Genomic DNA, 45,538 nt, shown 5'->3' on the forward strand with positions numbered 1-45,538 from the left:
GCGAATATCCCGATCTCAACGTCACCTATTTCATCCTGCACGATCCCGGCACCGCAGGGCAGCACATCAACGTCATCGCCGAACATTCCGATCGGCTGATCTTCGGCGATTATTACAACTTCACCGCGACAGGCGAATTCAAGGGCAATGTCGGGATTTCGGATGGCACGGTCGGCCAGCAGGTCACCGGCGCGGTCTACAATGTCCATTTCGGCAACTGGGGCGGGCTGATCGTCAAGCTGGCCTATCTCGTTTTCGGCACCGCTTTGTGCACGATCGTGGCAAGCGGCCTCAGCATCTATTTCGCCAAGCGCGAGACCAACGGCAGGCCCGCGCCAAGGCTGGCGGCGGTGTGGACCGGCCTCGTCTGGGGCACGCCGGCGATGCTCGCGGTCGCGCTGGTCGCAGCGTTGCTGGGCGTCGAAGGGCTGGGGCTGGTCTCGGTGTTCTGGCTCGGGCTTGTCGCATTGCTGGCGGGCGCGAGCCGCCTGGGCAAGGTGCGCACCGTGCTAGCCGGAAAGCTTGTGCTGGGCCTTGCTCTGGCGTGCGCAGTGCTGGTGTACCTTGTCCGCTACGGGGCGGATGCGTTCTCGAGCGCCGGATTGGCGTTGACGCTGATCGGGATCGGCCTCGCGATCGCGATGCTCGCCTGGGCCGGATGGGGCCGGATCGCGGCGATGCGGGACCAACACGGTACAGGGCAAGACAGCCTGCAGCCTGCGGAATAACCGGTGGGCTTCTGCGGGCGCACGATCGTCTCCCGCAACGCTGTGAGTTCGCTTGATTTTCCCCGAATTGGGCGCGATGGTCGCGGCAACAACGATAATCGGGCCATCGGCTGCGCAGCAGCAGGGCACCAGATCGGGAAATGGGGACCATATGAAGTTTGCGCCACGGTTGATCGGGCTTGCCTGCTGTATTCTCACGGGCAGCGCCGCCCTGGCGCAGGACGCCAACGAGCTTGAGACCGCCAAAGAGGCGGAGGACGCCCCGCTGCCGCAGGACGAGCAGGCCTATTTCACCTCGCTGACCTGGCGCAATATCGGTCCTGATCGCGGGGGTCGCTCGATCTCCGCAACGGGCAGCGCAGCGCGTCCGAACGAATATTATTTCACTGCGGTGGGCGGCGGGCTGTGGAAGACCACCGACAGCGGCATCAGCTGGAAGCCGGTCACCGACGGCCAGCTCGATACCGCAGCGGTGGGCGGCGTCGCGGTGTGCGAGGCCAACCCCGATATCGTTTATCTGACCACCGGCGAGACCCAGCTGCGCGGCAACATCCTGCCCGGCAACGGGGTGTGGAAGTCAGTCGACGCTGCCAAGACCTGGACCAAGATTGGCCTGGCCGACGTGCAGAATTTCGCGCGGGTGCGGATTGATCCCAAGGATTGCGACACCGCCTATGTCGCGGGCTTCGGCCATTATGGCGAACCCAATGCCGAGCGCGGCGTGTTCAAGACCACCGATGGCGGCAAGGCCTGGCGCAAGGTTCTGTTCCGTGATGCAAAGACCGGCGCGGTCGATATCTCGATCGATCCCAGCAATCCGCGCACGATCTATGCCGCGATGTGGGAAGCCTGGCGCAAGCCTTGGGGGATGAGCTCGGGCGGGCAGGGCAGCGGGCTGTTCCGCAGCAGCGACGGCGGCGAGACTTGGACCGAACTGACGCGCATGCCCGGCATGCCGCAGACCGGGCTGATCGGCAAGATCGGCGTCAGCGTCTCGCCGGTCGATGCGACCCGCGTCTACGCCATGATCGAGCACGCCAGCGAAGGCGGGCTGTATGTTTCGGACGATGCCGGTGCCAGCTGGGGGCGCACCAACGATAGCGGCGATCTGCGCCAACGCTCGTTCTATTATTCGCGGGTGGTCGCCGATCCGGTGGTCAAGGACCGGGTCTATGCGCTCAACGTCGAGTTCTTCCGCTCGGACGATGCGGGCAAGACGCTGACCAAGATCAAGACCCCGCATTCGGACAACCACGACCTTTGGATCGACCCTGCCAACAACCAGCGGATGATCCAGGCCAATGACGGCGGCGCCAATGTCAGCGTCAATGGCGGCGACAGCTGGACCAAGCAGGCTTATCCGACCGCACAGATGTACCGCGTGTCGATCAGCAAGCATTTCCCCTATTTCGTCTGCGGCGGACAGCAGGACAATTCGACGATCTGCATGCCCTCGCGCGACTGGAAGCACGTCAATGCGCTCGGCAGTCAGTACGGCTTTGCCGCCGGCGGCGGCGAAAGCGGCTATGTCACCAATGACCCCGCCAACCCCGAAATCTTCTATGCGGGAAGCTATGGCGGCACGCTCGATCGCTATGACCGGACGTCCGGCCAAAGCCGCGCGATCAACGTCCATCCCGACAACCCGATGGGCTATTCGGCAAGCGATGTCGCCGAGCGCTTCCAGTGGACCTTCCCGATCGTCTTCGATCCGCACGATCCGCAGAGCCTTTATGTCACCTCGCAGCATGTCTGGCGCACACGCAACGAAGGGCAGAGCTGGGAACGGATCAGCCCCGACCTGACCCGCGCCGACCCTGCGACACTGGGTGCATCGGGCGGACCGATCACGCTCGACCAGACCGGCGTCGAAACCTATGCCACCATCTTCGCGCTGGCGCCTTCGCGGCGCGAGCGCGGGCTGATCTGGGCAGGCTCGGACGATGGCCTGGTGCACCTGACCCGCGATGGCGGTGCGAACTGGAGCAAGGTCACGCCGCGGCGGCTGCCCGCGAACACCAAGATCACCACGATCGAGGATTCGCCGCACGCCGATGGCACCGCTTATCTCACCGGCCACCGCCACCTGCTCGGCGACTTTGCACCGTATGTGATGAAGACGACCGATTACGGCCGCAGCTGGACGTCGATTGCCAGCGGCATTCCCGCCGACGAGATGGCGCGCAGCATTCGCGAAGATCCCAAGCGCCCGGGGCTGCTGTATCTTGGCACCGAGCGCGGCGTGTGGGTGTCGTTCGACGCGGGCAAGCGCTGGAGCAAGCTGCAGCGCAATCTGCCTGCGGTTCAGGTTTCCGATCTTGCGGTGACCGACAACGATCTGGTGATCGCGACGCATGGCCGTTCGTTCTGGGTGCTCGACAACATCGGCGTGCTGCGCCAGCTCGAGAACGGCGCGCCGCGCAGCGAGCGCCTGTTCGCGCCCGCGCCTGCCGTGCGCGATGTCGACGAGGGCGTGGCGATCGACTACTTCCTGCCCGCGCGGCCGGGGCAGCTGGCGCTCGACATCCTCGGGCCCGACGGCGCGCTGATCCAGAGCTTTGCCGGCAACCCTGTCGATCCGAAAAAGAAGGATGACGAGGACGAGGACGACGATCCGTTCAAGCCCCGTCCGGCTCCGACCACGACGATGAAGCCCGGCCTCAACCGCTTCGTGTGGAAGATGCGCCACCCCGGCTTCACCGATTTCCCCGGCATGATCCTGTGGACCAGCCGCAACCGGGGCATCACCGCGGTTCCGGGCCAGTATCAGGCGCGGCTGACGGTCGATGGTGAGGTCTTCACCCAGCCGTTCGAGATCCGCTCCGACCCCCGCCTTGTCGGCGTGACCCAGGCTGACCTCGAGGCCCGGTTCGACTTCTCGAACAAGGTCAGCAAGCGGGTGGGCGAGGCCAACGAGGCGGTGCTGTTGATCCGGGGGATCAAGGAGCAGACCGCTGCAGCCGCTGCCGATCCTGCCGCCGACGCTGCGTTGCGCGCTGACCTGTCCGCCTTCGACACCAGGCTGAGCGCGATCGAGGGGCAACTCTATCAGGTGCGCAACCGCTCGCGCCAGGATCCGCTCAACTTCCCGATCATGCTCAACGACAAGCTCGCCGGGCTGATCGGGGTAGCTGAAAGCGCCGAAGCGCGTCCGACCGACCAGAGCCTGGCGGTGTTCGCCAGCCTGTCGGGCGAACTCGATGCGCAGCTTGCCGCGCTTGAAACGGCGATTGCGACGGACATGCCGAAACTGAATGCGCGGCTCGGCGCAGCGGGGCTGGCGGAGATCGTCCGTCGTCCGCAAGTGGTTCCGCCGCCTGCTCCGGCGGCGGACTGATCAGGCCGACCGGGCCAGCGCCTTGGCGCGGCGCTTGCGGCGCTTCACCAGCAGTGGCTTGATGAACATATACGCCCCGGTGCCCCACAGCACGAGCAGCGCGATGCCGGTGGGCAGCGACAGCAGGTATTTGCCCCAGTCGCCCAGAATGCTGAAATCGTGAAGCGTCTCGAGGAAATCCGAGGTGCGATAGCCGGTCTGCAGCACCTCGAGCGTGTGCAGATCGACCTGATATTCGGTGCGGTCGTCGAAAATGACCTTGGCGAGGCCGTCGCGTGGCCGGACATCGATGCGATCGACATCGCGCCAGCTCAACGTGGCGTTGCCGCTGTCCTTGGCAACCGCCGCAAGCAGCCGATCGAGCGGGGTCGCGGGCAGGCCGGGCGCACTCGCCGCGGCGGATGGCGGCTGCAGGACATCGAAATCCTTTTTCAGCGACAGCAGCACCCCGGTGACCGCCACCATCGCCACGGTGACGAGCGTGAATGCCGTGAGCCAATAATGGATCAATCGCAACGTGCGGCCCATCAGCATTGCTCCCTTGCAGCGGCGACGACAGAGACGCCCTGGCGCGCGGGACGCGGCTGTTCAAGGCGGTGATGGCGTCTGGACATATCGCAAAGGGCGCGAACCTCAATGCCAAACTGCGTTATCCGCAACACGGCCGGACCACGGGCTGATCTGGATCGAAGATGACTGGATCGAACGCCGTTACCGGTTGACGCGCGATGCCACGAAGTTGGCAGCGAAGGCCTTGCGTTCGGCCTTTGCGATGCAGGTGATGGTCGAGATCTGTCCTGCATTGCGATAGACGGTGCAATCACCCGTTGCCGGCTTGGGCGCGCGACCCCGGATCGCCAGGCGGTTGATCGCCATGCCGTCCCCGGTCCAGGTCCCCTCATAGCGGAACTGGGAGCCTCCGAGCGTCTGGCGAAAGTCGATGACGCTCGCGTCTGCGTTGCGCTCGATCCGCACCGAATTGCACAGCGCGAGGCCGGTATCCGGCAGGATGCTTTTCAGCACCTCTGGCCGGTAGTCGCACCGACCCCGCAGATCGGTGACGCTGGGCTCGTCGGTGGCCTGGGTCGACGCCATCGCAGCCACCGATGCAAGCACGGACCCGATAACAGGCATCAGAACAAAACTGGCGCTCACGGCAATGTCGTCTCCTCCGGCTGGCGCGTGTCGCGCAGCATCGCCCGGCTGCCCGCCGATTTCAAGACGGTTCAGGCTGGCGGTGCTGCAGGAAGAACGCGATCATCGCGCGCGAGGCGTCGGGGCCGCTGGCGTCGGTGTAGGTGCCGGCATCGGTGCCGCCCGACCAGGCATGGCCCGCACCGTGGATGGTCCACTGCTCGATCTGGACCGTGCCGTCGGCGCCTTGGCTGGTTTCGCGGGTGAACGTGCGTCCGGCATCGCTGCTGCCGGTTTCGCTGGTCACGGTCAGCGGCGACCCGATGTGGCCGGAGGCGTCGGCGATGATCCGCGCGCTGTTGACCGCGTGAACGGTCGCATCGCTGTCGCCGTGGAAGGTGATGACCGGTACGAACCTGCCCTGGCGCGCCTGGCCGCGGGCAGTGCCCGGGCCGCTGCGCATCGCCGAAAAGGCCGACATCACATCGCTGGCCGCACCGCAGGCGAGGCCCGAATGCACGCCGATTGCCGCGTAAACATCGGGATAGGCAGCGCCCAGGATCGCGGCGGCTGCCCCGCCTGCGGACAATCCTGCAACATACACGCGGGCCTTGTCGGCGCCGGTGTCGGCCACGATCGCGCCGGTCATCGCCGCGATCAGCGCAGGTTCGCCGCCGCCGCGCTGCTGATCGCTCGGCCGGAACCAGTTCCAGCACTTGTTCATGTTGGCCGATGCCGGCTGGGCGGGATAGGCGACAATCAAGCCCAGCTCATCGGCGAGCACGTTCATCCCGGTACCGCGCGCAAAATCTTCGGGGTTCTGGGTGCAACCGTGCAGCATGACAACCACCGGAAGGCCTTCGAGCGCTTGGGGGGGCAGATAGAGCCAGTAATCGAGGCTGCCTTCGGGTCCGCTATAGCGATGCGCGGCAAAGCGGCCTTTGGTGGAAGGCACGCGAGGCTTTGCGGCCTTCGAACTGGTCTTGGCGGGCTTGGTCGGCGGGGTTACAGGCGGCGTGGTGATCGATGGCATCGATTTCTGCAGCGCTTCGAGCGCCGCGAGGCCAACCTTCCCGCGGGCCATCGATCGGCGCGCCATTCCGCTTGGCAGGCCGCCCGGCAGGTTGGCGGCCAGCGTCGCCTGGACGAGGCGGTTCGCTGCGCTGAGATTGCGCGCGCTCGATCGCTTCATCGCGCGCGCCATGGCTGACTTGATCTTGATCATGACTTTCGCACTCACTGAGATGGCCCCGGACAAAATGGCCGGAACGGAGATGATGATGAAGGGGGGATCACATTTTTCCGGTTCTGCTCGCCGGACGTGACCCTGACTGGACGAGCGGGAGCGGCGAAGGTTGCTCGGCTGGTCGCAATCTGCCGGACTATGCCTATCTGCAGGAAGCCGATATGTTCGCGCGCCGCCTGCCGTCGCACCGCTAGCGGCAGTTAACCCCCGATGGAGCAAGATGTGCCCGAAGAAACCTTTATCTTCGACGTTGCCGTCATCGGCGGCGGCGTCAACGGCACAGGCATTGCGCGCGATGCGGCCGGGCGAGGCGCCAAGGTGCTGCTGCTCGAGGCGGACGATCTGGCCAGCGGCACCTCGTCCAACTCGAGCAAGCTTATCCACGGCGGGCTGCGCTATCTGGAGCATTACGAGTTCGGTCTCGTCCGCGAGGCGCTGGGCGAGCGCGAGAAGCTCTGGAAAATCGCGCCGCACATCATCTGGCCTATGCGGTTCGTGCTGCCATGGGTGCAGGGGCTGCGCCCGCGCTGGTTGCTGCGGCTCGGGCTGTTCCTCTACGACCATCTCGGCAAGCGCAAGCTGCTGCCCGCAACCGAGACGATCCGGCTCGACCGGCACCCGGCAGGCGTGCCACTCAAGCCGGAGTTCCGCCATGGCTTTATCTATTCGGACGGCTGGGTCGACGATGCCCGGCTGGTGGTGTTGAACGCCCGCGACGCGGCGGATCATGGTGCCGAGGTGCATACCCGCTGCCCGGTGAACAAGCTCGAGCGGGACGGCGACCTGTGGCGCATCGAGACCGCGCAAGGTTCGTTCACCGCACGATCGGTGATCAACGCCGCCGGGCCGTCGGTGCTCGGCATTCTGGGTCGCAGCGGCGAGACGCCCCGACAGGCGATACGGCTGGTGCGCGGATCGCACATCGTGGTGCGCAAATTGTTCGATCACCCGTTCCCCTATTTCTTCCAGCTGCCCGATGGCCGCATCTTCTTTGCGATCCCCTATGAGCAGGACTTCACCCTGATCGGCACCACCGACAGCGACCACAAGCCGGGCGAGCCCATCGTCGCCAGCGACGAGGAGATCGCCTATCTGTGCGAGGGTGCCAGCCGGTTCTTCGCCAGGCCGGTAACCCCGGCGGACGTCGTGTGGAGCTATTCGGGGGTGCGGCCTTTGGTCGACGATGGCTCGGGCAAGCCGGAGACCGCGACGCGCGGCTATCGTTTCGATGTCAGCGATGCCGATGAAGGCGCGCCGATCCTCTCGGTGTTCGGCGGCAAGATCACGACGTTTCGCACGCTGGCGCAGGAGGCGGTCGACCGCATGGGCGAGCGCATCCCCGCGCTGGCAGGCGCGCACTGGACCGACACAAGGCCGCTCCCCGGCGGCGACTTTGGCGTCGACGAGGTGGATCAGAAAATCTCCGACTTGGTTAATCGTTATCCCTTCCTTGAACCGAAATGGGCGGATCGCCTGATCAGGTCTTACGGAACCTTGGCGGCCACAATTCTGGGCGATGCCAAAAGCCTGGCAGACTGCGGCGAGTATTTCGGCCACGGCCTAACGGCACGCGAAGTGCGCTATCTGATGGCGCATGAATGGGCGCGCGAGGCCGATGACGTCTTGTGGCGGCGCAGCAAGCTGGGGCTGCGCCTGTCCGAACCCGAGCAGGACAGCCTGCGCCGCTTCATGGCCGAGGAAGCCGTTTCATGACCGACAATCGTTTTCTGCTGGTGCTCGACGAAGGCACCACCTCGACCCGCGCGATCCTGTACACGCTGACCGGTGATACGGTCGCGAGCGCGCAGCAGGATATCACCCAGCATTACCCCGCGCCGGGCCTGGTCGAGCATGACGCCGCCGAAATCTGGGACAAGACGCTGCATTGCGCGCGGGCGATGATTGAGCGCGCGGGCGGCGCCGACCGGATCGAGGCGATCGGCGTCACCAACCAGCGCGAGACCGTCGTCGCGTGGGACCGCAGCACCGGCAAGCCCCTGTGCCGCGCAATAGTCTGGCAGGACCGGCGCACCGAAGACCACTGCCGCAGCCTGCGCGACGATGGCCACGAGCCTGCGATCCAGACCGCCACCGGGCTGCTGCTCGACCCGTATTTCTCCGCCACCAAGATGGCGTGGATCCTGAAGAACGTCGAAGGGGCAGCGGCGCTGGGTGATCGGCTGGCGTTTGGTACGGTCGAAAGCTGGCTGGTGTGGAACCTGACCGACGGCGCGCACATCACCGATGTCTCCAATGCCAGCCGCACCTCGCTGTTCGGGCTGACAGCAAAGTCCTGGGACGCGGGGCTGTGCGACCTGTTCGGCGTTCCGCGCGGCTCGCTTCCCGAGGTCGTGGCGAGCACGGGGGCGTTCGGGTTGACCAAAGCTGATCTGCTGGGCGCGGCGATCCCGATCACCGGGCTGGCGGGCGACCAGCAGGCCGCGACCATCGGCCAGGGCTGCTTTGCGCGCGGCCAGACCAAGGCGACATTGGGCACCGGCGCGTTCGTGCTCGCCAATATGGGGCAAACCCCGCCGCGTTCCGAACACCGGCTGCTCGGCACCGTATTGTGCGAGATCGATGGCGTGCGGACCTTTGCGCTTGAAGGATCGGTGTTCGTCGCAGGCAGCCTGGTCAAATGGCTGCGCGACAGCATCGGCCTGCTGGGCAATGCCGCCGAGAGCGAGGCGCTGGCGCGGTCGGTGCCAGATAGCGGCGGCGTGGTCGTGGTGCCGGCATTGTCGGGCCTTGGCGCGCCCTATTGGCTGCCCGATGCGCGCGGCAGCATCACCGGGCTTTCGTTTTCGACCACCCGCGCGCACATCATCCGCGCCGCGCTCGAATCGGTCGCCAACGTCTTCCACGATCTGGCGCGCGCGTTTGCCGCCGATGGCGCGGGCTGGTCGGTGTTGCGGCTCGATGGGGGCATGAGCGCCAACGACTGGCTGGCGCAGGACATCGCCGATGTGCTGGCTATCCCGTGCGAACGCCCGAGCGATGTCGAGACGACCGCACGCGGCGCAGCGATCCTCGCGGCGGTCGGCGCGGGGCTCTATTCCTCGCTCGAGGACGCCAAGGTCATGGTGTCGAGCACGCAGGTGTTCGAGCCGCAGATCGATGCGCGCGCGCGCGACCTGCGGCTGGCGCAATGGAAGGCCGCGCTGGGGATCTGATTACCTGCCCGGTATTCCGATCTCGGCCAGCAGATCCGGCATCTGCTGCTTGAACGGGAAGAACCCCTTTTTCGCGTGCGGCCAGAACACTTCGTCCCAGGCACGTCGGACCTGCACCAATGCGATGCCTTCGGCAGCCAGCGCTGGGGCGAGCCGCGACAGTGCGTCGGCAACCAACCCCACCGGCGCACAGGCGGTCACGATCTGGCGCGCGCCGCATGTTTGCGCGGCCTCGATCAGCCGAGCCGGGTCAAAGCTGGTCGCGATGCCGGTATCGCAGCCATAATGTCCCGACGCCCGCCTCAAGGCATCGATCGACGCATCGTTGACGAAGCCTCGCGCAGCCTTGCCCCAGAGCAGGCTGTCGTCGTTGATGATGACCGCAGCCCGCCAGTCAGCGTTGCGTGACAATAGCGATTCGGGATGCAGATCTTCCGGCGTGACCAGCAGCAGCGCAGCGGCCTTCGGATCGAACGGTGCCAGCTGCGATATCGGGGCGGCAGATCCGACAGGTGCCTCGGTCAGCGGTTCAGCCTGCTCCACCAACGCCTTGGGAGCAAAGCGGCCGCCGGTGTAGCGTGCGATGTTATCGGCGGTGGCGAGATAATGCTTGCCCACTGTCTGCAGCCCCGCCACCCAGCGCCACGACAACGTGTTGGACGCGGCATCGGCATCGATCAGGTGGCGCAGAAAGAAATCCGCACCCAGCGCCCACGGCAGCCGCAGCGTGAAGATCCAGATGGACGCGAACCACATCCGCGCGTGGTTGTGCAGATAGCCGGTTTCGACGAGTTCCCTCGCCCAGTCGTCGAAGCCTTCGATCCCGGTTCGGCCCGCCTCGGCATCCGCGATCCCGCGAACATCGTCGAAGGACCCGCGCTGCCGGTCCCGCTCGGCCACAAAGCGTGTCCAGACCTGCGGTCGCATCTCGAGCCAGCCCTTCCAGTAGGTCCGCCAGAGCACCTCCTGGACATATTTCTCCGCCGATTGCAGCGGATGCTGGCCCAGCACGGCTTGGACAACCTCCTGTTCGGCAAGCATGCGGTAACGCAGATACGGCGACAGCTGCGACACCGCATGATGCCGGCCTGGACCAAGATCGGTATTGCGCAGCTGCTCATATTCGCTCGCCGCACGCGGCACGAAGGCGGTCATCCGTGCCAGCGCATCGGCGCGTGTCGGCGGGAACAGCGCGGCTGCGGTCATCGGCCGGCGACCATCTTCTGCAGCCTCGGCCGCAGCACCAGAAACCGCAGGTACAGCCATTCCAGCGCGCCCAGCACCACGCGATTGCGCGCGGCCCAGCCCAGCGGCTTGAGTGCCGGAATCGCGCGCCACATCGCCGCAAACGCCGCCGCCCCCGACAGCATCACGCCGTTCTCGCGCGCATGAAACCGCGCCAGCAGGTCGCGCCGATCGATCGGGCAGACGCTGTCAGGCGTCGATACGTCGACGAATGCAATCGCTCCGCGCCGGTCGAGCCGCCGCATCAGCGCAATCTCGCGCAGACACAAGGGGCAGGCGCCATCGTACCACACGGTGACCGCGCGGCTGCTGGTGTTGTTATGCGGTATTTCAGCCGGTTGCATGACAGGCATATGGGGCGGGGCGGCGCGCATGCCAGTGGCCGCCACAAGCCCACGCAAATATGCGGTCAGCCAAGCGCCGGGCCATGGCTGAGCACGACCGTCTCGGGCCTGTCATCACGGCCGTTGCGCCACAGCGTCAGCGACACCCGGTCGGCCGGGTCGACACCCGCCAGCGACGCCAGCGTCTGCAGGAAGGCAAGGGTGCGGGCGTGGACCTTCGAGTTGGTCCAGAACAGCACCGCGTTGAGCTGCAGCCACTCGCGCACCGCCCTCACCGCCGATCGCTGCGCATCGCGATAGTCCTGAGGGCTCCAGCTGGCAGGGTCGTTGTCCCTGCGCTGTTCGGGCGTCGAGAAATAGATCGCGCGCAGCCTCTCGATCATCGCGAGCATGCCGTGCGCCAGCCGCATGGCATCGTCGAATGGCTCGTGTTCGGGCGCGACTTGCCTGATGTGCGAGCCGGAGACCACGACTTTCAGTTCGCGCCGCGTGCGTCCTTCGTCCATCAGCAGGTCTTCGAGCGACAGCTTCGGATTGGCTTTCGCGAGGAACGCGATCGTCCGGTCGATCAGCTGCCGGTGCAACGGCACGCTATCGGCCAGCGTGTCGAAGGCGCGCCGGACGATCTTTCTGCGCTCCGCGACGCTGAGCCCTCCAGGCCCCGACGCGATGGCCAGAAGATTGCCGATCGCCGCCCGGTCGAGCGCCAGCCTGAGCTGCGCTGTGGCCTCCAGCCTGCCCTTGTTGGCCAGGTTGCCGGTCCACCGCGTGTAGACCTCCTGTGCGCGCTGCCGGGCGGAGGCGTCGACAAGCCCGGCGTCGGCGAGGCTTGCGACGAACCGGTCCACTTCGTGCCGTTCAAGCTTTCTGTCGATATGGCCAACGGTGACCGTCAGCCCCATGCTGCGGTCGGCGGCAGCAGGTGCGGCGGCCAACGCCCGGGCGCGGACGAGCGCGTAGCTGCTGATCAGCGCGATTTCCTGTTCGGCGTCCTGGCCCTTGAAGCGCTTTTCGAGCTTGCCCCTGGCATCGACCTGAACATTGCCGCTGCCATCGACCAACACGCTCGCCTCGCTTTCGATCAGTTCGCTGACGCTGCCGCCGAATTCGATCAGCACGACCTCGAACCCGAACTTGCCGGTGCTTGCGGCATAGCGCCTGAGGCTCGACCGGGCCGGATCGAGCACGAAGCCGTCGCGCCCGCCTGAATCGATCAGCGCGATCAGGGCGGCAAAGTCGCCGCGGGTGAGCGCGCGGAACGCCGCCCGCGCGCCGACGCCGTTCGAAACAAAGGTGCCCGCGATCTCCACGGCCTGCGATGCAACCCGCGCTTCCTCGATCTGCATCGCGATCGACAGCTTGGCCCGCGCGGCGTTTTCGGTGGCGGTCAGAACCTTGCGGAACAGCGCATCATAGCGCGCGATCAGCGCCCGCACGCCGGCAAACGCCGCATCTGCGCCATCGAGCTGCCTGTCCGAGATCGCCCCGGCATCCTTGAGCGCCTGGCCCAGCGCCTTGGCGTTGGCGGTGAACAGCGTCTCGACCTTACCGCGCAATGCGTCACCAGCCTGCTTGACCAGCTGCGATGCCGCGGTGCCAAGCTTGTGTCGTACTTGGACCTGCGCAAAGACCGGAAGGCTGCGGCCCATCGCATCGAGCATGTGGTCTGCGGCTGCGGCCTGATCGCCCGCCCAGTCCTGCGCGGCGTCGAGCCCGCCTGCCAGCCGCTCGCCAAGCCAGGCTGCGAGCTGGGATTCGTCAGGTTCCCCGGCGGCGATCACGCCGGTAAGGTCCTGCGCCAGCGCCTTGGCCAGCGCCGCGTCCTTGACCAGATCCGCTGCGAGCGCGTCGATGACGCCGCCTGCGTTGCTGCGCAGCCAGGTGCCCGGCGCCAGATACGGCGTGATCTCCTGCAGCACCGCGTCCCACTCGCCCAGCGCGCCCGCCAGGATCGCGTGCACCCTTGTGGCGAGGGTCGATACGTCGATCGATCCCCCGATCGCCAGCGATGCGCCGCTGCGCTGCGTCTGCCCACGCGACAACACCGCCTCGATCCGGGGCAGGCCATCGCCACCACGGGGCGCGGCACGAAAGGTCAGGAAAAAGCGCCCCTCCAGCGCGAAGCTCATCGCCACGGTCGCGCCGATCTGCGCCTTTATGCCCTGCGCCAGCGCGCCGGCGTCGGCCAGCGACACCGACACATTGACCCCAACGCTGCCGTCAAAGCCGTAATGCAGCCCCATCAAGCCGCCGTCGCTGAAGCCGCGCCACACAGCATCGAAATCGAACGGATCGACCAGTTGGCCCAGCCGGTCGGCCACCGCTGCGGCGTAGACGGTATCGACATCAGGAACCGCGAAGAAATATTCGAGCGCGCAAGCCGCGCTGGCGCTGGCACTGGCGGTCGCCGATCCGCCGGTAAACGGCAGCGTTGCGCTCGCCTTGGGCTTCAGGCTGCCTTCCGCGCGCAACCGCAGCAATGGTCCGGGCACGATATCGCTGTATGGCCACCGCGCGCCCGCTTCGATCGTCAGCGCCGCATCGGCGTCAAGCGACAGTGCATAACTGGGCGCGTCTTCCGGGCCGTCGCTCGCGGTGCCGATCGATTTGGCCAGCGACCAGCGCACCAGGCCATGGTCGGCGCCATTTCTGGTTTCGTCGAAACGCCCGATCGGTTCGAGCAGGACTGCCAAGGGAGACTGCACCTGGTCGGTCAGCCTGCCAAGCCGCTCTCCGGCCCCCTGCAATGTCGCAAGCTGATCTTCGGCGCCGATCCTGCCGAATGCTGCAGCGACAGCTTCGCCCTGCGCACCTTTGGCGATCGCGGTGAGCAGGTCCAGCGCCGACCCGGCACCGTCTACGTCACCCGCCAGTGTCTTCCAGTTCTTGCCAAGCGTGCCCAGCGCCTGCAGCAGCGCAATCTCGTCATCGATCCCGATGGCGTCGGCGACGCCCAGCAACAGCCGCGTATCCCCACCCATGTCCGCCTGTCCCCTTGAGTGGCCAGCGCGCATAATGATGCGTCGAAGGCCGCGGTTCGTGCGACACCGGTGATATGGTTGCGGCAAAACCTGGGCGTCGCAAGGCGTGATCGCGCGACTGCGCCGTTGTGGGGGTTATAGTCCGTTAATATCGCAGATTCGCAGCGTTTCCCGGGGGCATTATCCCCGTTTTCGCATGGCCCTGCGCGCGGCTTGCCCGGATGCGCCCAAGCCCTATAACCTGACCCCATGAAAACCCGCACACTCGCGCTCGCCGCAGCCCTTGGCGCTGTCACCCTGTCCCCCGCTTATGCCCAATCTGCGATGACCATCGATCCCGACCGCCTGACCGAGACGGTGCGCACGCTGGCCTCCGACGTGTTTGAAGGCCGCGCGCCCGGAACGCGCGGCGAGGAGCGGACTTTGGGCTATCTCATCGCGCGGTTCGAGGCGTTGGGGCTCGAGCCTGCGGGGACCGACGGCGGCTGGCTGCAGAAGGTGCCGCTGCTCCACACAAGATTGGGGACGCCCACAAAGCTGGCGTTCGCCACGCCCAAGGGCGCGATGGCGCCGGTGCTGGCGCAGGATATCTACCTCTCCACCATCCGCCCCGATGATGCCGCAAAGATCGCCGACGCGCCGCTTGTCTTCGTCGGCTATGGCGTGAAAGCCCCCGAGCGCGGTTGGGACGACTTCAAGGGCGCCGATCTCAAGGGCAAGGTTGCGGTGTTCCTGATCAACGATCCCGATTTCGCCGCTCAGCCCGGCGAGCCTGTCGCGGGCAAGTTCGGCGACCGGACGATGACCTATTATGGCCGCTGGACCTACAAGTTCGAGGAAGCTGCGCGCCAGGGCGCGGTCGCCGCGCTGATCGTCCACAATGCCGAAGGCGTCGGCTATGGCTGGAACGTCGTGATCAGCCCGGGCGGCGAAAATTACGATATCGTCCGCGCGCCCGAAGCCCTGAGCAGCCTCAAGCTGCAGGGCTGGCTGTCGAAGGAGATGTCGGCAAGGCTGTTCGCGGCAGCAGGGCTCGATCTGGGCAAGCTCGAGGTCGCCGCGCGCGCACCCGGTTTCCGCCCGGTTGATCTCAAAGGCGTGACGCTGGGCGCGGACATCCCCGTGACCCAGGAGGTCGTTGCCAGCCATAACGTGCTCGCCAGGATTACCGGTGCCACCCGGCCCGAGGAGATCGTGATGTATGGCGCGCACTGGGATGCCTATGGCGAGGGCAAGCCGGACGCACAGGGGCGCATCTATCGCGCCGGAGCGAACGACGACGCGCTGGGGATCGCAGGCATGTTCGAGATAGCGCGCGCAATGAAGGCAGGGCCCGCGCCGCAGCGCAGCGTCGTGTTCGGCGTATGGACGGCAGAAGAGCGCGGCCTGCTCGGTTCCGAATACTACGCCAACAATCCCGTCTTCCCGATGGACAGGACCGTCGCCAATCTGGGGCTCGATATCCTGCAGACCGCAGGGGCAGCGAACGATGTCGTGCTGGTCGGCAAGGGCCAGAACACGCTGGAGGACGACATGGCGCGCGTCGCCGCGACCCAGGGCCGCACCATCACGCCCGAAAGCCTGCCCGAGCGCGGCCTGTTCTATCGCGCCGACCATTTCTCCTTCGCCAAGCGCGGCGTGCCGGTGATGCTGCTGATGGGGATCGCAGGCGCGGCGAACCTCAAGCAAGGCGGCAGCGCAGCGGGACAGGCGTGGATCGATGCCTATACCGGCCAGTGCTATCACCAGGCGTGCGACGCCTGGAGCCCCGAGTGGAACCTCGACGGCGCGGTGCAGGACATCGAACTGATCGGCACGATCGGCGCGGAACTGGCGAATTCATCGCGCTGGCCGCAATGGAAGGCAGGATCGGAATTCAAGAGCATCCGCGACAAGGCGGGTGTGCCCAAGCAGTAACTCAGGCGAGTTCTGCGGCAGAAATGATGTGCCGCCCCGGCACGGCCGCCACCGCCGCCTCGATCAGCGCGCTGGCGATGTTCTGAGCCGGGCTGATCCGCCATCCGCGTGGCAGGACAGGGCCGAACGCGCGCAGGATCGCCTCGGACACGCGTTCGGCCGCGCGGAATTCGTCACGGTCCCCGCCAATCAGGCCGGGACGCACGATCGTGTAGCTGGGATAAGCGAGCGCGCCGATACTCGCCTCCACCTCGCCCTTGGTGCGGTTGTAGAGCAGCCGCGAGCCCGCATCCGCGCCGATCGCGGACACCAATGCAAAGGCGTGCGCGCCTTGTGCTCGCGCGGCCTGTGCGACGGCCAGCGGATAATCATGGTCGACACGGACGAATGCCGCATCCGACCCCGCCTTGGCTCGCGTGGTGCCGAGCGCGCAGATCACCGCATCGCAGCGCCACCAATCGGTGTCGAGCGGCAGGGCGTCGTAATCGACGATCGGGTTCGTGAGCTTGTCGTGCGGCGCCAGCGCGCGGCGGGTAGGAGCAACGACATGGGCGACGCGCGGGTAAGCCAGCGCCTCCGTAAGGACGATGCGACCGACGAGGCCGGTGGCGCCTGCGATGAAAAGGGTGGTCATATGGCTATCCAATCAGCAAAACGGGCAGCGTGGCAAGCGTTACCGGTAATAGCAGGCTGCCATGGCCGCTACCCGCTGCGGCCCTGCGGGATGGGCCCGATCGCCGGGGTGCTGCCGCATGGAGGCCGACAGTATCTCGAAGTCATCCGGTGACATCCATCCCTGGATCCGTCCCTGCTCCACCGCCCAGCAATCCGCGCGCATCTCGCCAGCGCCGAATATGAAGTGCCCGCATTCATGGGTGTACCAGAACATTTGCTCGGCGCGCGGACGTGCGAGCAGCGCGGGGTTCAGATAGATCCGGCCATGGTGCGCGGCGGCAATGTCGGCCATCGCCATCATGACCGTCTGCACTGGTCCGCACGTGGCCTGATACCCCGACAGGGTGAGATCGCCTGCCAGAACGACCTGCTGTGCCGAGGCCACATGAGAGGGCCAGCTTGCCGACATCACAATACAGGAAATGCAGATGAGCGTTTTCATCTTGTCTTGCCCCAAAATCGCGCGACAGTGAACTGACTGCAGGAACGATTGAGCCGACATCATCTGGGAAATTTCAAATCAAGCTGGATCAGTAATGATCCAATCTCTATTCTGAAACACCAAGAAGAGTTTTCCTTGCGTGACGATATTATGGAAATTGATCGGCGATATTGATGCTACATGCCGAAGAGCATAACGTTCCCGAAATTAGCATGTTTAATTGCAGAAGCGATCAGCCGGATGGCTGACGGCGTGGCGAACACCCGTTCGCGCTGCTGCCGGCCATGCGCTTACGCCGGATACGGCAAAGCCCCAGCGGTTCGAGCGCTGGGGTTCGGGTATGTCGACAAGGAAAATGGTGGAGCCTAGCGGGATCGAACCGCTGACCTCTACACTGCCAGTGTAGCGCTCTCCCAGCTGAGCTAAGGCCCCATATGCGCCGGCGGGATGGTACCCGGCGCTGAGAAGGACAGCCCTTTAATCGAGCGGTCCCGTGGTGGCAAGGGGCAATTCGCAGCCCTTGCCACCATTAGGATATTCAGGCGGAAAGCCTCAGCCTTCCTCGTCCTTGTCGTCGGCTGCGGCCACGCCAAGATCGTCGTCGCCGCCAAGGTCGACATCGTTGTCGGGCGAATCGCCGTCCTCGTCGATGTCCAGATCCTCGTCGGCCAGATCGACGTCCTCCTTCTCGACGACTTTCTTCTTTTCTTCCTCGAACGGAAGCGGCTGCTTGGACTTCAGCACGGGCTCGGGAGTCCAGCTGTTGCCGCAGTTGATGCAGGCTACCGGATCATCCTTGCCCAGGTCATAAAAGCGGGTGCCGCATTTCGGGCAGCTGTGCTTGGCGCCCCATTCAGGCTTGATCATGAATAATGCCTCAGGTTCAATAACATCATGGATGTAAGGAGAAGTTCGCATATTTCCAGTCGGCAGCGCGAGGTGCGCCGCAACAGGAAAATCGGCGTGCGCCTTGCCATAGCTTTATGCCGCTGTCAAAAGCTGCGTCGCATTTGATCCCGGCAGCCCGCTGCCCAACCTGAAATTACAGCACCCATGGCCCACACAGCAGACCAGGCTTCCGCAGCCCGCCGTTTCAGCGCATCGGGGCCGCTGACCGGCACGATCCGCGTGCCCGGCGACAAGTCGATCTCGCACCGTGCGCTGATGCTGTCGGCGCTGTGCGTCGGCACGAGCCGGATCACCGGCCTGCTCGAGGGCGAGGACGTCCTCGCCACCGCAGCTGCGATGCGGGCGATGGGGGCAGATATCGTGCGCGATGACGATGGCGTGTGGACGGTGCACGGCGTGGGCGTCGGTGGGCTGATGCAGCCTGAACAGGCGATCGACATGGGCAACAGCGGCACATCCACCCGGCTGCTGATGGGGCTGGTCGCCAGCCACCCGATCACCGCGATGTTCACCGGGGATGCGTCGCTCAGCCGCCGCCCGATGGCGCGGGTCAACGATCCGCTGAGTGAAATGGGGGCGGAATTCAACGCCAGCCCCGGCGGCACGCTGCCGCTGATGGTGCGCGGGATCAGTCCGGCGATCCCGATTACCTACCGGCTGCCGGTGGCGTCCGCGCAGGTGAAGTCGGCGATCCTGCTCGCCGCGCTCAACACGCCGGGGACCACCACGGTGATCGAGCCGGTGGCGACGCGCGACCATAGCGAGAAGATGCTGGCGGGCTTCGGCGCGCCGCTGACTGTCGAGACCGATGACGACGGCGTCCGGCATATCGCGATCACCGGCCCGTGCGATCTCACGCCGCAGGATATCGAGGTTCCGGGCGATCCCTCGTCGGCGGCGTTCTTCATCGTCGCCGCGCTGATCGTGCCGGGGTCTGATCTGACCATCGAGAACGTCGGAATGAACGTCACCCGCACCGGCATCATCACGGTGCTTGAGCAGATGGGCGGGCGGATCGAGCGGCTGAATCAACGCACCGTCGGCGGCGAGCCGGTCGCGGACCTCAGGGTACGGGCGAGCGACCTCACCGGCATCACTGTGGACCCGGGAATCGTACCCAGCATGGTCGACGAGTTTCCGGTGTTCTTCATCGCCGCGGCCTGCGCCAGCGGAACCACGATCACCAGCGGGCTTGATGAGCTGCGCGTCAAGGAATCGGACCGGCTCGCCACCATGGCGCGCGGGCTTGAGGCGATCGGCGTGTCGGTGGAGGAACGCGAGGACGGGCTGGTGATCACCGGCAGCGGCGGCACTCTGTTGCGTGGAGGCGGACCGGTCGCGACCCTGCTCGATCACCGCATTGCGATGAGCTTTGCAGTGGCAGGGCTGGTCAGCGCCGAGGGCGTCGAGATCGACGACACCCGCCCCATCGCCACCAGCTTCCCCGATTTCCTCGCGCTGCTCGACAGCAGCACCGGCGCGGCATGACCCCGCTGCTCGCCAACATCATCGGGGTGATGGGCAGCGTGCTGTTCATCGGCGCCTTCGCCTATGCCAACCGGGTCGAGAAGATCGACAAATTGCTGTTCAACGCGGTCAATTTGGCTGGCGCTATCTTGCTGCTGATATCCTTGTGGGTGCATTTCAACCTTGCCGCATTCATCCTCGAAAGCGCATGGGCAGTGATCGCTTTGTTCGGTCTTGCCAAGGCGATCCGGGAGCGCAGAACGGGAGCTGCAGGCCGATGAAGACGAGACTTCGCTTTTTGGCGAGTGGATTGATCGGCGCGTTGATGCTGTCCGGCTGCGCGCAGACCGTTGCGCCCGGATCGCGGCTGGCCAGCAACGCTGAGATAGAGACCGCGCAAGCCGCCCCGGTCGTTGATGAAACCGCGATCGCCATGCGCTGGAACGAGCGGATCGCCACGTTCACGATCATCGATAACATGCATTTCGTCGGCACCCGGGGGCTGGGCGTGTTCCTGATCACCACGCCGGAAGGCCATATCCTGATCGATGGCGCACTGGCGCAATCGGTACCGCAGATCCTGGACAACATCCGCTCGCTCGGCTTCGATCCCAGCGACATCAAGTATCTGCTCAACACCCACGCGCACTACGACCACGCCGCGGGCCTCGCCGGACTGCAACGCGCCAGCGGGGCGGTGATGATCGCCAGCGCTGCGGACAAGCCGTATCTGGAGGCAGGCAGGGTCGATCACGGACCCACCCAAGATGCGCCCTTCCCACCGGTGCGGGTCGATCGGGTGGTGGGCGATGGCGACACGGTGACGCTGGGCGCCACGGTGGTGACGGCGCACCTCACCCCCGGCCATTCGCCCGGATGCACCTCGTGGTCGATGGCTGCGAAGGACTCGAAAGGTGTGCCGCGCAGCGTATTCCTGCATTGCAGCGCATCGCTGGGTGGCCAGTCGCTGGTGCCCGAAGCCTATCCTGGCATGATCGCCAATTATCGCGCGACCTTTGCCAAGGTGCGAGGGCTGCAGGCGGATGTCTTCCTCGCTAACCATGACATCTTCTTCGACCTCCATGCCAAGCGCGCGCGGCAACTGGCGGGAGAGGCCGATGCCTTTGTCGATCCATCCGAACTGCAGCGGTTCAACACCGAGATGGAGCAGGACTTTGCTGCGGCGCTGGCCAAGCAGCAGGCGGTGGCAGCGAAATGATCATTGCCGTCGATGGACCCACCGCCAGCGGCAAGGGAACGATCGCCAAGGCGCTCGCCGCGCACTTCGGCCTGCCGCATCTCGATACCGGGCTGCTCTATCGCGCGGTGGGCGTGAATGCGGTGCGCCTGGGTGGTGATCCCGATGACGCTGACGAAGCGCTTGCGGGTTGCGGCTTCGATGAAGCATTGCTGGCCGACGAGCATCTGCGCTCGGAAACGGCAGGCGGGCTTGCCAGCCGTGCCTCAAAGCACCCCGAGGTGCGTGCGACCCTGCTCGAGCGCCAGCGCAGCTTTGCGCGGCAGCCAGGCGGCGCGGTGCTCGACGGGCGCGACATCGGCACGGTGATCGCGCCGGAGGCTGATGCCAAATTGTTCGTCACCGCAAGCGTCGCGGCGCGGGCTTCGCGCAGGTTCAATGAGATGCTGGGTCGCGGCGAGGAAGTGACGCTCGAAGAGATCATCGCCGACCTTGCCGCACGCGATGCGCGCGACTCCGGGCGCGCGGTGGCACCGCTCAAGCCTGCCGATGACGCGCTCTTGCTTGATACCAGCGATTTGACTATAGGGCAGGCCGTTCAAAGAGCCATAGAGCTGGTGAACGGCAGGACGCGCGGCGGACAAATGCCTGTGTCTTAGATGTTTCGATCATCGCGAACATCGCCCGCGCCGATAACGGCCCGCGCGATCTTTCGCGCTTTTCGCATATCTGCCTGCTGCCGCCGGAACGCAGGGTTTTAGGGCGCTTTCCGCGGCATTCGGCCCGGGGGGCAGGTTAGGCCAAGACCGCCGGGGACAACCGGCTGGCCGGACAAAACGTTTTAAGGAATACTAGATTTATGGCCTCAACGGCATTTCCCAGCCGCGATGATTTTGCGGCACTTCTCGACGAATCGCTTGGTGGCGGAGCCGCCTCGGATGGCGGATTCGAAGGCCGCGTCGTCAAGGGCACGGTTACCGCGATCGAAAACGACAAGGCGGTCATCGATGTCGGCCTGAAGTCGGAAGGCCGCGTGGCCCTGCGTGAATTCGCAGCGCCCGGCCAGGATCACGGCCTGAAGGTCGGTGACGAAGTCGAAGTCTATGTCGACCGCATCGAAAATGCCGATGGCGAAGCGATGCTGTCGCGCGATCGCGCACGCCGCGAAGCCGCATGGGACAAGCTCGAGAGCGAATTTGGCGAAGGCAAGCGCGTCGAAGGCGTGATCTTCGGCCGCGTCAAGGGCGGCTTCACCGTCGATCTCGACGGCGCCGTGGCCTTCCTTCCCGGCAGCCAGGTCGATATCCGCCCCGTGCGCGATGTCACCCCGCTGATGGACATTCCCCAGCCGTTCCAGATCCTCAAGATGGACCGTCGTCGCGGCAACATCGTTGTCTCGCGCCGCGCCGTTCTGGAAGAAACCCGTGCCGAACAGCGCACCGGCCTCATCCAGTCGCTGGCCGAAGGTCAGATCATCGACGGTATCGTCAAGAACATCACCGATTACGGTGCGTTCGTCGATCTGGGCGGCATCGATGGCCTGCTGCATGTCACCGACATCAGCTACAAGCGCATCAACCACCCCAGCGAAGCGATCACCATCGGTGAGACCGTCAAGGTGCAGATCATCCGCATCAACTCGGAAACGCAGCGTATCTCGCTGGGCATGAAGCAGCTCGAGAGCGATCCGTGGGAAGGCGCCAGCGTCAAGTATCCCATCGGTGCCAAGCTCAGCGGTGCTGTCACCAACATCACCGAATATGGTGCATTCGTCGAACTCGAACCCGGCATCGAAGGGCTGGTGCACGTTTCGGAAATGTCCTGGACCAAGAAGAACGTCCACCCCGGCAAGATCGTTTCGACCAGCCAGGAAGTCGACGTCATCGTTCTGGAAGTCGACGCCGAAAAGCGCCGCATCTCGCTGGGCCTCAAGCAGGCGCAGTCGAACCCCTGGGATGCTTTCGCAGACAAGCACCCGGTCGGCAGCATCGTCGAAGGCGAAGTCAAGAACGCGACCGAATTCGGTCTGTTCATCGGCCTGGATGGCGATGTCGACGGCATGGTTCACATGTCGGATATCGCATGGGGCATTTCGGGCGAAGACGCGCTCAACCTCCACCTCAAGGGTGAACAGGTCAAGGCGATCGTTCTGGACGTCGATGTCGACAAGGAGCGTATCTCGCTCGGCATGAAGCAGCTTGAAAAGGGTGCTCCGGCCGTCGGCGGATCGGACAGCTCGACCCTGCGCAAGAACGAAGTCGTCACCGTCACCGTGCTCGAAGTGCGCGACGGTGGTCTGGAAGTCCAGGTTGGCGAAGACGGAGCCACCGGCTTCATCAAGCGCAACGATCTGGGCCGCGACCGCGACGAACAGCGTCCCGATCGCTTCCAGGTCGGCCAGAAGCTCGATGCGATGGTCACCGGCTTCGATCGTTCGCGCAAGCCCACCTTCTCGGTCAAGGCGCATCAGCTGGCTGAAGAAAAGCAGGCTGTGGCACAGTACGGTTCGTCCGACTCGGGCGCGTCGCTGGGCGACATCCTCGGTGCCGCTCTCAAGCAGCGCGAAGATTGATCAGCCACGTGGCCGGCCGCTTAAGGCCGCCACCGTTTCAAAAAGGGGCATCGGCGCTGGCCGGTGCCCTTTTTTGTGCACAGTTTACCGCCCGCATGCCGTTCGCCCGAAGAACGACGTTGAAACCGCTCGTCATTTCTGACAGCATTGCCAAAGCATGACATTCGCACGTTGAATGTCGATACATGATTATGCGCAGCCTTTCCGGCCCAGCGCATTGGCTTGTCGGGGGGCTGGTCAATTCGATAACGTTGGGGGATCGCGTGCGGCGTTTTCTCCTTTGCGCGCTTCCCGGCGCATATTGGATTGCAGGAGATTGGCCGTGATACGATCAGAGCTGCTTCAGCACCTGGCAGATGAAAATCCCGGTCTTCGTCCTGACGAGATCGAGAAGATCCTCGATATATTCTTCAACAACATCATCGATCGGCTGGCCGAGGGCGGCCGCGTCGAGTTGCGCGGCTTCGGGGCGTTTTCCACCCGTTCGCGCGAACCGCGCAAGGGCCGCAACCCGCGCACCGGAGAGGCCGTCGATGTGCCCGGCAAGCGCGTGCCCTATTTCAAGCCCGGCAAGGAAATGCGCGCGCGGCTCAACACGGATTGAGCCGCAGCCTGTTTGGGGTGGGGCGTGCGCGTTATCGCTCTTGCCCGGCAAATCCATACCGGCCTATAGGCAGGCGGTCGTGCGGGCGTGGCGGAATGGTAGACGCAACGGACTTAAGACAAGATTGAGTGCACGCGGGGAAACCCGCGCTGTAGAACTGCTCAAATTCGGGGAACCCTTTCACATGGCGATCCCGAGCCAAGCCCCGCCGCATGCCGGCCGGGAAGGTGTAGAGACTAGACGGGCAGCGCCTAAACGCCGGAGTGATCGGGCGCAGGGCGAAGGGATAGTCCAGACCACAAACGCCCGGGTTTCCGGGCGGCGGCGAAAGCCGTAGCGGGTAAGAAAATCCGTCGGGCTTTGCCCGTGGGGGTTCGAGTCCCCCCGCCCGCACCACCGATCTTCCACCGTTCCATTCAAGAGCAGCGAGCCGGATCAGGCGGCGCTGCGGGCCGCGCCTGGTGTTGCGGCACTGCTGACCGCGCAGTTGCGACCGGCGCTCTTGGCCTGATACAGCGCGGCATCGGCGCGGGCATACAGATCCTTTGCGCTGTCGCCCGGGCACCAGTTGGCAACGCCGATGCTGACCGTGATGTTCAGCGCGACGTTGCCGTGCACGTCGAAGCTCTGCCGCGCAATCGCCGCGCGGATCCGTTCGGCGATGGCATCGGCGATCACCGGGCGGGCGCGGTCGAGGATGATCATGAACTCCTCGCCCCCCATCCGGCCGATCGCATCGCCGGCGCGCAGCATGGATTGCATCCGCTCGGACAGCACGCGCAAGGCATCGTCACCCGCAACATGCCCGTGGCGATCGTTGATCGCCTTGAAGTTGTCGACGTCGATGACCAATATCGCCATCGCTCCATCGGTGCCCATCCGCGGCAGGCGGGCATCGAGCTCGCCCAGGATCTTGCGGCGGTTGGCAATTCCGGTGAGCGAATCGATTTCGGAGAGGTTTCGCAGCTTCTCGTTGGCCTCGTTGAGCGCGGATGTGCGCTCGGCGACACGCTCTTCGAGCAGCGCATGCGACTGGCGGATGGCGTTGGCCATGGTCTCGAACCAGCGCACCAGGCGTTCGACTTCGTTGCCTCCCCGCTCGCGTTCGGCAGCCGGCAGGATCGAATCGTTGGCCAGCTTGCGGGTGATCCGCTGGGCATCGCGGGTCAGCTGTCGCAGCGGCTGGCCGACGAGCCTGCGCAGCACCAGGGTGACCACCAGAATGCAGACGATCAGCGCCAGCAGCGCCATGATCGCGATGCGCGGCAACGGCCGCAACGCTTCGGTCAGAATGGCACCTTCGGGCTTGACCGTCAGCGCGTACCAGCCGGCGCCGGGAACGGCGCGCAGCGACACATAGGCATCGAGCGCCCCGACCCGCCCGGTGAAGCCCGCCTTGCCATGCGTCTGCACCAGCGCCCACAATGCTGTCAGATCGGCATTCCGGCTGGTGGTGATATCGAGATATTGCCCGGTCTGCCGGCTGTGCTGGCGGGTGTATTCGGGGTGATAGATCAGCCTGCCTTCGCGCGATACCAGGATGACCTGGTCCTGGAAGGGCTGGGCGAACCGCCCTGCGGGCACGACCTGATCGAGCGGCATGGATGTGCCGAAGGTGCCGACATGGCGCCCCGCGCGATCGACCGGCGACATGCAGCCGGTGGTCCAGACCTCGCGATCCTTGAGCGATATCAGCGACTGCAACCCGGTGCACATCATCTGCCGGGCAGGGTTGGCAGCTGGCGTCGAGATGGTCGCAAACTCGAAATGCTGGAACTCGAAATCGGCCGGTGCGGTCTTGCGATAGAATTCCAGCCGATCGGGACGCTCGGGCCCGAAGATCACGACGGCGTTGGCGGGGGTGAAATAATAGAGGCTCTCGATCTCGAAGCGGCTGCCTTCGCCCAGCGCGCGCACGGCGTGGGTTGCCGCGATCAGATCGCGTACCGCCTCGTCGTCACGATCGATCCTTCCGGGGATGAACGCCGCCATCCCCTGCGTGAAGCCGATCGCGGTGGTGCCGCCATCGAACATGGCATCGATGCTGCGCCGGGTGCCATCGGGCTGCACGGGATAGAGCGCATCGAGCTGCCGCCGCGCGTCGGCCGGGCTGAGCGCCGCGCGTTCCGCTTCGAACAGCGCGCGCGCCCGGTCCTGGGTGCTGGCAATCCTGGCGAAGCGCAGCGCGAGCTCTTCCACCACCTTGCCATTGTGCTGGTCGAGCGACGCCAGCGATTCGTCGATCGCACGGGTGCGTTCCTGGCCAAAAACGACCAACGCGATCGCGACAATGACGACGGTAAAGCCGAACGCAAGGTTGCACGCGGTGCGAGCGCTGATGGACAGCGAGCGTTGCCAATACTGAAGCCGAGAGAGCATGCGATCTTATCGGAGAACTTGGTTAAGGAACCGCAAATGTGCGCTTTTTGCGATCCATCGATGGCTCCGGTCCGCGCGTGCCGCAGCTTAAGGGTGGTTGCAGGTGTGATCGGGGTCATGGTTTGACCGGCGATGGCCGCTACGGTACGGTGCTACAGGGTCGATAGCGGTTCCTGTGGGGAGATGCTTGCGATGGGTGCGACATTCTTGAACATGGCGGCGACGACCGCCTTGAAATCCGCAGCACTGACGGCGGCGGTTGCGCTGGCCTTGCCGGTGCCTGCGCAGGCGCAGTTCGGCGGTCTGTTGCGCCCCCGCCCGAGCGCCAGCGGCAAGACCGCCACCGGCTGCGACGACAGCGCGGGCAAGGCGGCGGGCCGATCGGTGATCAGCGGCGTGCTCGGCGGCCTGGCAAGCCGTGCCGGCATCCCCAGCTTCCTTCCCGTGCCCGAAGTCGCTGGTCTGCTGACCGATGCGATCGCCTGCAAGCTCGAGCCCGAGGAGCAGAAAAAGGCCGCCGATGCGACGCTCGAGGCGACACGCGGCGAAGAGGTGGGCAGCACCTCGACCTGGACCAGCGAGACGCGAAAGGATGTGTCGGGCACCTCCACCGTGGTCGGCAAGACCCAGCTTGCCGATGGCTCCACCTGCATGAACGTCAACGATGTCATCATCGTCGAGGGCGAGGAGACCACCGTGTCCAAGCGCATGTGCAAGAAGCCCGGAGCCGCGCGCTACGAAATCGCGCAGGCCTGACGTGATGCGGGCAGCCCGACGATCCTTGCTGCTGGCGCTGTCGGCGGCGTTGCTGTGCGCGCAAGGCCCGGCCTCGGTCGATCCGCTGAACCCGACCTGCCCCAAGGCGCCAGACTGGTCGGCCAACAAGATCATGGCGCTGAAAGTCGTCGACAAGGGCGGCACGAAGGTGCTGCTCGCCGAAGGGCCGATCGACCAGACGCTGCCCGACCGGCTGAAAAAGGCGCTGGCCGACAACCCCGACATCGCCGAGATCTGGCTGCGCTCGCCCGGCGGCAACGCGCGTGCAGGGAACGCGGCGGGCCGCATGATCCGCAGCGCGCCGGGGCTGGTCACCCGCATCCCGGCGGGCTGGACGTGCTTTTCCGCGTGCAACTTCGTGTTCATGGGTGGCCAGTTGCGGGTGGTGGAGCCCGGCGGCAACTTCATGGTGCACATGTTCACGATGACCAATGACCGCGACGCGATCGATCAATCGGTGGCGTTGGGCACCGACACCACGGTCGAGCTGATCGGCGATATCGAGCAGGAAAGCGCGTTGCTGGCTAGCGAGGACAACGACTTCCTGATCCGCATGGGCGTCTCGCGCAAGCTGCTCACCGACATCATGTACAAGCAAAAGGCGGTGGCGAGCAGCGGCGGCGGCGACAAGTCCACCCGCCGCTGTCTGAGCCAGGACGAAGTGTTTCAGTACAACGTCGCCAACGTGCGCGAATAGGCGGCGCGCGCCCGGGTTCCCGCCCGGACGCGTTCGCTCACGGGCGGACGATCACGAAAGCGGCGGCTGGCCGTTGGATGCGCCGACACCGCCATCTACGGGCAGATTGACCCCGGTGATGAACCGGGCGTCGTCGCTGGCGAGGAACGCCATCGCGGCGGCCACTTCCTCGGGCTCGCCAACGCGGCCCAGCGCTATACGCTGCTTGAGGTTGTCGTGGATTTCCTCGTCCTCGATGATCTCCTCGGTCAGCGGCGTGCGAATGACGCAAGGGTTGACCGCGTTGACGCGAACCCCTTCCTTGCCGTGATCCATCGCCAGCGAGCGGACCATATTGGTCACCGCGCCCTTCGAGGCGTTGTACGCGGTCATGCCCCAGTCGCCGCCCAGGCCCGAGACGCTCGAGGTCATCACGATCGATCCGCCGCTGTCCTTGAGATGCGGCAATGCTGCGCGGACGAAATGCGCCGGGCCGTTGACGTTGACGTCGATGATCTTCTTCCAGGTGGCGTCGTCGGTCTCGGGCAGGGTGCCAAAGTCGGCAATGCCCGCGTTGAGGATCAGCACATCGACGCTGCCGAACCGATCGGCTGCGTCCGCGACGACCGCGTTGACCGTATCCGGATCGGTGGTGTCGCCGACCTTGACCATTAGGCGATCGCCCAGATCGGCGAAGTCTTCATCGATCGAGCCGGGCTCGAGGTCGAACGCGACCAGATTGGCGCCTTCATCGGCAAAACGGCGCGCCGCAGCAGCGCCTATGCCTGATCCGGCTCCGGTCACGATAACGGTCTTTTCGGCAAAGCGGGTCATTGCAGATGCCATGGGGGTGTCTCCTTGTTGGGGGGTAAAGGAGACTTACGGGACCGGCGGAGGATTGGTTGCTATCGATACCATCCTCATGGACCGGGCGTTCATGATCGACGGTGGGGCGACCCTGGGGGGCGCGCGGACGGGTCAGGCGGTTGCCGAGACCAGCCAGACCTTGTTCGCCATCATCACGCCCTTGCCCGGAACGTGGCGCTGCTCGAACAGCGTGACGAGATCGGCGCGGGCGCGGGCGAGCACGTCGTCGCCCGCCTCGGCGAGCGCGCGACCGATCGCCATCGATGCGAGCGCGAAATCCGCTGCCTCGTCGGGCGAGGCACCGGGGCCGCCGATCGCCTGCTCGCCCTGATACGCCTCGATATCGGGCGCGGAGAACCCGGCGTGCGTCAGGATATTGCGGACATAATCGAGATCGGCAAAGGCGAACGGGCCGGGCGCGCGCGGATCGGGCGAGGGGATGTCGATATGCGAGCGCGCGATCCCCATCAGCTCCATCATCCACGGATTGTCGCGCGGCGCCGCCCAGATCGCCAGATCGATCCGCCCCCCGGGTTTGAGCAGTGCGTGCAGGTTGGTGAAGGCGGCATAGGGATCGGCAAAGAACATCGACCCGAAGCGCGAGATCAGCCGGTCATAGGGGGTATCGAGCGCGACGGTGGCAGCATCGGCGCAGATGAAGCTGACGTTGGGGTGGTCAGCAGCGCGGCGGCGGGCCGCGTCGATCAGATCGGGCGAGATATCCAGCCCCAGCACCGCACCCTCCGGCCCGGTCGCCTGTGCCGCAGCCAGCGAGGTCAACCCCCCGCCACACCCCAGATCGATCACCCGCTCGCCCGCCGCAATGGCCGCACGCGCAAGCAACGCATCGCCAATCGGCGCGATCATGCCCTCGAACCGGTCGATATGGGTAAGCCACTTGATACCCATCTCGCCCGCCCAGTCTTCGCCCTTGAGTGCGTTGGGGTCGGCGGTGGTCGCGGTCATGGCGTGGCTCTCCTGTGGTTTGCGAGAAGAGGGTAGGGGGTGGCGGGGCGAGGTCAATGGGGAACGCGCGCGAGTCAGGCCGCCTTCAATGCCTCCCGCGCGGCATCAGGCATCCGCGCGATAACGCTCAGATAGGCGCTGGCAGTGGCATCGGGATGGCGACGTCCCTGCTCCCAGCCCTTCAGCGTGGCGAGCGGAATGCGATACGCACTGGCAAACGCCTGCTGCGACAACCCCAGAGCTTCGCGGATCGCGCGCACGTCGGGGACTTCGATGACATGCTCGCGCGCGCCCGTTGCCTCACCGCGCGCATGGGCGGCGGCTTCGGTCATACTGGCGATCAGGTCCTGGGCGAAGGTGGTGCTGGCGTCTTCCATTGCTTGGTCCTTATCTCTTGCCTTTGATGGCTGCGGCGAGGGCGGCAACCGCCTTTTTCTCGTCCGCGCTCATGTCGGTCGCCTGCGCCTTGGCATAAGCCAGCAGCAGGTAGAGCGGGGTGTCCATATCGCAGTAGAAATAGATCACCCGTGCGCCGCCACGCTTCCCGCTACCGCTCCGCCCCCAGCGCATTTTGCGCACCCCGCCCGTGCCGGGGATGACATCGCCAGCTTCGGCATTGTTTGCTACGTGATCGACGAGAGCGACGCGCTCCTCATCGCTCCATATCTTTTCCGCCTGCCGCAGGAACATGCTGGTTTCCACAACGGTGATTGGACGGGTTTGCATGGCTCATTTATACGTCAATGACGCCTATATAGCAAGCAGGTGCCCGGATGGTGAATGGCTGTTGAGATGGGCATCACTACTATCCCCTTATGCGGGGATATTTCCGTCAAGCTCCCGCAACCGGTCTTCGATTTGCTCGGAAAAACTGTAGATTGCGGTCAAGTCAGAGATAAGGTTTCGTTCCTCTTCCTTGCCTTTGAAAGTCCCAAGGTACTTAGCCGTAAGGCCATTGAAGTGCATACGAGCGATGGTTTTGCGGTTGTTGTCGTCCAGCAAAATTGCGCAATAGGACTTCGCATCGCGTATCGTAACCCGTTTGGGGTCAACCAGCCGCGATGCGATAGCTTGGATGATGTGGAAGCCTGACACCTCCTCCGCAGTTGTTACGACTCCATCAGAGTTTGCTTCATCTTCGGATGGCTCCTCTTCCACCAGTCCGGGCGAAGCTGCATTCAGTGCCGACGAAAGGCGTTCATTCACAAGGTCTCTGACTAGTGATGAGATTGTATTCACCAGCATCTTGCTGAAATTTTCTCGCACTGCAGCGGTGAGCCGTCCGTCGTGCACCCGGCGAGCTAACAAATCCACAAAGCCGTCTGATGGCTCAGCGAATTCCTTCTCCAGCTCCTTACGTAGCAGCGACTGAATTTTCAGATTGCCAGCTTCCTGGACGATCTTGTCGATGTCAAAAGCCGATTTTGCGAACTTCTCAATCGTTTTGACGTCTGCAGGCTTGATGGCATCCATGGAGAACGAGAAGAATGGTCTCTCGTCCATGATATTAGGTTTTTCAACGTCCGAGTAGAACTGGTAGGTGACGCCGTTGGTGAGCAATGCCAGCCTCGCCTCTGTAGCAGTAAAATAGCGGAATAGCTGTGAGGCGTGCTTGACGTTCAGCTCAGCGGAGGCGGGTTTGCATTCGATCAGGATATCGACCTTGCCATCTTTGCAGATAGCGTAATCGACCTTTTCACCTTTTTTGGTTGCTACATCAGCTGTGAACTCGGGAACCACCTCTTTCGGGTTAAAAACATCGTAACCGAGGGCTTGCAGGAAAGGCATAACGAGCGCATTTTTGGCTGCTTCTTCGGTCAACAGAACTTCGCGGTGCTCCAGGGTTCGCTTCTGAAGTTCTACCAGTTTCGTCGCAAGTTCCATGAATGATCCCCCAAAAACAAATGTAGTATGAACTTGGCACTGAATAATTGTGCAAGCAAGTGTATCATAACCCCCTTTTACGTCTGCTAACAAGATGCAGTCCCGCCCTTCTGGTCCGGTCTCCCCTCAATGAAAATCCCGCGACTTCGGCAGTACCCGAGCATCCCTCGGATGGCGTGACGGCACCGGCCTTGCCACCTCATCCCCTCGCGCCAGTGGGGGCGTAATCGCACCATCCCCCCGCGTCGCCGTCAGCGTCGCCAGCAAATCGCTCTGATCCACAACCCGGTTCGCCATCAGGTGCACTACGCCTTCGCGGCTGCGTTGCAGGACGCCTTCGACCTGCATCAGGCGGCTGGCCATCACGGCGCGGCGGTAGCGTTCGAACAGGCGGGCCCACAGCACGATGTTGGTGATCCCGGTCTCGTCCTCGATCGTGACGAAGATCGCGTTGCCCTTGCCGGGGCGCTGGCGGACGAGGACGATGCCGGCGGTGCGCACCGTCTTGCCCGCCTTGGAATTGTTGGTGTCCTCGCACGACAGCACGCCGTCCTCGCGCAGGCCCGCGCGCAGGAAGGTCATCGGGTGGTCCTTGAGCGAGAGCCGCAGCGTCTGGTAATCGGTCACCACCTCCTCCGAGGCGGGCATGATCGGCAGCTGCATGTCGGGCTCCCACCCCAATTCACTGGCGCCCAGTTCGCGCGCACGCGCGGCAGCGAACAGCGGCAGCTCGCCCGAGGGCGTGCGCCGCACCTCCCACAAGGCCTGCCGCCGTGACAGCCCGAGCGATCCGAACGCATCGGCATCGGCGAGCAGACGCAAAGCGGCGGACGGCAAGTCGGCACGGCGCGCGAGCATCTCGACCGAGGTGAACCGGCCTATTTCGGCGCGCGCGGCGACCAGCGCCTCGGCCCAGGCAGCGCGGAAGCCATCCATCTGGCGATAGCCCAGCCGCAGCGCCAACCGTCCGTGGCCATCGCGCTCGAGCGCATTGTCCCAGCCGCTGGCGTTGATGTCGATCGGGCGCACCTCGACCTGATGCTCGCGCACATCGCGCACGATCTGCGCGGGCGCGTAGAACCCCATCGGCTGCGAATTGAGCAGGGCGCAGGCGAAGACCGCAGGCTGGTGGCACTTGATCCACGACGACACGTACACCAACCGCGCGAACGACAGCGCATGGCTCTCGGGAAAGCCATAACTCCCGAAACCCTCGATCTGCCTGAAGCAGCGCTCGGCGAACTCGGCGGTATAGCCGCGCGCGGTCATGCCCTTGACCAGCTTGTGCTGAAAGTTGTGCATCGTTCCGACATTGCGGAAGGTCGCCATCGCGCGGCGCAGATGGTTGGCCTCGCCCGGGGTGAAATCCGCCGCGACGATCGCCAGCTTCATCGCCTGCTCCTGGAACAAGGGCACGCCATAAGTTTGCCCGAGTAGCGTCTTCAATTCATCGGGGTCGTGCGGCGGCGCGGGCGAGGGGTATTCGACCGGATCTATCCCTGAACGACGCCGCAGATAGGGGTGGACCATGTCGCCCTCGATCGGCCCGGGACGCACGATCGCGACCTGCACGGTGAGGTCGTAGAGCGTGCGCGGACGCAGCCGCGGCAGCATGTTCATCTGCGCGCGGCTTTCGACCTGGAACACGCCGATGCTGTCGCCGCGGCACAGCATGTCATAGACCGCCGGGTCGTCGGCCTCGAGATCGACGGTGAGGTCGTGCTCGCCTAATCCATGCTGCCGCATCAGCGCGAACGCCTTGCGGATGCAGGTGAGCATGCCGAGCGCCAGCACATCGACCTTCATCAGCCCCAGCGCGTCGATATCGTCCTTGTCCCACTCGATGAAGGTGCGGTCCTCCATCGCGGCATTGTGGATGGGCACGGTCTCGTCGAGCCGGTCCTCGGTGAGCACAAAGCCGCCGACATGCTGCGACAGATGGCGCGGGAAGTGCAGGATCTGGTCGACCAGATCGCGCAGGCGCACGATATCGGGGTTGTCGGGATCGAACCCGGCCTCGGCATAGCGCTGCTCGGCCATCGAGCTGGAGAAGCTGCCCCAGATCGTGCTGGTCAGCCGCGCGGTCACATCCTCGGAAAAGCCCAGCACCTTGCCGACCTCGCGCACCGCGCTGCGCGGGCGGTAATGGATCACGGTCGCGGCGATCCCGGCGCGGTGGCGGCCATAGCGCGCATAGATATACTGCATCACCTCCTCGCGCCGCTCGTGCTCGAAATCGACATCGATATCGGGCGGCTCGGCGCGTTCCTCCGAGACGAAGCGCGAGAACAGCAGGTCGTGCGTCACCGGATCGACCGAGGTGACGCCGAGCAGGAAGCAGACGATCGAGTTGGCCGCCGAGCCGCGCCCCTGGCACAGGATCGGCGGATCGCGGGTGCGGGCGAAGCGCACCAGATCGTGCACGGTGAGGAAATAGCAGGCGTATTTCTGGCTCGCGATGAGGTCGAACTCGTCGTCGAGCATCTTGCGGACTTTTGCGGGCAGTTCCCTACCGTAACGGTCGCGTGCTGCGCGCGTCACCATGTCCTCGAGCCAGGCCTGCGCCTCCCAGCCTTCGGGAACGGGCTCGAGCGGGTACTGATAGCGCAGGTCGTCGAGGGTGAAGGTGATGCGGGCGATGAGGGCGGTGGTCTGGTCGATCGCTTGCGGGCAATCGGCGAACAGGCGGGCCATTTCGGCGGGCGGCTTGATGTGGCGCTCGGCGTTCGCCTCCAGCCTGCGCCCGGCATTGGCGATGGTGCAGCCTGCGCCGATGCAGGTCAGTACGTCGTGCAGCGGACGCTGCTCGGGCGCGGCATAGAGCGCATCGTTGGTGGCGATGAGCGGCACGCCGGTGGCTTCGGCGAGGCGCATCATCCGCGCGAGGCGACGGCGGTCGGCGCCCCGGCGTGGCATCGTGACGCCGATCCAGATGCGGTTCGGCGCGGCCTCTCGGAGCGTGTCGAGCAGCGCAGCGTGATCGGGCGCGGCCATCACGATCAGCAGCAGGTCGTCGAGGTGTTCGAGCAGGTCGGGCAGGTGTAGCGTGCAATCGCCCTTGGTGGCGCGCAGGTTGCCCAAAGTCAGCAGCCGGGTGAGCCGCCCCCAGCCGTGCCGCGTCGCGGGATAGGCGATGATGTCCGGCGTCCCATCGGCAAACACCAATCGCGCGCCGACCACGAGGCGCAGCGTGGGTGGCGGAACGCCGATCTCGGCGGCGGCCTTGTGCGCATCGCGCAGTGCGATATGCGCGCGGACCACGCCCGCCACCGTGTTGCGGTCGACGATGCCGATCCCCGCCAGCCCGAGTTCGAGCGCGCGCGCGACCAGATCGGCCGGGTGCGATGCCCCGCGCAGGAACGAGTAGTTGCTCGCGCAGACCAGCTCGGCGAACTCGATGCTCACGCAAACAACCCGTGGACATACCAGCGCGGATCGGGCTTTTCGGTCTCGTAAAGGCCGTGGCGGAAGATCCAGAAGCGGCGGCCGCGCGCATCCTCGACGCGGTAGTAATCGCGGGTCAATCCCGGGCTCTTGCCGGGCGCGTGCTTCCACCATTGCGCCGCGATCCGCTCGGGCCCCTCGAAGCGCACGACATGGTGCTGGGTGCGGCGCCAGCGGAAGCGGTGCGGCGGGCCATCGGGCACCTCGGCGATCACCTCGATCGGCTGCGGCGGATCGAACAGGTGGATCGGGCGGGCAGGCGGCTCGCCCTGCTGCGGAGCATCCCAGGCGGCGGGTGCGGGCAGATCGACCGCGGGCAAAGTGAGCACCGCCTGTTCGGGCACATGGCTGTCGTGCGGTTCGAACCTGCGGATCGCGCCGCGCCCCAGCCGGGTGCTCAACCGGTCGACCAGCTCGGCCATCGCCTCCTGCGCGATCGTCCCGCCCTCCAGCTGCAACTGCGCCGGGGTCAGCGGCTCGATGCGCGGCACCGCCAGCCGGATCATGTCGAAGCCGAAGCCCGGATCGACCGGATCGGCGAGCGCCGCCAGCCGCTCATTGAGCAGCCGCATCAGCACATCCGGGTCGCGCATCGGCAGGCTGCTTTCGGTGGCGAGATCGTAGGTGCGCCCGTCGCTGCGGAAGAAGCGCGCGATGAACCGCCGCCCGCCCATCCCGCGCTGTTCGAGCTCGATCGCCGCTTCCTCGGCAAGTTCGCCGATCGCCGCCATCGCCGCCTCGGTGCGCGCGATCGGCTCGGCAAAGCGGCGTTCGAAGCGCAGCGCGGGCGCGGCGCGGCGCGGGGTGATGCGGCTGTCGGCGGTGCCCAGCAGCCGGTCGAGGCTGTCGACCAGATCGGCACCGAAGCGCGCGGCGAGCGGCGCGCTCGGCCGCATCGCCAGATCGCCGATGGTCTTGAGGCCCGCGCGGATCAATGCGGTCTGTACCTCCTCGTCGATCCGCAATGCGGCGACCGGCAGGCGGCGCAGCGTGGCATCCTCGGTCTCGAACGTTGTTCCGGCGGGCGCGAACCGGGCGAGCGCCTGCGCTGCCTCGGGGGTGTCGCCGCACGCCAGCCGCACATCATCGCTCCACCGTGCCAGGAAGCGCGAAACCTCGGCGAGCAGCCGAGCCTCGCCACCGAACAGATGCGCGCAGCCGGTGATGTCGAGCGCCAGCGCGTCGGGCGCCTCGATCGCGACCAGAGGCGTGAAGCGGTCGCACAGATCGGCCAGCCGCTCGAGCCAGGCGAGATCGGCCGCCGGGTCATGATCGGTCACGCTGAGCACCGGCACCTGCGCGCGCGCATCGGCGAGCGCCAGCCCCGCGCTCAGCCCGAGCGAGGCCGCCTGCGGGCAGGTCGCCGCAATCCGCATCGCGCCGCGCACCTTCTCGACCAGCACCAAAGGGGTGTCACCCGGCGTGTCGCAACCGGGGCGGCGGATCAACCGGTCGACCGGCAGAAAAGGGAAGAACAGCGCCAGATGGCGCCGCTGCGATTGCGGCGAATCCTCCGGCATCGGAGCCAAAATCGGAGGCGGTGTCGGCATTTGCAAAACAGGCTTGTTCACGGTTCCACTCCACGCGCCAGTCGCCGCCGGAAGGGCGTCCGCGCTGGCGCAACAATTCAACTCTCCAGGCAGGATAGCCCGGCGCATTGGCCTCCATCGGCAGCGATGGCGCGGCGCTGACCTGCCACCGGGTCTGCGCGGCGCTGGGCGAGGGGGATGCCGCGATGCGCAACGCGATGACGGTGACCCCCGATGTTTCCGCCGCCAGCGCCAGCCTGCGACTCGCGGTCAGGTCGAGCAGCCGCGGCTCGCGCCACAGTTCGATCACCGCGACGCCGACCTCTGGGCAGCGCACCACATCGGCAGCGGCGCGCAGCACGCAGAGCGGATCGGGCAGCACGCCGATGATCACGCGCGCCGGATCGAGCCCGATCTCGACCAGCCCTGGCGCATGCAGCCTGCCGCCCTGTTTTTCCGCCTGTATCTCGCGCAGCCAGACCAGAGTGCCGCCCGACTTCAGCCCCAGCCGCAGCGCCAGCCCGGCGACAAACCCCGCCGCGCAGCCCGCATCCTCGGCCTGCGCCGCGAACACCTCGTGCACCCGCCCACGCGCCAACCCGCCGCCGAGCGCGGTGTCGATCCCCAAATGCCCGGTCCCCGCCACCGCCGCCATCTCGACGGCACGCGCGCGCTCGATCCCGGCGATGCGGGTTTTGAGAGACTCGAGGGATTCGGGCCGGGACATATGTTCTTATTATGTTCTCTTTCGGGGAACGTCAAACTGGTGTGTTGAGAAGCCAACCTTTTCGTCATTCCCGCGAACGCGGGAATCCCGCTTTGATACGACGGTGGTGCAGAAGCGGGACCCCCGCGTTCGCGGGGGTGACGAGAAAGTTGCGGGCGCGCAGAAAAAACGCGCCCACCCGATGGTTACGTTTTGTTAACCCTGCTCGTTAATAGTCCGTCAAATTGTCTTAACGCCGCTTTACGGGGGAAATATGCCGGATACCGCACACGAGATCGTCAGCGCTCGGACCCTGTTGCACGAGGCGATGCAGTTGCAGGAGGCGGGCAATCTCGCGGCGGCCGAACCGCGCTATCGGATGGTGGTCGAGCAGGGCTATCGCACGATCGAGGTGCTGCCGATTCTCGCCGGGATCCTGGGCCATCGCGGCGCGACCGAAGAGGCGATCGAGGCCTGGGACATGCTGCTCGCGCTCGACCCCGATCACGCGGTGGCGCATCATGAAAAGGGGCTGATCTACAGCCGCACCGGGCGCCCGAACGAGGCGATCACCGCGCTGCAGGCGAGTTGCAAGGCCGACCCCGCGAACCCCGTCGCCGCGAACAATCTCGCGGTCATGCTCTCCGATGCTGGCCGCAAAAGCGAGGCGCTCGACCAGTTCCGCCGCGCGCTCGCGCTGCAGCCGGGCAACATCCATATCGAACACCAGATCCGCCGGTTGAGCGCCGATCTCGTGCCCTTCTGGCATATCCCGATGCTCAACGATGTGCGCCGCAACGATGCGTTCGAGGCCGCGATCCGCGCCGCGATCGCTCAGGCCGGGCCGGAGGCTCGCGTGCTCGATATCGGCACCGGCAGCGGGCTGCTCTCGATGATGGCCGCGCGCGCAGGCGCCCGCTCGGTCACCGCGTGCGAGGTGGTGCCGGTGATCGCCGACATGGCGCGCCAGATCATCGCCGACAACGGCTATTCGGACGCCATCACCGTCCACACGGCGCCTTCGACCGAGCTCAAGGTCGGCGAGCATCTGGACGAACGCGCGGACATCCTGGTCTCCGAAATCCTCTCGAGCGACCTGCTCACCGAGCATGTCATCGACACCTTCGAGGACGCGCACGCGCGGCTGCTCAAACCCGATGCCATCGTCATCCCGCGCGCGGCGTCGGCGATCGGCTGCCTGGTCGAAAGCCAGGTGCTCGCGGACTATGTCTTCGTCGATCAGGTCTCGGGCTTCGACCTCTCGCGCTTCGCTGCGCTCGCCTCGCCCAAATTGCCGATCCATGGCACGATGACCGACTGGCGGCGGCTCTCGGCGGACGTCGAGCTGGTCAGCATCGACCTCACCCGCAAGGCGCACGCCAGCGACCTGCACCTGCTCGAGATCGACGTGCAGGCCGACGGCATCGCCACCGGCATCGTCCAGTGGATGCATGTCGACCTGGCCGAGGGCGTGACCTTCGACAACCACCCCGATGGCTATACCGACGGCGGCTGGCTGCAGATGCTGCACAATTTCCCCGAGCCAATCGTGGTGCGCGCGGGCGATGTGCTCAACGTCGCGGTGGGGCACGACCGCGTGACGCTGATCGTGCGTCCGCTTGAGGTGGTGGCTGCGGTGGCGCAGGCGCAGGTGGCTTGAGTTGATCCCGCTCTCTCCCCTTCAGGGGAGAGATACGAAGCCTTGCCAGCTTGCTGGCTAGGCGAAGTTGAGAGGGGCAGCGGTAACGCATTCCCCTCTCCCCCCGCCGCTACGCGGCTCCTCCCTCTCCCCTAAAGGGGCGAGGGCCAAAGCGGCACGCCATAACCACCCCCGCGCAGCCTGAGCCTGTCGAAGGCCACGCACCCACGCTGGCCATATAGCGGGGCCTTCGACAAGCTCAGGCTGAGCGGACCGGGGCGCTTGCCAAGCTTTTGACCGCAACAGATGCACCAGCCCGGTCCCCTGCGAAGGCAGGGGCCCATCACCCGACCGTTGCGCCGGGTGCGAGAGCCATCCGCTCCATTGCTTACCGGCGATTCACTGCGCCCGGTTGCTCGGTCGTCACTTTGATTTCTGGCGGCAATCCTGTATCCTGTGGTGACAAGGAGGTTACCATGCGTCTGATCATTCTCCTCTGTGCGCCGCTCGCATTGATAAGCGCGAAGAATATACCCGCTCCCGTGGCCCAGCCGGAGTCGCCTCCAGCGCTCCATGACCAAAAGACCTCCGCATTATCTGAGCAGGAGTGTCGCGATCGTATCACGCTAGCGCGCGATGCAGCTGGCCAACCACCGCTGCTTGATCGCGGCCCAGCATCGCCCGACGATACTTTCTTGATCTATGCCGTCGATAAAAAGGTGGATGGCTGTGCGGTCATGGTCATAAAGGACAATGTTGATGACATCCGTCCCCTGCCCAAACCATCAACAGGGCCAACACGGCTGATTCCGCTAAACCCGAAGGGCTGACACCGATGCTGGCTTGACGGCCAGCGACTGCCCCCTCAAGCCTCCAGCTCGACATCCCAATACAGCCAGTCATGCCAGCTATCGTGCAGATAGTTCGGCGGGAACGCGCGGCCGCGTTCCTGCAGTTGCCAGCTGGTCGGGCGGATCGGGGGGACCATCAGGCGCATGTTGGCTTGCGCAGGCGTCCGCCCGCCCTTGCGCATGTTGCACGGGGCGCATGCCGTCGCGACGTTCTGCCAGGTGGTCTTGCCGCCCAGGCGGCGGGGGACGACGTGGTCGAAGGTGAGCTGGTGCGGCGATCCGCAATACTGGCAGTGGAAGCGGTCGCGCAGGAACAGGTTGAAGCGGGTGAAGGCGGGGTATTCGGACGGCTTCACATATTGCTTCAATGCGATCACCGACGGGATCTTCATCTGGATCGTCGGCGAATGCACCTCGCGCTCATAGGTTTCGATAACATCGACCCGGTCGAGGAAGATCGCCTTGATCGCGGTCTGCCACGGCCACAGGCTGAGCGGATAATAGCTCAAGGGGGTGTAGTCGGCATTGAGAACGAGGGCGGGGCAGCTATCCGGATGCCGGATAAAGTCGGGGTGCGGGTCGCGCACGGCCCGTTCGATCAAATCGGGATGAAACATGGTCGGCTTAAACCCTCTCCCATTCGTCCGCGCTGCTTCCTATAAACCCAACTGCGTGACAGCCCCATGACAAAAACGTGATAACCGAATTTACGGTTAATCAGCATGAGGCAGCCGCACAGGTCAAGAGGGCGCTGCCACAATATATGGTGATAAGTTGGCGCATTACACCCAAGGGAAAGATGGCTGCGCAGCGGGCGCCAGCGAGGTGACCGATCACGCTCCAGTCCGCACCCGCTTTGCGCCCAGCCCCAACGGCGCGCTGCATCTGGGCCATGCCTATGCCGCGCTTCGGGCCCACGATCTGGCGCGCGATCTGGGCGGCGAATTCCTGCTGCGGATCGAGGATATCGACGGGGTGCGCTCACGCCCCGAGCTGGTCGAGGCGATCTTTGCCGACCTGCGCTGGCTGGGGCTGGCGTGGGATGGCGATGTGCTGTTCCAGTCGTCGCGGCTGGCGGCGTATGATGAAGCGCTCGAGCAACTGAAGGCGCAGGGGCTGGTCTATCCGTGCTTCTGCACCCGCAGCCAGATCGCCGCCGCCGGAGCGCAACCGGGACCCGACGGGCTGGTCTACCCCGGCACCTGCCGCTCGCTCAGCGCGGCCGAGCGCGAGCGCCGGATGGCGAACGAACCGCACTGCTGGCGGCTGGACATGACGCGTGGCGTTGCCGAGACTGGCCCGCTCGTCTGGCACGATCTCGAAGCCGGCGACCAACCCGCGCGGCCCGAGCTGTTCGGCGATGTCGTGCTGGCGCGCAAGGATGCGCCAGCGAGCTATCATCTCGCGGTCACGCTCGACGATGCGCACCAGCAGATCAGCCATGTCGTGCGCGGGTGCGACCTGTTCGATGCCACCCATGTCCACCGCTTGCTGCAGGCGTTGCTCGGCCTGCCCACGCCGCATTATCTGCACCATGGCCTGCTCGCCGGCCCCGATGGCCGCAAGCTGGCCAAGAGCGAAGGCGCAGCAGCGCTTGCGGTGTTGCGCGAGGCGGGCGAGGACGGCCCGGCACTGGTCGAAAATTTGAGAAAAGATCGCCTTCCGTCTGGCATTTCCCGGGTGCACGCCTCATATAGCTTGCCATGAACATCATCCTCATCCTGGTGATTGTCGCTCTGGCAGTCATGGTCCTGGTCAGCCTCGTGCGCGGCCTCGTTTCCTTCATCCAGATGACCGAGGAGGACCTCAAATCGCCCGGGGTCGGCCGCAGCCACCAGATGCAGAACAAGATGATGTTCGCTCGCGTCAAATATCAGGCGATGGCGATCATTGCGGTCGCCGTGCTGATGCTGGTCAACCGCTGAGCCTTCGGGGCTTGGGGGACAGCTGATGGTCAAGCTCAACAAGATCTACACCCGTACCGGCGATGACGGCACCTCTGGCCTGGTCGATGGCTCGCGCGTGCCCAAGGATTGCCCGCGCATGGCCGCGATCGGCGACATCGACGAGCTCAACAGCGCGCTCGGCCTTGCGGTCGTCGCGCTGGGCGAAAGCGAATTTGCCGCCGATCTGATCCGCATCCAGAACGACCTGTTCGATCTGGGCGCCGATATCGCGACGCCCGGCGAGGACTTTACCCCGTCCGAAATGGTGCTGCGGATCGTGGCCAGCCAGGTCGACTGGCTCGAACAGCGGATCGATGCGGTCAACGATGCCTTGCCGCCGCTGCGCAGCTTCATCCTGCCGGGCGGCAGTCCGGGCGCGGCTGCGGTGCATCTCGCCCGCGCGATCGCGCGGCGTGCCGAGCGCACTCTGGTGGCGGCATCGCACGACGGATCGATCAATCCTTCGGCGCGTATCTACGTGAACCGGCTGTCGGACTTCCTGTTCGTCCTCGCGCGCCGGATCAACAATGGCGACGATCCGCTCTGGGTGCCCGGCGCATCGCGGTAGACGCCTGTTCTCCGGCGAAAGCCGGAGCCCAGGAGTCGGATTGAGCAACATCGCCCCTGGATTCCGGCTTGCGCCGGAAAACTGTAACGGACGATAGATAATCATCGCATGGGGAAGATATGACGACCATGAGCGCCAACGCCCCCACGCATGAAGCAAGCGCCTCGGCCCTGATCGAGCTCTTCTCCCACGTTCGCGCGCTGACATTGGCGCTGGCCGAACCGCTCTCGGACGCCGATGCTACCGTCCAGTCGATGGACGATGCCTCGCCCGCCAAATGGCATCTGGCGCACACCAGCTGGTTCTTCGAAACCTTCGTGCTGCGCGATCATGTCGCGGGCTACACCGCGTTCGACCCTGATTTCCACTTCCTGTTCAACAGCTATTACGAGGCCGAAGGCGCGCGCCATGCGCGTCCCAAACGCGGGCTGCTGACCCGGCCCTCGATCGATGCCATCCGTGCCTATCGCGCGCATGTCGATGCGGCGATGGTCGAAGCGATGCCAACCCTGGGTAACGATGTGCTGGCGCTGATCGAACTGGGGCTGAACCACGAGCAACAGCACCAGGAGCTCTTGCTGACCGATATCCTGCACCTGTTCGCGCAAAACCCGCTGTTTCCCGCGATCTGGCAGGCAGAACCTTTGCCAATGGTAGAAAGCCAGCCGCTTGAGTGGATCGCGGGTCCGACAGGGCGGGTCGAGATCGGCCATGATGGCGATGGCTTCGCGTTCGATTGCGAGGGACCGCGCCATGCGGTGCTGCTGACCCCCTATGCGCTGGCCAATCGCCCGGTCACCAACGGCGAATGGGCCGCGTTCATCGCCGATGGCGGCTATACGCAATCGCGCCACTGGCTCGCCGATGGCTGGACCTGGGTCCAGGCGGAAGGCATCGAGGCTCCCTTGTACTGGCAGCGCGACGCGGACGGGCACTGGCAGCAGTTCGGGCTCGATGGGCTGCGTTCTGTCGATCCTTCGGCACCGGTCTGCCATATCAGCCTGTACGAAGCCGATGCCTATGCGGCCTGGGCGGGTGCGCGCCTGCCGACCGAGGCGGAGTGGGAGGCGGTCGCCGCCCACCACGATCCGCTGGGCGGCAACCAGCTCGATAGTGCAGGACCGGTGCGTCCGCACGCCGATGCGGCCACGGCGATGTTCGGCAACGTCTGGCAGTGGACCGGCAGCGCCTATCGTCCCTATCCCGGCTTCAAGCCTGCAGAAGGCGCGGTCGGCGAATACAACGGCAAGTTCATGTCGGGTCAGTTCGTGTTGCGCGGCGGCAGCTGTGCAACCCCGCGCGGCTCCGTGCGTCCCTGCTATCGTAACTTTTTCTATCCCCACCAGCGCTGGCAGTTCACCGGTCTCAGGCTGGCCAGAGACATATAATCGACCTTCAGGAGAGCAATCCCGTGTCCAGCAGCGCCCAGGCAATCCAGCTTTCCTCAGAGGAATCAACGGCTCCGGCAAACCCTGCATTCGAGGCGGATGTGCTCGCCTGTTTCCGCAGCACCCGCCGCGCGATCCCCGCGCGCTGGCTCTACGATCTGGCAGGCTCCGAACTGTTCGAGGCGATCACCGATCTGCCTGAATATTATCCGACCCGCACCGAGACCGCACTGCTCGAACGCTATTGCGGCGAGGTCGCCGCGCATGGCGGCAAGGGCCGGGCCGTGGTCGAGTTCGGCTCAGGCTCCTCGGTCAAGACCCCGCATCTGCTGCGCGCCGTGCAGGGCGAGCATTACGTCCCCATCGACATTTCGGGCGATTTCCTGCGCGATTCCGCGTCGGCGCTCGCGGCCGATTTCCCCATCCTGCAGGTGCACCCGCTGGAAGGCGATTTCATGCACCCGCTCAGACTGCCCGAAGCGGTTGCGTCCGTTCCCAAGCTCGGTTTCTTCCCGGGATCGACCATCGGCAACATGGTCGCGCGAAGCTCGGTGGATTTGCTGCGCTCGATGCGCGAGACGCTGGGCGAGGGGGCGATGCTGCTGATCGGCATGGACCGGATAAAGTCGCCCGATATCCTGATCCCCGCCTATGACGACGCGCAAGGGGTTACCGCCGAATTCAACCTCAACCTGCTGCGCCGCATCAACCGCGAGCTGGATGGCGATATTCCGGTCGAGCAGTTCGCCCATGTCGCCCGCTGGAACGACAGCTATGCCCGGATCGAGATGCATCTGGAGGCGCAGGCGGACGTGAGCTTCGAGGTGCTCGGCGAGCGTTTCAGCATGGCGCGCGGCGAGACGATCCACACCGAAAACAGCCACAAATATGGGCCCCGCGATGCCCGTCTGCTGCTGCGTTCAGGCGGCTGGACGACCTGCCACGAATGGACCGATCCCGACGACTGGTTCGCGCTGATCCTGGCGGAGGCCAAGCCGTTCCAGACTGCGCCTTGAGTCGGTTATCCTTTAGAACGGACGGGTGCACGACGTCCCTCGACTGCGCTCGGGAACACGGACAGTCGGCTCAATCTCTCGTTTTAAGCTACCCCACCCCGTCTGTCCCGAGCGAAGTCGAGGGACGTACGCGCCAACGGTGGACTAGGCGCTACCAGTCCAGCCTATTGCCCTGATAATCGACGAACGCCCCGCTATCGCCCGGGACCAGCCCGGCGATGACCTTGCGCAAACCGGCAACACTGGTGGTGGCATCGATCTGTGCGCTAGGGCCGCCCATGTCGGTCTGCACCCAGCCGGGATGGACCATCGCCAGCGTCAGCCCGCTGTCCTTCCAGTCGATGCTGAGCGAACGCCAGGCCGCGTTGAGCGCCGCCTTTGAGCTGCGATACGCGGTCAGGCCACCGCTGTCGTTGCCTGTGATGCTGCCCATCACCGATGACAGCGCGATCATCTTGCGCTGCTGCGAGGCGAGGACGTTGTCCTTGAGCCGGAGTGCCAGTTCGGTCGGCGCGATGGCGTTGGTCAGCAACGTCTCCGCCCAGCCATCGCGATCGAACTGCTGTGGCCCCATCATCCCGGCATTGGCGATGAGCACGTCGATCGCGCGGTCTCCCAGCGTCGCCTGCAGCGCATCGAGGCTCGCGGGGTCGGCAGACTCGAACGGATGGACTTCGGCGCCCGTCGCTTTCAGCTCGGTTGCCGCGTCCGGATTGCGGGCCGTTGCGATGACGGTCCAGCCATCGGCCGCATATTGCCGGGCGAATTCAAGGCCCAGGCCGCGATTGGCACCGGTGATCAGGACGGTAGGCATGACAATCTCCGTTGGTTTGTGCGCTCAGTCGGCAAGATGCTTGAGGATCAAGTACCAGTGATCGAGCCCGGCGTAGAAATCTTCCACCCGGATGCGTTCGTTGAGGCCGTGTGCGA

40 protein-coding genes and 1 tRNA gene are annotated in these 45,538 nt (G+C 65.2%); 20 read left to right on the top strand and 21 right to left on the bottom strand.

What is annotated here, in order from left to right; translation table 11 throughout:
- Positions 1-728: PepSY domain-containing protein (locus tag ACK4R0_RS15885; RefSeq protein ID WP_409676220.1), on the top strand; the 728-nt coding region annotated here is incomplete at its 5' end.
- 151 nt (positions 729-879) lie between these two features.
- The gene (locus ACK4R0_RS15890) at positions 880-4,065 is read left to right on the top strand and encodes a WD40/YVTN/BNR-like repeat-containing protein (protein WP_409676223.1); all 3,186 of its coding nucleotides are present in this window, start codon (positions 880-882) and stop codon (positions 4,063-4,065) included.
- Here the strand turns inward: ACK4R0_RS15890 and ACK4R0_RS15895 are convergent, their stop codons facing one another.
- From ACK4R0_RS15895 to ACK4R0_RS15905, 3 genes are all read right to left on the bottom strand, one after another.
- Positions 4,066-4,593, bottom strand: coding sequence for a PepSY domain-containing protein (locus ACK4R0_RS15895; protein ID WP_409676226.1), 528 nt, complete (start codon positions 4,591-4,593; stop codon positions 4,066-4,068).
- 183 nt (positions 4,594-4,776) lie between these two features.
- Positions 4,777-5,220 (bottom strand): hypothetical protein, encoded by a 444-nt coding sequence (locus ACK4R0_RS15900; RefSeq protein ID WP_409676228.1) that lies wholly within the window; start codon positions 5,218-5,220, stop codon positions 4,777-4,779.
- A gap of 61 nt (positions 5,221-5,281) precedes the next feature.
- A complete protein-coding gene (locus ACK4R0_RS15905; protein WP_409676230.1) occupies positions 5,282-6,424 on the bottom strand; it encodes an alpha/beta hydrolase family esterase in 1,143 nt (380 codons plus the stop codon).
- A gap of 243 nt (positions 6,425-6,667) precedes the next feature.
- Between ACK4R0_RS15905 and glpD the strand changes: the two genes are divergently transcribed.
- Both glpD and ACK4R0_RS15915 read left to right on the top strand, forming a co-directional pair.
- Complete coding sequence (glpD, locus tag ACK4R0_RS15910; RefSeq protein ID WP_409676233.1) at positions 6,668-8,158, top strand: glycerol-3-phosphate dehydrogenase; 1,491 nt, start codon at positions 6,668-6,670, stop codon at positions 8,156-8,158.
- The gene (locus ACK4R0_RS15915) at positions 8,155-9,618 is read left to right on the top strand and encodes a glycerol kinase (protein WP_409676236.1); all 1,464 of its coding nucleotides are present in this window, start codon (positions 8,155-8,157) and stop codon (positions 9,616-9,618) included. Before glpD ends, ACK4R0_RS15915 begins: the two co-directional genes overlap by 4 nt.
- Here ACK4R0_RS15915 and ACK4R0_RS15920 read toward each other — a convergent pair whose 3' ends face one another.
- The 3 genes from ACK4R0_RS15920 to ACK4R0_RS15930 all read right to left on the bottom strand — a co-directional run bounded on the left by ACK4R0_RS15920 (position 9,619) and on the right by ACK4R0_RS15930 (position 14,188).
- Positions 9,619-10,824 (bottom strand): FAD-binding domain-containing protein, encoded by a 1,206-nt coding sequence (locus tag ACK4R0_RS15920; protein ID WP_409676239.1) that lies wholly within the window; start codon positions 10,822-10,824, stop codon positions 9,619-9,621.
- Positions 10,821-11,207 carry a thiol-disulfide oxidoreductase DCC family protein gene (locus ACK4R0_RS15925; protein ID WP_409676242.1) on the bottom strand — a complete coding sequence of 129 codons (387 nt, stop codon included), beginning with the start codon at positions 11,205-11,207 and terminating at the stop codon, positions 10,821-10,823. The genes ACK4R0_RS15920 and ACK4R0_RS15925 overlap by 4 nt, the downstream gene beginning before the upstream one ends.
- A gap of 65 nt (positions 11,208-11,272) precedes the next feature.
- Entirely contained in the window at positions 11,273-14,188 is a 2,916-nt protein-coding gene (locus ACK4R0_RS15930) for a hypothetical protein (RefSeq protein WP_409676245.1), read from the bottom strand.
- A 249-nt stretch (positions 14,189-14,437) separates the two neighbouring features.
- Between ACK4R0_RS15930 and ACK4R0_RS15935 the strand changes: the two genes are divergently transcribed.
- Positions 14,438-16,105 carry a M20/M25/M40 family metallo-hydrolase gene (locus ACK4R0_RS15935; RefSeq protein WP_409676248.1) on the top strand — a complete coding sequence of 556 codons (1,668 nt, stop codon included), beginning with the start codon at positions 14,438-14,440 and terminating at the stop codon, positions 16,103-16,105.
- A 1-nt stretch (position 16,106) separates the two neighbouring features.
- Here ACK4R0_RS15935 and ACK4R0_RS15940 read toward each other — a convergent pair whose 3' ends face one another.
- From ACK4R0_RS15940 to ACK4R0_RS15955, 4 genes are all read right to left on the bottom strand, one after another.
- Positions 16,107-16,739 carry an NAD(P)H-binding protein gene (locus tag ACK4R0_RS15940; RefSeq protein WP_409676251.1) on the bottom strand — a complete coding sequence of 211 codons (633 nt, stop codon included), beginning with the start codon at positions 16,737-16,739 and terminating at the stop codon, positions 16,107-16,109.
- 39 nt (positions 16,740-16,778) lie between these two features.
- On the bottom strand, positions 16,779-17,285 hold the full coding sequence (locus ACK4R0_RS15945; protein ID WP_409676254.1) for a hypothetical protein: 507 nt from the start codon (positions 17,283-17,285) through the stop codon (positions 16,779-16,781).
- A 293-nt stretch (positions 17,286-17,578) separates the two neighbouring features.
- Positions 17,579-17,654 (bottom strand) — tRNA-Ala (locus ACK4R0_RS15950).
- A gap of 120 nt (positions 17,655-17,774) precedes the next feature.
- Entirely contained in the window at positions 17,775-18,089 is a 315-nt protein-coding gene (locus ACK4R0_RS15955) for a TIGR02300 family protein (RefSeq protein WP_409676257.1), read from the bottom strand.
- A 186-nt stretch (positions 18,090-18,275) separates the two neighbouring features.
- On the opposite strand from ACK4R0_RS15955, the gene aroA reads away from it, so the two are divergent.
- From aroA to ACK4R0_RS15985, 6 genes are all read left to right on the top strand, one after another.
- Entirely contained in the window at positions 18,276-19,619 is a 1,344-nt protein-coding gene (gene aroA, locus ACK4R0_RS15960; protein WP_409676260.1) for a 3-phosphoshikimate 1-carboxyvinyltransferase, read from the top strand.
- Positions 19,616-19,879 (top strand): CBU_0592 family membrane protein, encoded by a 264-nt coding sequence (locus ACK4R0_RS15965; RefSeq protein ID WP_409676263.1) that lies wholly within the window; start codon positions 19,616-19,618, stop codon positions 19,877-19,879. Before aroA ends, ACK4R0_RS15965 begins: the two co-directional genes overlap by 4 nt.
- On the top strand, positions 19,876-20,817 hold the full coding sequence (gene bla, locus ACK4R0_RS15970) for a subclass B3 metallo-beta-lactamase (protein WP_409676266.1): 942 nt from the start codon (positions 19,876-19,878) through the stop codon (positions 20,815-20,817). The genes ACK4R0_RS15965 and bla overlap by 4 nt, the downstream gene beginning before the upstream one ends.
- Complete coding sequence (locus ACK4R0_RS15975) at positions 20,814-21,455, top strand: (d)CMP kinase (protein WP_409676269.1); 642 nt, start codon at positions 20,814-20,816, stop codon at positions 21,453-21,455. The genes bla and ACK4R0_RS15975 overlap by 4 nt, the downstream gene beginning before the upstream one ends.
- A gap of 200 nt (positions 21,456-21,655) precedes the next feature.
- Positions 21,656-23,368 carry a 30S ribosomal protein S1 gene (gene rpsA / locus ACK4R0_RS15980; protein WP_188513969.1) on the top strand — a complete coding sequence of 571 codons (1,713 nt, stop codon included), beginning with the start codon at positions 21,656-21,658 and terminating at the stop codon, positions 23,366-23,368.
- 322 nt (positions 23,369-23,690) lie between these two features.
- On the top strand, positions 23,691-23,972 hold the full coding sequence (locus tag ACK4R0_RS15985; protein WP_409676272.1) for an integration host factor subunit beta: 282 nt from the start codon (positions 23,691-23,693) through the stop codon (positions 23,970-23,972).
- A 435-nt stretch (positions 23,973-24,407) separates the two neighbouring features.
- Here the strand turns inward: ACK4R0_RS15985 and ACK4R0_RS15990 are convergent, their stop codons facing one another.
- On the bottom strand, positions 24,408-26,351 hold the full coding sequence (locus ACK4R0_RS15990) for a GGDEF domain-containing protein (protein WP_409676275.1): 1,944 nt from the start codon (positions 26,349-26,351) through the stop codon (positions 24,408-24,410).
- Positions 26,352-26,543: 192 nt separating this feature from the next.
- On the opposite strand from ACK4R0_RS15990, the gene ACK4R0_RS15995 reads away from it, so the two are divergent.
- On the top strand, positions 26,544-27,107 hold the full coding sequence (locus ACK4R0_RS15995; protein ID WP_409676278.1) for a hypothetical protein: 564 nt from the start codon (positions 26,544-26,546) through the stop codon (positions 27,105-27,107).
- 4 nt (positions 27,108-27,111) lie between these two features.
- Positions 27,112-27,825, top strand: a complete 714-nt coding sequence (locus ACK4R0_RS16000) for a hypothetical protein (protein ID WP_409676281.1) — start codon at positions 27,112-27,114, stop codon at positions 27,823-27,825.
- A 51-nt stretch (positions 27,826-27,876) separates the two neighbouring features.
- Here the strand turns inward: ACK4R0_RS16000 and ACK4R0_RS16005 are convergent, their stop codons facing one another.
- The 8 genes from ACK4R0_RS16005 to ACK4R0_RS16040 all read right to left on the bottom strand — a co-directional run bounded on the left by ACK4R0_RS16005 (position 27,877) and on the right by ACK4R0_RS16040 (position 37,221).
- Positions 27,877-28,650 carry an SDR family NAD(P)-dependent oxidoreductase gene (locus ACK4R0_RS16005; protein WP_409676284.1) on the bottom strand — a complete coding sequence of 258 codons (774 nt, stop codon included), beginning with the start codon at positions 28,648-28,650 and terminating at the stop codon, positions 27,877-27,879.
- A 132-nt stretch (positions 28,651-28,782) separates the two neighbouring features.
- The gene (locus tag ACK4R0_RS16010; RefSeq protein WP_409676287.1) at positions 28,783-29,637 is read right to left on the bottom strand and encodes a class I SAM-dependent methyltransferase; all 855 of its coding nucleotides are present in this window, start codon (positions 29,635-29,637) and stop codon (positions 28,783-28,785) included.
- 74 nt (positions 29,638-29,711) lie between these two features.
- Positions 29,712-30,014: a helix-turn-helix domain-containing protein gene (locus tag ACK4R0_RS16015; protein WP_409676290.1), complete on the bottom strand. Its 303-nt coding sequence runs from the start codon at positions 30,012-30,014 to the stop codon at positions 29,712-29,714.
- 10 nt (positions 30,015-30,024) lie between these two features.
- Complete coding sequence (locus ACK4R0_RS16020) at positions 30,025-30,327, bottom strand: type II toxin-antitoxin system RelE/ParE family toxin (RefSeq protein ID WP_409676293.1); 303 nt, start codon at positions 30,325-30,327, stop codon at positions 30,025-30,027.
- Between the two features lie 123 nt (positions 30,328-30,450).
- The gene (locus tag ACK4R0_RS16025; protein WP_409676296.1) at positions 30,451-31,521 is read right to left on the bottom strand and encodes a type I restriction endonuclease; all 1,071 of its coding nucleotides are present in this window, start codon (positions 31,519-31,521) and stop codon (positions 30,451-30,453) included.
- A gap of 126 nt (positions 31,522-31,647) precedes the next feature.
- Positions 31,648-34,926 carry an error-prone DNA polymerase gene (locus tag ACK4R0_RS16030; protein ID WP_409676299.1) on the bottom strand — a complete coding sequence of 1,093 codons (3,279 nt, stop codon included), beginning with the start codon at positions 34,924-34,926 and terminating at the stop codon, positions 31,648-31,650.
- On the bottom strand, positions 34,923-36,485 hold the full coding sequence (locus ACK4R0_RS16035; RefSeq protein ID WP_409676302.1) for a Y-family DNA polymerase: 1,563 nt from the start codon (positions 36,483-36,485) through the stop codon (positions 34,923-34,925). Before ACK4R0_RS16035 ends, ACK4R0_RS16030 begins: the two co-directional genes overlap by 4 nt.
- The gene (locus ACK4R0_RS16040) at positions 36,379-37,221 is read right to left on the bottom strand and encodes an ImuA family protein (protein ID WP_409676305.1); all 843 of its coding nucleotides are present in this window, start codon (positions 37,219-37,221) and stop codon (positions 36,379-36,381) included. Before ACK4R0_RS16040 ends, ACK4R0_RS16035 begins: the two co-directional genes overlap by 107 nt.
- Before the next feature lie 253 nt (positions 37,222-37,474).
- On the opposite strand from ACK4R0_RS16040, the gene ACK4R0_RS16045 reads away from it, so the two are divergent.
- Together ACK4R0_RS16045 and ACK4R0_RS16050 are read left to right on the top strand one after the other, a co-directional pair.
- Entirely contained in the window at positions 37,475-38,860 is a 1,386-nt protein-coding gene (locus ACK4R0_RS16045) for a 50S ribosomal protein L11 methyltransferase (RefSeq protein WP_409676308.1), read from the top strand.
- A gap of 455 nt (positions 38,861-39,315) precedes the next feature.
- The gene (locus ACK4R0_RS16050; RefSeq protein ID WP_409676311.1) at positions 39,316-39,669 is read left to right on the top strand and encodes a hypothetical protein; all 354 of its coding nucleotides are present in this window, start codon (positions 39,316-39,318) and stop codon (positions 39,667-39,669) included.
- Between the two features lie 35 nt (positions 39,670-39,704).
- Here the strand turns inward: ACK4R0_RS16050 and ACK4R0_RS16055 are convergent, their stop codons facing one another.
- Positions 39,705-40,307, bottom strand: a complete 603-nt coding sequence (locus ACK4R0_RS16055) for an HNH endonuclease (protein WP_409676314.1) — start codon at positions 40,305-40,307, stop codon at positions 39,705-39,707.
- Positions 40,308-40,515: 208 nt separating this feature from the next.
- Here ACK4R0_RS16055 and gluQRS point away from each other — a divergent pair, with 208 nt between their 5' ends.
- The 5 genes from gluQRS (at position 40,516) to egtD (ending at position 44,608) form a co-directional block, all read left to right on the top strand.
- Positions 40,516-41,397, top strand: coding sequence for a tRNA glutamyl-Q(34) synthetase GluQRS (gene gluQRS / locus ACK4R0_RS16060; RefSeq protein ID WP_409676317.1), 882 nt, complete (start codon positions 40,516-40,518; stop codon positions 41,395-41,397).
- Entirely contained in the window at positions 41,394-41,615 is a 222-nt protein-coding gene (locus ACK4R0_RS16065; RefSeq protein ID WP_409676320.1) for a hypothetical protein, read from the top strand. Before gluQRS ends, ACK4R0_RS16065 begins: the two co-directional genes overlap by 4 nt.
- A gap of 25 nt (positions 41,616-41,640) precedes the next feature.
- Positions 41,641-42,204 (top strand): cob(I)yrinic acid a,c-diamide adenosyltransferase, encoded by a 564-nt coding sequence (locus ACK4R0_RS16070; protein ID WP_409676323.1) that lies wholly within the window; start codon positions 41,641-41,643, stop codon positions 42,202-42,204.
- A 119-nt stretch (positions 42,205-42,323) separates the two neighbouring features.
- Positions 42,324-43,592, top strand: a complete 1,269-nt coding sequence (gene egtB, locus ACK4R0_RS16075) for an ergothioneine biosynthesis protein EgtB (protein WP_409676326.1) — start codon at positions 42,324-42,326, stop codon at positions 43,590-43,592.
- Between the two features lie 23 nt (positions 43,593-43,615).
- Positions 43,616-44,608, top strand: a complete 993-nt coding sequence (egtD, locus tag ACK4R0_RS16080; RefSeq protein ID WP_409676329.1) for an L-histidine N(alpha)-methyltransferase — start codon at positions 43,616-43,618, stop codon at positions 44,606-44,608.
- A gap of 151 nt (positions 44,609-44,759) precedes the next feature.
- Here egtD and ACK4R0_RS16085 read toward each other — a convergent pair whose 3' ends face one another.
- Positions 44,760-45,422, bottom strand: coding sequence for an SDR family oxidoreductase (locus tag ACK4R0_RS16085; RefSeq protein WP_409676332.1), 663 nt, complete (start codon positions 45,420-45,422; stop codon positions 44,760-44,762).
- Positions 45,423-45,538 lie beyond the last annotated feature (116 nt).

Origin of the sequence: Blastomonas sp. (genome assembly GCF_046294995.1) — a bacterium.
Taxonomy (GTDB): domain Bacteria; phylum Pseudomonadota; class Alphaproteobacteria; order Sphingomonadales; family Sphingomonadaceae; genus Blastomonas.

What these genes read in the sequence shown, in the direction of transcription:
- bla (WP_409676266.1), top strand. Translation starts at nt 19,876, where the DNA reads ATGAAGACGAGACTTCGCTTTTTGGCGAGTGGATTGATCGGCGCGTTG.
- ACK4R0_RS16040 (WP_409676305.1), bottom strand. Translation starts at nt 37,221, where the DNA reads ATGTCCCGGCCCGAATCCCTCGAGTCTCTCAAAACCCGCATCGCCGGG.
- ACK4R0_RS16035 (WP_409676302.1), bottom strand. Translation starts at nt 36,485, where the DNA reads ATGCCGGAGGATTCGCCGCAATCGCAGCGGCGCCATCTGGCGCTGTTC.
- ACK4R0_RS15935 (WP_409676248.1), top strand. Translation starts at nt 14,438, where the DNA reads ATGAAAACCCGCACACTCGCGCTCGCCGCAGCCCTTGGCGCTGTCACC.
- ACK4R0_RS16050 (WP_409676311.1), top strand. Translation starts at nt 39,316, where the DNA reads ATGCGTCTGATCATTCTCCTCTGTGCGCCGCTCGCATTGATAAGCGCG.
- ACK4R0_RS15920 (WP_409676239.1), bottom strand. Translation starts at nt 10,824, where the DNA reads ATGACCGCAGCCGCGCTGTTCCCGCCGACACGCGCCGATGCGCTGGCA.
- ACK4R0_RS15990 (WP_409676275.1), bottom strand. Translation starts at nt 26,351, where the DNA reads ATGCTCTCTCGGCTTCAGTATTGGCAACGCTCGCTGTCCATCAGCGCT.
- ACK4R0_RS16000 (WP_409676281.1), top strand. Translation starts at nt 27,112, where the DNA reads ATGCGGGCAGCCCGACGATCCTTGCTGCTGGCGCTGTCGGCGGCGTTG.
- ACK4R0_RS16045 (WP_409676308.1), top strand. Translation starts at nt 37,475, where the DNA reads ATGCCGGATACCGCACACGAGATCGTCAGCGCTCGGACCCTGTTGCAC.
- ACK4R0_RS16085 (WP_409676332.1), bottom strand. Translation starts at nt 45,422, where the DNA reads ATGCCTACCGTCCTGATCACCGGTGCCAATCGCGGCCTGGGCCTTGAA.
- egtB (WP_409676326.1), top strand. Translation starts at nt 42,324, where the DNA reads ATGACGACCATGAGCGCCAACGCCCCCACGCATGAAGCAAGCGCCTCG.
- ACK4R0_RS15905 (WP_409676230.1), bottom strand. Translation starts at nt 6,424, where the DNA reads ATGATCAAGATCAAGTCAGCCATGGCGCGCGCGATGAAGCGATCGAGC.
- ACK4R0_RS15925 (WP_409676242.1), bottom strand. Translation starts at nt 11,207, where the DNA reads ATGCAACCGGCTGAAATACCGCATAACAACACCAGCAGCCGCGCGGTC.
- ACK4R0_RS15965 (WP_409676263.1), top strand. Translation starts at nt 19,616, where the DNA reads ATGACCCCGCTGCTCGCCAACATCATCGGGGTGATGGGCAGCGTGCTG.
- ACK4R0_RS15930 (WP_409676245.1), bottom strand. Translation starts at nt 14,188, where the DNA reads ATGGGTGGGGATACGCGGCTGTTGCTGGGCGTCGCCGACGCCATCGGG.
- rpsA (WP_188513969.1), top strand. Translation starts at nt 21,656, where the DNA reads ATGGCCTCAACGGCATTTCCCAGCCGCGATGATTTTGCGGCACTTCTC.
- ACK4R0_RS16065 (WP_409676320.1), top strand. Translation starts at nt 41,394, where the DNA reads ATGAACATCATCCTCATCCTGGTGATTGTCGCTCTGGCAGTCATGGTC.
- ACK4R0_RS15975 (WP_409676269.1), top strand. Translation starts at nt 20,814, where the DNA reads ATGATCATTGCCGTCGATGGACCCACCGCCAGCGGCAAGGGAACGATC.
- ACK4R0_RS15995 (WP_409676278.1), top strand. Translation starts at nt 26,544, where the DNA reads ATGGGTGCGACATTCTTGAACATGGCGGCGACGACCGCCTTGAAATCC.
- ACK4R0_RS15945 (WP_409676254.1), bottom strand. Translation starts at nt 17,285, where the DNA reads ATGATGTCGGCTCAATCGTTCCTGCAGTCAGTTCACTGTCGCGCGATT.
- ACK4R0_RS15890 (WP_409676223.1), top strand. Translation starts at nt 880, where the DNA reads ATGAAGTTTGCGCCACGGTTGATCGGGCTTGCCTGCTGTATTCTCACG.
- ACK4R0_RS15895 (WP_409676226.1), bottom strand. Translation starts at nt 4,593, where the DNA reads ATGGGCCGCACGTTGCGATTGATCCATTATTGGCTCACGGCATTCACG.
- ACK4R0_RS16070 (WP_409676323.1), top strand. Translation starts at nt 41,641, where the DNA reads ATGGTCAAGCTCAACAAGATCTACACCCGTACCGGCGATGACGGCACC.
- ACK4R0_RS16025 (WP_409676296.1), bottom strand. Translation starts at nt 31,521, where the DNA reads ATGGAACTTGCGACGAAACTGGTAGAACTTCAGAAGCGAACCCTGGAG.
- ACK4R0_RS16005 (WP_409676284.1), bottom strand. Translation starts at nt 28,650, where the DNA reads ATGGCATCTGCAATGACCCGCTTTGCCGAAAAGACCGTTATCGTGACC.
- ACK4R0_RS15955 (WP_409676257.1), bottom strand. Translation starts at nt 18,089, where the DNA reads ATGATCAAGCCTGAATGGGGCGCCAAGCACAGCTGCCCGAAATGCGGC.
- ACK4R0_RS15940 (WP_409676251.1), bottom strand. Translation starts at nt 16,739, where the DNA reads ATGACCACCCTTTTCATCGCAGGCGCCACCGGCCTCGTCGGTCGCATC.
- ACK4R0_RS16020 (WP_409676293.1), bottom strand. Translation starts at nt 30,327, where the DNA reads ATGTTCCTGCGGCAGGCGGAAAAGATATGGAGCGATGAGGAGCGCGTC.
- ACK4R0_RS16010 (WP_409676287.1), bottom strand. Translation starts at nt 29,637, where the DNA reads ATGACCGCGACCACCGCCGACCCCAACGCACTCAAGGGCGAAGACTGG.
- aroA (WP_409676260.1), top strand. Translation starts at nt 18,276, where the DNA reads ATGGCCCACACAGCAGACCAGGCTTCCGCAGCCCGCCGTTTCAGCGCA.
- ACK4R0_RS15915 (WP_409676236.1), top strand. Translation starts at nt 8,155, where the DNA reads ATGACCGACAATCGTTTTCTGCTGGTGCTCGACGAAGGCACCACCTCG.
- ACK4R0_RS16015 (WP_409676290.1), bottom strand. Translation starts at nt 30,014, where the DNA reads ATGGAAGACGCCAGCACCACCTTCGCCCAGGACCTGATCGCCAGTATG.
- ACK4R0_RS16055 (WP_409676314.1), bottom strand. Translation starts at nt 40,307, where the DNA reads ATGTTTCATCCCGATTTGATCGAACGGGCCGTGCGCGACCCGCACCCC.